Origin of the sequence: uncultured Tateyamaria sp. (genome assembly GCF_947504105.1) — a bacterium.
In the GTDB taxonomy this organism is placed as follows: domain Bacteria; phylum Pseudomonadota; class Alphaproteobacteria; order Rhodobacterales; family Rhodobacteraceae; genus Tateyamaria.
This window is the reverse complement of record NZ_CANNGP010000006.1, coordinates 114,362-172,032: the sequence shown is the minus strand read 5'-3', so window position 1 is coordinate 172,032 and position 57,671 is coordinate 114,362. Positions and strand designations below refer to the sequence as shown.

Annotated in this window: 52 protein-coding genes and 1 pseudogene (1 of these 53 cut by a window edge); 29 read left to right on the top strand and 24 right to left on the bottom strand. The window is 57.9% G+C overall.

Features of this window, described 5'->3' with window-relative positions; translation table 11 throughout:
• Positions 1–14: 14 nt before the first annotated feature.
• The 8 genes from pobA to Q1A75_RS06310 form a co-directional block, all read right to left on the bottom strand.
• Positions 15–1,184 carry a 4-hydroxybenzoate 3-monooxygenase gene (pobA, locus tag Q1A75_RS06345; RefSeq protein ID WP_299556098.1) on the bottom strand — a complete coding sequence of 390 codons (1,170 nt, stop codon included), beginning with the start codon at positions 1,182–1,184 and terminating at the stop codon, positions 15–17.
• A gap of 50 nt (positions 1,185–1,234) precedes the next feature.
• Positions 1,235–1,912, bottom strand: a complete 678-nt coding sequence (locus Q1A75_RS06340) for a TetR/AcrR family transcriptional regulator (protein WP_299556114.1) — start codon at positions 1,910–1,912, stop codon at positions 1,235–1,237.
• Positions 1,909–3,438 (bottom strand): trimethylamine methyltransferase family protein, encoded by a 1,530-nt coding sequence (locus tag Q1A75_RS06335; RefSeq protein ID WP_299556096.1) that lies wholly within the window; start codon positions 3,436–3,438, stop codon positions 1,909–1,911. The genes Q1A75_RS06340 and Q1A75_RS06335 overlap by 4 nt, the downstream gene beginning before the upstream one ends.
• Positions 3,435–5,855 carry an FAD-dependent oxidoreductase gene (locus Q1A75_RS06330; RefSeq protein WP_299556094.1) on the bottom strand — a complete coding sequence of 807 codons (2,421 nt, stop codon included), beginning with the start codon at positions 5,853–5,855 and terminating at the stop codon, positions 3,435–3,437. The genes Q1A75_RS06335 and Q1A75_RS06330 overlap by 4 nt, the downstream gene beginning before the upstream one ends.
• Before the next feature lie 158 nt (positions 5,856–6,013).
• Entirely contained in the window at positions 6,014–7,225 is a 1,212-nt protein-coding gene (locus tag Q1A75_RS06325) for a CoA transferase (RefSeq protein WP_299556092.1), read from the bottom strand.
• Positions 7,222–8,730 carry a tripartite tricarboxylate transporter permease gene (locus Q1A75_RS06320; protein ID WP_299556090.1) on the bottom strand — a complete coding sequence of 503 codons (1,509 nt, stop codon included), beginning with the start codon at positions 8,728–8,730 and terminating at the stop codon, positions 7,222–7,224. Before Q1A75_RS06320 ends, Q1A75_RS06325 begins: the two co-directional genes overlap by 4 nt.
• 3 nt (positions 8,731–8,733) lie before the next feature.
• Positions 8,734–9,165 (bottom strand): tripartite tricarboxylate transporter TctB family protein, encoded by a 432-nt coding sequence (locus Q1A75_RS06315; RefSeq protein ID WP_299556088.1) that lies wholly within the window; start codon positions 9,163–9,165, stop codon positions 8,734–8,736.
• Between the two features lie 44 nt (positions 9,166–9,209).
• The gene (locus tag Q1A75_RS06310; RefSeq protein ID WP_299556086.1) at positions 9,210–10,172 is read right to left on the bottom strand and encodes a tripartite tricarboxylate transporter substrate binding protein; all 963 of its coding nucleotides are present in this window, start codon (positions 10,170–10,172) and stop codon (positions 9,210–9,212) included.
• Positions 10,173–10,296: 124 nt separating this feature from the next.
• On the opposite strand from Q1A75_RS06310, the gene Q1A75_RS06305 reads away from it, so the two are divergent.
• From Q1A75_RS06305 to Q1A75_RS06290, 4 genes are all read left to right on the top strand, one after another.
• Positions 10,297–11,193, top strand: a complete 897-nt coding sequence (locus Q1A75_RS06305) for a LysR family transcriptional regulator (RefSeq protein WP_299556084.1) — start codon at positions 10,297–10,299, stop codon at positions 11,191–11,193.
• A 208-nt stretch (positions 11,194–11,401) separates the two neighbouring features.
• Complete coding sequence (locus Q1A75_RS06300) at positions 11,402–11,737, top strand: metalloregulator ArsR/SmtB family transcription factor (RefSeq protein ID WP_299556082.1); 336 nt, start codon at positions 11,402–11,404, stop codon at positions 11,735–11,737.
• Positions 11,734–12,231 (top strand): SRPBCC domain-containing protein, encoded by a 498-nt coding sequence (locus Q1A75_RS06295; RefSeq protein ID WP_299556080.1) that lies wholly within the window; start codon positions 11,734–11,736, stop codon positions 12,229–12,231. The genes Q1A75_RS06300 and Q1A75_RS06295 overlap by 4 nt, the downstream gene beginning before the upstream one ends.
• A gap of 1 nt (position 12,232) precedes the next feature.
• Complete coding sequence (locus tag Q1A75_RS06290; protein ID WP_299556078.1) at positions 12,233–12,814, top strand: dihydrofolate reductase family protein; 582 nt, start codon at positions 12,233–12,235, stop codon at positions 12,812–12,814.
• 448 nt (positions 12,815–13,262) lie between these two features.
• On the opposite strand, the gene Q1A75_RS06285 is transcribed toward Q1A75_RS06290, so the two are convergent.
• Genes Q1A75_RS06285 through Q1A75_RS06260 form a run of 6 tightly spaced genes read right to left on the bottom strand, consistent with a single transcriptional unit; the run spans position 13,263 to position 19,204 of the window.
• Positions 13,263–13,649: a Na+/H+ antiporter subunit G gene (locus tag Q1A75_RS06285; RefSeq protein WP_299591907.1), complete on the bottom strand. Its 387-nt coding sequence runs from the start codon at positions 13,647–13,649 to the stop codon at positions 13,263–13,265.
• Positions 13,646–13,933, bottom strand: a complete 288-nt coding sequence (locus tag Q1A75_RS06280; protein ID WP_299550364.1) for a K+/H+ antiporter subunit F — start codon at positions 13,931–13,933, stop codon at positions 13,646–13,648. Before Q1A75_RS06280 ends, Q1A75_RS06285 begins: the two co-directional genes overlap by 4 nt.
• Positions 13,930–14,430: a Na+/H+ antiporter subunit E gene (locus Q1A75_RS06275; RefSeq protein WP_299550366.1), complete on the bottom strand. Its 501-nt coding sequence runs from the start codon at positions 14,428–14,430 to the stop codon at positions 13,930–13,932. Before Q1A75_RS06275 ends, Q1A75_RS06280 begins: the two co-directional genes overlap by 4 nt.
• 1 nt (position 14,431) lies before the next feature.
• Positions 14,432–15,976: a monovalent cation/H+ antiporter subunit D gene (locus tag Q1A75_RS06270; protein WP_299550368.1), complete on the bottom strand. Its 1,545-nt coding sequence runs from the start codon at positions 15,974–15,976 to the stop codon at positions 14,432–14,434.
• Positions 15,973–16,323 carry a Na+/H+ antiporter subunit C gene (locus tag Q1A75_RS06265; RefSeq protein WP_299201527.1) on the bottom strand — a complete coding sequence of 117 codons (351 nt, stop codon included), beginning with the start codon at positions 16,321–16,323 and terminating at the stop codon, positions 15,973–15,975. The genes Q1A75_RS06270 and Q1A75_RS06265 overlap by 4 nt, the downstream gene beginning before the upstream one ends.
• 1 nt (position 16,324) lies before the next feature.
• Positions 16,325–19,204 (bottom strand): monovalent cation/H+ antiporter subunit A, encoded by a 2,880-nt coding sequence (locus Q1A75_RS06260; RefSeq protein ID WP_299550607.1) that lies wholly within the window; start codon positions 19,202–19,204, stop codon positions 16,325–16,327.
• 632 nt (positions 19,205–19,836) lie between these two features.
• Between Q1A75_RS06260 and urtA the strand changes: the two genes are divergently transcribed.
• The 5 genes and pseudogenes from urtA (at position 19,837) to urtE (ending at position 25,856) form a co-directional block, all read left to right on the top strand.
• On the top strand, positions 19,837–21,120 hold the full coding sequence (urtA, locus tag Q1A75_RS06255) for an urea ABC transporter substrate-binding protein (RefSeq protein ID WP_299550370.1): 1,284 nt from the start codon (positions 19,837–19,839) through the stop codon (positions 21,118–21,120).
• A gap of 57 nt (positions 21,121–21,177) precedes the next feature.
• Positions 21,178–23,151: an urea ABC transporter permease subunit UrtB gene (gene urtB / locus Q1A75_RS06250; protein WP_299550372.1), complete on the top strand. Its 1,974-nt coding sequence runs from the start codon at positions 21,178–21,180 to the stop codon at positions 23,149–23,151.
• 3 nt (positions 23,152–23,154) lie between these two features.
• On the top strand, positions 23,155–24,423 hold the full coding sequence (urtC, locus tag Q1A75_RS06245; RefSeq protein ID WP_299550374.1) for an urea ABC transporter permease subunit UrtC: 1,269 nt from the start codon (positions 23,155–23,157) through the stop codon (positions 24,421–24,423).
• Positions 24,420–25,159, top strand: a pseudogene (gene urtD, locus Q1A75_RS06240) (urea ABC transporter ATP-binding protein UrtD). Before urtC ends, urtD begins: the two are co-directional and overlap by 4 nt.
• Positions 25,149–25,856, top strand: coding sequence for an urea ABC transporter ATP-binding subunit UrtE (gene urtE, locus Q1A75_RS06235; RefSeq protein ID WP_299550376.1), 708 nt, complete (start codon positions 25,149–25,151; stop codon positions 25,854–25,856). The pseudogene urtD and the gene urtE overlap by 11 nt, the downstream one beginning before the upstream one ends.
• A gap of 27 nt (positions 25,857–25,883) precedes the next feature.
• On the opposite strand, the gene Q1A75_RS06230 is transcribed toward urtE, so the two are convergent.
• Positions 25,884–26,975, bottom strand: a complete 1,092-nt coding sequence (locus tag Q1A75_RS06230; protein ID WP_299550378.1) for an alcohol dehydrogenase family protein — start codon at positions 26,973–26,975, stop codon at positions 25,884–25,886.
• Between the two features lie 460 nt (positions 26,976–27,435).
• On the opposite strand from Q1A75_RS06230, the gene Q1A75_RS06225 reads away from it, so the two are divergent.
• The 8 genes from Q1A75_RS06225 (at position 27,436) to Q1A75_RS06190 (ending at position 35,161) form a co-directional block, all read left to right on the top strand.
• Complete coding sequence (locus Q1A75_RS06225) at positions 27,436–29,169, top strand: ABC transporter substrate-binding protein (protein ID WP_299201548.1); 1,734 nt, start codon at positions 27,436–27,438, stop codon at positions 29,167–29,169.
• Between the two features lie 93 nt (positions 29,170–29,262).
• A complete protein-coding gene (locus Q1A75_RS06220; RefSeq protein ID WP_299550380.1) occupies positions 29,263–30,327 on the top strand; it encodes an ABC transporter ATP-binding protein in 1,065 nt (354 codons plus the stop codon).
• Positions 30,328–30,427: 100 nt separating this feature from the next.
• A complete protein-coding gene (locus tag Q1A75_RS06215; RefSeq protein ID WP_299550382.1) occupies positions 30,428–31,501 on the top strand; it encodes an ABC transporter ATP-binding protein in 1,074 nt (357 codons plus the stop codon).
• Positions 31,498–32,361 (top strand): sugar ABC transporter permease, encoded by an 864-nt coding sequence (locus Q1A75_RS06210; protein WP_299550384.1) that lies wholly within the window; start codon positions 31,498–31,500, stop codon positions 32,359–32,361. Before Q1A75_RS06215 ends, Q1A75_RS06210 begins: the two co-directional genes overlap by 4 nt.
• Complete coding sequence (locus Q1A75_RS06205; RefSeq protein WP_299550386.1) at positions 32,358–33,155, top strand: carbohydrate ABC transporter permease; 798 nt, start codon at positions 32,358–32,360, stop codon at positions 33,153–33,155. Before Q1A75_RS06210 ends, Q1A75_RS06205 begins: the two co-directional genes overlap by 4 nt.
• 128 nt (positions 33,156–33,283) lie before the next feature.
• Positions 33,284–33,553: a DUF2160 domain-containing protein gene (locus Q1A75_RS06200; protein ID WP_366142182.1), complete on the top strand. Its 270-nt coding sequence runs from the start codon at positions 33,284–33,286 to the stop codon at positions 33,551–33,553.
• An 80-nt stretch (positions 33,554–33,633) separates the two neighbouring features.
• Positions 33,634–34,029, top strand: a complete 396-nt coding sequence (locus Q1A75_RS06195) for a BlaI/MecI/CopY family transcriptional regulator (protein ID WP_299550390.1) — start codon at positions 33,634–33,636, stop codon at positions 34,027–34,029.
• Positions 34,016–35,161: a M56 family metallopeptidase gene (locus Q1A75_RS06190; protein ID WP_299550392.1), complete on the top strand. Its 1,146-nt coding sequence runs from the start codon at positions 34,016–34,018 to the stop codon at positions 35,159–35,161. Before Q1A75_RS06195 ends, Q1A75_RS06190 begins: the two co-directional genes overlap by 14 nt.
• Positions 35,162–35,163: 2 nt before the next feature.
• Here Q1A75_RS06190 and Q1A75_RS06185 read toward each other — a convergent pair whose 3' ends face one another.
• Positions 35,164–36,216 carry a LacI family transcriptional regulator gene (locus Q1A75_RS06185; RefSeq protein ID WP_299550394.1) on the bottom strand — a complete coding sequence of 351 codons (1,053 nt, stop codon included), beginning with the start codon at positions 36,214–36,216 and terminating at the stop codon, positions 35,164–35,166.
• A 187-nt stretch (positions 36,217–36,403) separates the two neighbouring features.
• On the opposite strand from Q1A75_RS06185, the gene Q1A75_RS06180 reads away from it, so the two are divergent.
• The 7 genes from Q1A75_RS06180 to Q1A75_RS06150 all read left to right on the top strand — a co-directional run bounded on the left by Q1A75_RS06180 (position 36,404) and on the right by Q1A75_RS06150 (position 44,875).
• Positions 36,404–37,630 carry an ABC transporter substrate-binding protein gene (locus Q1A75_RS06180; RefSeq protein WP_299550396.1) on the top strand — a complete coding sequence of 409 codons (1,227 nt, stop codon included), beginning with the start codon at positions 36,404–36,406 and terminating at the stop codon, positions 37,628–37,630.
• A gap of 78 nt (positions 37,631–37,708) precedes the next feature.
• Positions 37,709–38,614, top strand: coding sequence for a sugar ABC transporter permease (locus tag Q1A75_RS06175; RefSeq protein WP_299550398.1), 906 nt, complete (start codon positions 37,709–37,711; stop codon positions 38,612–38,614).
• Entirely contained in the window at positions 38,607–39,497 is an 891-nt protein-coding gene (locus Q1A75_RS06170; protein WP_299550400.1) for a carbohydrate ABC transporter permease, read from the top strand. The genes Q1A75_RS06175 and Q1A75_RS06170 overlap by 8 nt, the downstream gene beginning before the upstream one ends.
• A gap of 3 nt (positions 39,498–39,500) precedes the next feature.
• On the top strand, positions 39,501–40,574 hold the full coding sequence (locus Q1A75_RS06165) for an ABC transporter ATP-binding protein (RefSeq protein WP_299550402.1): 1,074 nt from the start codon (positions 39,501–39,503) through the stop codon (positions 40,572–40,574).
• A gap of 6 nt (positions 40,575–40,580) precedes the next feature.
• Positions 40,581–42,971, top strand: coding sequence for a glycoside hydrolase family 2 protein (locus Q1A75_RS06160; protein WP_299550403.1), 2,391 nt, complete (start codon positions 40,581–40,583; stop codon positions 42,969–42,971).
• 12 nt (positions 42,972–42,983) lie between these two features.
• Positions 42,984–43,739: a sugar phosphate isomerase/epimerase gene (locus Q1A75_RS06155; RefSeq protein ID WP_299550405.1), complete on the top strand. Its 756-nt coding sequence runs from the start codon at positions 42,984–42,986 to the stop codon at positions 43,737–43,739.
• Positions 43,740–43,750: 11 nt separating this feature from the next.
• On the top strand, positions 43,751–44,875 hold the full coding sequence (locus Q1A75_RS06150; protein ID WP_299550407.1) for a Gfo/Idh/MocA family oxidoreductase: 1,125 nt from the start codon (positions 43,751–43,753) through the stop codon (positions 44,873–44,875).
• Positions 44,876–44,882: 7 nt separating this feature from the next.
• On the opposite strand, the gene Q1A75_RS06145 is transcribed toward Q1A75_RS06150, so the two are convergent.
• The 7 genes from Q1A75_RS06145 to Q1A75_RS06115 all read right to left on the bottom strand — a co-directional run bounded on the left by Q1A75_RS06145 (position 44,883) and on the right by Q1A75_RS06115 (position 52,558).
• Positions 44,883–46,385: a mannitol dehydrogenase family protein gene (locus Q1A75_RS06145; RefSeq protein WP_299550409.1), complete on the bottom strand. Its 1,503-nt coding sequence runs from the start codon at positions 46,383–46,385 to the stop codon at positions 44,883–44,885.
• Positions 46,385–47,158: an L-iditol 2-dehydrogenase gene (locus Q1A75_RS06140; protein WP_299550410.1), complete on the bottom strand. Its 774-nt coding sequence runs from the start codon at positions 47,156–47,158 to the stop codon at positions 46,385–46,387. Before Q1A75_RS06140 ends, Q1A75_RS06145 begins: the two co-directional genes overlap by 1 nt.
• On the bottom strand, positions 47,155–48,159 hold the full coding sequence (locus tag Q1A75_RS06135) for an ABC transporter ATP-binding protein (protein WP_299550412.1): 1,005 nt from the start codon (positions 48,157–48,159) through the stop codon (positions 47,155–47,157). Before Q1A75_RS06135 ends, Q1A75_RS06140 begins: the two co-directional genes overlap by 4 nt.
• A 9-nt stretch (positions 48,160–48,168) precedes the next feature.
• Entirely contained in the window at positions 48,169–49,002 is an 834-nt protein-coding gene (locus Q1A75_RS06130; protein WP_299550414.1) for a carbohydrate ABC transporter permease, read from the bottom strand.
• Positions 49,003–49,006: 4 nt separating this feature from the next.
• A complete protein-coding gene (locus tag Q1A75_RS06125) occupies positions 49,007–49,945 on the bottom strand; it encodes a sugar ABC transporter permease (protein ID WP_299550416.1) in 939 nt (312 codons plus the stop codon).
• Between the two features lie 167 nt (positions 49,946–50,112).
• The gene (locus Q1A75_RS06120; protein WP_299550418.1) at positions 50,113–51,408 is read right to left on the bottom strand and encodes a sugar ABC transporter substrate-binding protein; all 1,296 of its coding nucleotides are present in this window, start codon (positions 51,406–51,408) and stop codon (positions 50,113–50,115) included.
• A 118-nt stretch (positions 51,409–51,526) separates the two neighbouring features.
• Positions 51,527–52,558, bottom strand: coding sequence for a LacI family DNA-binding transcriptional regulator (locus tag Q1A75_RS06115; protein ID WP_299550420.1), 1,032 nt, complete (start codon positions 52,556–52,558; stop codon positions 51,527–51,529).
• Positions 52,559–52,988: 430 nt separating this feature from the next.
• Here Q1A75_RS06115 and Q1A75_RS06110 point away from each other — a divergent pair, with 430 nt between their 5' ends.
• From Q1A75_RS06110 to Q1A75_RS06090, 5 genes are all read left to right on the top strand, one after another.
• Positions 52,989–53,927: a sugar ABC transporter substrate-binding protein gene (locus Q1A75_RS06110; protein WP_299550423.1), complete on the top strand. Its 939-nt coding sequence runs from the start codon at positions 52,989–52,991 to the stop codon at positions 53,925–53,927.
• A 102-nt stretch (positions 53,928–54,029) separates the two neighbouring features.
• Positions 54,030–55,112, top strand: coding sequence for an ABC transporter permease (locus Q1A75_RS06105; RefSeq protein WP_299550425.1), 1,083 nt, complete (start codon positions 54,030–54,032; stop codon positions 55,110–55,112).
• 11 nt (positions 55,113–55,123) lie between these two features.
• Entirely contained in the window at positions 55,124–55,900 is a 777-nt protein-coding gene (locus Q1A75_RS06100) for an ATP-binding cassette domain-containing protein (protein WP_299550427.1), read from the top strand.
• A gap of 9 nt (positions 55,901–55,909) precedes the next feature.
• Complete coding sequence (locus Q1A75_RS06095; RefSeq protein ID WP_299550429.1) at positions 55,910–56,104, top strand: hypothetical protein; 195 nt, start codon at positions 55,910–55,912, stop codon at positions 56,102–56,104.
• 3 nt (positions 56,105–56,107) lie between these two features.
• On the top strand, positions 56,108–57,109 hold the full coding sequence (locus Q1A75_RS06090; protein WP_299550431.1) for a LacI family DNA-binding transcriptional regulator: 1,002 nt from the start codon (positions 56,108–56,110) through the stop codon (positions 57,107–57,109).
• A 74-nt stretch (positions 57,110–57,183) separates the two neighbouring features.
• Here Q1A75_RS06090 and Q1A75_RS06085 read toward each other — a convergent pair whose 3' ends face one another.
• Positions 57,184–57,671, bottom strand: partial view of an endonuclease/exonuclease/phosphatase family protein gene (locus tag Q1A75_RS06085; protein WP_299550433.1) — the 3' portion only. The gene runs 244 nt beyond the window's last position; 488 of the gene's 732 nt are visible here — the last part of the coding sequence; its start codon lies off the right edge, out of view — the gene reads right to left on this strand; it ends in the stop codon at positions 57,184–57,186.

Genomic DNA, 57,671 nt, shown 5'->3' with positions numbered 1-57,671 from the left:
TGCCGGTGCGCAAGCTAATAGGGCAGACCGACATAGTTGAGCGCCATGGCCGCCTGTGCCTCGTTGCTGTCCCGTAAAAATGCAAGCTCTGCCAACTGCATTTTCTTGTCGAATGCGGTTTGCCCGGGAAAGTGGTGCATCAAGGTCGAGAACCACCAGCTGAAGCGTTGTGTTTTCCAGACGCGGGCCAGAGCGTGTTCCGAGTAACGGTCGATCCCATTGCTGTCGTTATCACCGTAGAATTGGCGCAGTCCCTGGTTCAGATAGTGAACGTCAGATGCGGCGGTGTTGAGGCCCTTGGCGCCGGTCGGTGGAACGATATGGGCCGCGTCGCCGCACAGGAACAGACGCCCCCAACGCATGGGTTCGCACACGAAGCTGCGCAGCGGGGCGATGGATTTTTCGATGCTGGGGCCGGTGATCAGAGTGTCTGCCGCTTGTGGCGGGACACGGCGGCGCAGCTCGTCCCAGAAGGTGTCGTCGGTCCAGTTTGACGGGTCATCTGATGTGTCACACTGGATGTAGTATCGGCTGAGGTTCTCGTTCCGCATCGAGCAGAGGGCAAAGCCGCGGTCCGAGTTGGCATAGATCAGTTCATCGTTGACGGGCGGCGTTTCGGACAGGATGCCGAGCCAGCCGAAGGGATAGACCTTTTCATACTCCTGCCGCACGGCTTCGGGAATTGTCTGACGGCTGACGCCGTGAAACCCGTCGCAACCCGCCACGAAATCACAGTCGATCCGGTGGTTTTGGCCGTGTTGGGAGAAGGTGACATGAGGCGCGTCGGTGTCGGCGTTGTGTATCACGACATCTTCGACCTCGAACCGCGTGTCGCCGCCTGTTGCATCGCGCGCATCATAAAGGTCGCGCGTCACTTCGGTTTGTCCGTAGACCAGAACCGTTGCGTCAGTGTGGGTGGTGAAATCCACGCGGAACATGTCGTTGTCATAGGCGATGAGCGTGCCGTCATGCGCGAAGCCTTCCGCCTTCATCCGGGTGTCCACACCCGCTTCGCCCATCAGACCGAATAGGCCCCGTTCCAGCACGCCTGCGCGGATGCGACCAAGGACATATTCGCGGGATTTGCGCTCAAGAACGACCGTTTCGATCCCGGCCTTGTACAGCAACTGGCCCAGCAACAGGCCGGACGGCCCACCGCCGACGATGACGACCTGAGTGCGCATGATACCCTCCCCAGAGATTTGTCATACGACATAACTATTTTGGAAAAAGGTCAAGCAGGGCCGGTGTGGCCGGTGACGTCGCGGGCGTAGGTGGCGAAGGCCTCGATTTCGGCGTCTGATGCGGTGTGGCCTGTGTAGGCGACGAGGTATCCGGGCACCATTGCCAGCCGTTCGTCCAGCGTTTCGCCAAGGTTGGCGTCGTCGTAGCCAAGCTGCATGTAGTAGATGACCCGCGCCCGCGCCTTTGCCTCCAGTTCGGGATAGTCGAACCGCAGGAACATATGTGTCAGGGCTGCGATGCGTGCATCGTCGCCAGCTTTGAGGACCGCATTGACCCGTTCGGAGCGCCGCGCCCAATCCCGGATGGCAAAGTCGAGCCGATTGTCGAAGAGCGCGGTGTTGATGTTGCAGCGAAAGACGTTGCAGCAGGCATCGGTGATCGTGCGGGCAGGGGCGTTTGCCTGCGCGACCATGGCCGCCGTGTTGCTGCGTTCCCAATGATCCAGCAGGGCATTCAGTAGGTCAGTGCGGTTCTTGAAGTACCAGTAGAAACTGGATCGTGAGACACCCATTTGCCCGGCCATCTCTGCCACTTTCACGGCCTCGACCCCGCCTTGCTTGAGCACGGAAAGGGCTGCGTTCAGCCAGTCCTGGCGCGTGACCTTGATATTGCCGACCAGCGGATCCTTGGCGGGGTCGTCGCGGTGGAGAAGCGGCTCTGACATCAGCTTGTGGGGGCGCAGCCGCCTGCGGCTGTCCGGTCTGCGATGTATTTGTGCAAGGCTTCTATCCGGTCGCCGTTGGTGGCGGGTGGGGTGAAGTCGCGCAGGATGCCTTTCCAGATCTCTGTTGCGCGGGCTGTGGCGTCGACGCTGCCGCGTTCTTCCCATGTGCCGAAATTGGCGAAATCCGCAACTACGGGTTCATAGAACTCGGTCGCGTAGCGTTCCATCGTGTGCGCTGCGCCAAAGAAGTGGCCGCCGGGTTGGACCTCTTCCAGTGCATCCATTGCGATCTCGGCCTCGTCAGCGGGTGTGGTTGCGCACAGCTCTGCCATCATTTGCAACACCTCGACATCCGTGACCAGCTTTTCATAGGAAATGGTCAAGCCGCCTTCCAGCCAACCGGCGGCGTGCAGCGTGACAGTGGCCCCGGCCAACAAACATCCCCATGTTCCGAATTGCGTTTCGTTGGCGGCTTGTACGTCGCCTAGATTTGCGGCAGAGCCAGAGGCGCAACGCCATGGCAGGCCGATGTGGCGGGCGAGTTGGCCAGCGGCAAGTGAGGCTTTGAAGTGTTCGGGCGTGCCAAAGACCGGGGCGCCGGATTTCATGTCCACGTTCGAGGTGAATGTGCCATAGCAAACCGGCGCGCCGGGATTGACCAACTGGCCCAGAGTAATTGCGGCCAAGGCCTCCGCATGGCTGAGAGTCATGGCGCCCGCCACCGTGATCGGCGCCATAGCCCCCATCAGGGTAAAGGGCGTGATAATCGCCATCTGGCCGTGGCGGGCAAAGTCCATGACACCAAGGGCCATGGGGATGTCCAGTTGCCGGGGCGAGTTGGTGTTGATGATCGTGTAGCAATGGGAATTGGCGGTGAAGTCCGCGTCCGACAGCCCGCGAAAATCGCGCAGCATTTCGAAGCTTTCTTCGACCTGTCCTGTGCCGCGCGAATAGATGAAGGGCAGCTTGTCTGTCAGTTCCATCTGTCCCTTGGTCATGGCGTAGTGACGCAGGTGGATGGGCACGTCTTGTGGTTCGACCAGCGGCGGGATCATGTGCAGCACGTCGTAGTGTTGGGTCAGGGTGATCAGCTCGCGAAAGTCCTGTTCGGTGCCGGGTCGGCGGCCCCGTTCCAGATCAGTGGCATGGGGACAGCCTGCGCCGGGTTGGAAGATCATGGAGCCCAGTTCCATCACCAGGTTGCGGTCAGGATTGCCCGCGATCAGGGGGAAGGATTTGGGTGCGGTGGTGAGTGCCGCCTCGACCATCTCGTGCCCGATATGCACCATTTCGGAGCTGTCATCGACACGCGCACCGCCTGCTTTGAACTGCGCCCGTGCTTCGGGCAGCAGCACCTTGATCCCCAGCCGTTCCAGCACATCCAGCGCTGCCTCGTGCATGGCCGCGATGCGGTCCTCCGAAAACACGTTCATCGGAGGGAACGGGTTGCGCAGGTTGCGGTAGTTGGTGGAGCGCGCCTTTTGCGGTAGCGCACCACGACCGCGGCGACGGCGGGGGAGGTCGGTCATCCCCGCATCGCCTTGCCTGTCGGGTCGTAGGGTGAGGGGGCGATCACCTTGGCGGACCGTTCCACGCCGACGACGTGGACCTTCAGGTCCGTGCCTTCGACTGCTGCGTCGGCATCGACCAACGCCATCGCGAGCGATTTTTGAACCGTGTGCCCGTAGCCGCCCGAGGTGACAAATCCCACGCGCCTTTCTCCGTTCCATACGGGTTCGTAGCCGCTGGCGTCGGCATCATCCGCGTTGACCTCAAGTGTCACCAACCGTTGCGCGGGACCATTGCCATCACACTCAGCGACAGCCGCAGCCTTGCCTACGAACTCCTTGTTCCAGTCGATCCATCGGTCCATGCCGGTCATGCCGGGGGTGTAGCCTTGGGTAAATTCAGCCGACCAGATGCCGAACGACTTTTCCAGCCGCAGCGACAGCATGGCGTTGAAGCCGTATTCTTGCAGGCCGAACTCCTCGCCCGCTTCGAGCAGCATCCGGCGCAAGTTGACGTGGTCGCCGTAGCGGCAGTTGATCTCGTACCCCAACTCACCCGCGACAGACATGCGCGCCACCTTGGCCCGGATCATGCCCACATCGAAGTCGCCGCAGCCCATGAATTTGAGCGCACCGATGTCCTGATGGCAGAGTTTCTCGATCACCTTGCGGGAGTTGGGACCGGTGAGGCCAAAGCCGCACATCTCCTCGCCCAGATCGCGGACCTGCACGCCGTCGATCATGTGGTCGTCGAACCAACGCATGTGCCAGGCGCGGAGGTAGTAGGAGCCCATGATCCACCACGTGCAGTGTCCAGACGAGTCTGTGCCCCAGTTGAGGACGGTCAGGTCGCCCTTGAGCCGACCGTCTTCGCCCAGCATCGGGGCCAGTTTGGCACGACCGGGGGCGGGTAGTTTCGAGGCCATGACGTTGTTCAGCCAGACTTCGGCATTGGGGCCCGTCACCTCGAACCGGGAGAAACCTGTGATGTCGACCATGCCGACATTCTCGCGCACGTTCTTGCATTCGGCGGCCACGATTTGATGCGCGTTTGAGCGTTTGAGCGTCAGGTTCTCTTCGAAATCCTCGGATGGCGCGAAGTAGAGCGGCGTTTCCAGATCCCAGCTTGATCCCCAGCGGCAGCCCGCAGCGGTCATGGCGTCATGGGCCGGGGCCATTTTGAGCGGACGGCCTGCGGGCAGTTGCTCGTTGGGATAGGACATCACGAACCGCCTGGAATAGAACTGGCCGGTGGTTTCCTTGATGTACTGCTTGTTCTCGGCGAACTTGCCGTAGCGGGCGACGTCCATGCAGTAGACATCGGCCTCGGGCTCGCCCTCGATCATCCATTCGGCCAGCGACTTGCCCACGCCGCCGCCCTGCAGGAAGCCAGCCATGACGGCGCAGGCCGACCAGTAGCCGCGCTTGCCCGGGACTGGTCCGACCAGCGGGTTGCCATCGGGTGAGAAGGTGAAGGCGCCGTTGACCCATGTCTTGATTCCGACGTTTTCAGCGGATGGATAACGGGCAAAGCCCAGCATCAGCTCGTTCTCGATCCGGTCGAGGTCTTCCTGAAACAGCTCCATCCCGTAGTTCCATGGCGCGCCGTCCATGGCCCAATGTTGATGCTCGATCTCGTAGATGCCGATCAGGATGCCCTTCTGATCCTGCCGCATGTACGTGAACCCTTCGAGGTCCACGGTCATCGGCATCTCAAAATCATGGGCGGCGACTTCGGGGATCTGGTCGGTGATCAGGTAGTGGTGTTTGAGCGGGGAGACCGGCAATTCCACACCCGCCATGCGGCCCACCTGCTTTGCCCAGAGGCCTGCGGCGTTGACCACGTGTTCGCAGCGGATGTCGCCCTTGTCCGTCTTGACGATCCAACCGTCATGGACCTGTTCCAGTGCTTCGACCTTGGTGTGTTCAAAGACGGATGCGCCACGTTTCTTGGCCGCCGTGGCATAGGCGTGCACGGTGCCGGTGGTGTCCACGTACCCTTCGCGATCGGCCCACATGGCGCCTAGCACGCCGTCCGTGGACATGATCGGGCAGCGTTCCTGCGCCTGTTGTGGGGTCAGTAGCTCGCAATCCTCGATCCCGATGGACTGGAAGATGCGGTAGGCCGATTGCAGCCATTCCCAGCGTTCGGGTGTGCCCGCCAGCGTCAGGCCGCCGGTCATGTGCAACCCGATATTCTGGCCACTTTCTTCCTCGATCTCTGACAGCAGGTCGATGGTGTAGGCCTGCAGCGCGGCCATGTTCGGGTCGGCGTTCAGGGCATGAATGCCGCCTGCGGCGTGCCAGCTTGACCCGGCGGTCAGGACCGACCGTTCGATCAGTGCCACGTCGGTCCATCCCATCTTTGCCAGGTGATACAGGACCGAAGCCCCCACCACACCGCCGCCAATCACGACAACCCGGTATTGCGAATTCATGTTCCGTCCCCGTCGACTCACTGTTGATTGCCGGCAGGGTGCGAAACACTGGACAGCTCTGTCCAGTACTTTCACGACACGCCGGGGTCAAACTGCGACCCGCGGTCAGGTGGCGCCTTTGCGGTGTGGGTTTGCCGCGCGTGGGTCAGGAGCTGCGGTCAGGCGTTCTGCTGATCCGGCGCGTGGATTGCGCTAGCGTCGACCAGCGCGGCGATCTGCTGTTCTGAATACCCCAGCGCGTTCAGGATCGAATTCGTATCTGTGCCAAGTGTCCGTGGTGGAAGCGCATCGGCTTGTACGTGCATCCCATCCATCAGGAACGGTAAGCCGGTAAACCCCGCGGCCCCGCGCTGTGGCATGTTGCGCTGTGTTGCGGGTGGCAAATCCAAAGCTTCGGCCAGTGTACGGACGCGTGCGCATGGAACACCGGTTGCCATCAGGCGCTGCTCCCAATCGTCGGCAGAGCGCGTTCGCAGCACGTCCGCGATGTCCTGCCCAAGGGCCGCACCGTTTTGATCGCGTGCCACCGCATTGGAAAAACGTGCATCTGTTAGCCAATCGGTCCGGTCCACGGCGTGGGCAAGTGCCTGAAATTGTGCATCCTCGTTCACGCCCAGGCTGATCTGCCCGACCTTGCAGTCAAACACACCCGACGAGGGCGATCTGCTGTTCGCCGCGTTTCCGCGCGCTTTCGGCTCTGTTCCGGTCAGTTGGAAATCGGTGAGTGTTGAACTCATCAAGCTGAATGCGGTTTCGAGCATGGAGACATCGACAAATGCACCTTCACCTGTGTTCTGCCGCCGCATCAGGGCCGATACCGTGGCGAGTGCTGCCGTTAGGCCCGTCGCGTAGTCGATGATCGGTGCGCCCGTTCGAAGTGGACCGGTGTCCTTGATGCCCGTCAGGGCCATCAACCCGCTGATGGCCTGAATGTTCACGTCATATGCCGGTGCCCCCGACATATCGTTGCTGCGTCCGTAGCCGGTCATGGCGCAATGGATCAGCCGTGGGTTGATGGCGCGCGTTTCTGCCTCGGACAGCCCAAGGCGGGCGAGGGTGTCGGGCCGGTGGTTTTCGACCAGAATGTCGGCTGACCGGAGCAGCCGGTCGAACACGTCCCTGCCCATCTTGGTAGACAGGTCCAGAGCAACGCTGTGCTTGCCGGCACTTTGGGTCATGTAGGCTGTGCTCATCCCGGCAGCGGCGCGGGCCTTGTCGGTGCCGCCGCGATGACGCATTGCATCGCCGCGACCGGGGCGTTCGACCTTGATCACTTCAGCCCCGAGCAGGCCGAGGTAGTAGGCACAGGCGGGGCCAGCCAGAACATGCGTCCAGTCAATCACGCGGATGCCATCAAGCGGGGCCGTCATTGTGCGGTTTCCATATGTGGCGCGCGGGATTGCCGGTTCAGACTGCGCACCCGCATGACCAGCGCGGTGACGCCGATCAGGAGGAAAAGCAGTGCGACGGGTCGTGTTACGAAGATCATCAGGCCGTTGTCCGAGAGCAGGAGGGCCTGGCGAAATGTCTCTTCCGCGCCACCGGCCAACACGAACGAGATGACAAACGCAGCCGGGTTGAAGTCCAGCTTGCGCATGGCCCAGCCCGCAAAGCCTGCGGCCACCATAACATAGACGTCGAACAGGTTGCCGCGCGAGGTGTAGGCGGCGACAAAGGAGGTCAGGAAGATCACCGGGTAGAGCACCTTGGTCGGGATACGGGTGATGAACCGTCCCACGAACGCCGCGCCGAAATAGCCGATCAGTCCATAAAACACGATGCCGATCAGGCCGCAGGCAAACAGCGCATAGACAAGGTCCCGGCTGGTCAGGAACATCGTCGGACCGATCTGGATACCGTGGATCAGGAACACACCGATCAGGATCGCCCCGATCGTCGAGCCGGGAATCCCAAGCGTCAGAAGTGGGGCCATGGAGGGGCCGCTGACTGCGTTGTTCGCGGCTTCGGGCGCTGCCACACCTTCCAGTGCGCCCTTGCCCCATGCCTCGGGGTTTTTGGCCCGCCGCTTGCCCTCACCATAGGCGACAAAGGCGGCGATGGCGGAACCGAGCCCGGGCAGCATGCCGATGAAGGCCCCGATAAAGGACGAACGTGCCACATGTGGCAGGCACGGTTTGTATTCAGCCCAGGTCAGCGTGTTGCGCGCGGCGTCATTGCCGTTCTGCACCATTTCGGTCATTTTTCCGCGCTCCTCGATCTGGGCAAAGACCTCGCCCAGAACGAAGATGCCAATCATCAGCGGCACCAGACCGATCCCGTTGGTCAGGTCGAAACTGCCAAAGGTGAACCGCTCGGTCGAGCTGATGGGATCAAGGCCGATCATCGCGACCAGCACACCCAAGGCGGCTGAGGCCAGCCCGCGTGTGACCGACTTTCCGATCACCGAACCAATCACGATGAAGGCCGCGAAATAGACTGTAAACAGTTCTGGCGGGCCCAGTTTCAGGGCGATGGTGGCGATCCACGCAACGCCGACGATCAACAGGATTTCGCCAGTGAAATCCCCGATGACCGAAGAGATGGTGGCTACCTTCATGGCTTTGCTGGCCTTGCCCTGTCGCGCCAGTGGATACCCATCAAGCTGCGTGGCGGCAGATGCGGCTGTGCCCGGCGTGTTGAACAGGATTGCGGCGATGGACCCGCCGTAGCGCCCGGATTTGCCTATGACATAAAGGAAGGCGAGGGCGGGCAGGGGCTCCATGTAGAACGTCAGCGGCAGAAGCATTGCAATGGCCGCCGATGCGGTCAGTCCAGGAATGGCCCCAACGATCATCCCGACCACGGCCGCCAGCAGGACCCAACCCAGCAGGACGGGATCCGATAAGACACCAAGTAGGGCAGGGAAGACATCCATCACTCAATACCCTCCGATTACATCCAATAGGTCGAAGTAACGACCAAGCGGAGGGAAGACGCCAAGCAGCTTGAAGAATACAAGATGATAGGCGATCGAACACAGAAGTGCGGCGGCGCCCAGACCCGCCGCGCTGCGCACGCCAAAGACCCAAAGTGCTGCGGGTGCAGCCAGAGCGGTGGCAACCAAGTATCCAAGCGCTGAGATCATCCAGACATAGGCAACCGACAGGATCAACAATGCCGCGATGGCGGGCAGATGCTTGCGTTCAACAGCGCTTGTCGCGGGCGCATTTCGTAGTTCCATAAGACCAAGCAGGATTAGTGCGATGGATCCCGCCAAGGGAAAGAACCGGGCACCCCAACGGCCATACTGATCCAGTGAAATGCCCATGGATGTCGCAGTGGCGCTTATCCCGAGCAGGACCAACGCCACGCCGACCACCCGAGGGGCAGGAGAAGGCCCTGAGGTCACGTCCGTCAGCCTTGTTGCTTCAGCGCATCGATGACGGGCTGGGTGTCAGCTTGCATTTGCCGCAGACGGGCCTTGGTATCGGCCCCGGTCAGGAATGCCGGAACATTGCCGCGTTCACGCATCAGATCGGCAAATTGCCGTGTCTCGGTGATTTTCTTCAACGCGGCCTCGATTCCTGACACGACACTCGGATCGGTTCCCTTGGGCGCAAAGAAGACGATGGGCGATGATACGGCCACATAGTCGAAACCAAGTTCGGCCAGTGTGGGCACATCATCGCGGATCGGGTCACGCTCGGGTGCGACCAGTGCAAGAACGCGCAATTCGTTTTCGAAACCTGCCGCCTGCTGGATACCGACAAAGGCAAAATCGACTTGTTCACCGATAACCGCAGCGCGGGTTGGACCACCTCCCTTGAACGGTACATCCTGCGCCTCGAGCCCATTGCGGTTGAGAAAACTCTGGCCAGCAACCTGGTGGAAGCCGCCGCGCCCGTTATGTGCCCAACGCAGGCTGCCGGGATTGGCGCGCGCTGAATCCACAAGGTCCTCCACAGACTGGAACGGGCTGTTGGCTGGTACGATGACGGCGGGGGTCAGGTTGCCGATCTGCGCGATGATGTCGAAGCTGTCGAACGGATTCACATCGGTGTCCCTCAGCATGGATGTCAGAAGAAAAGACCCTGCCGAGGTCACCATCACTGTGTTACCGTCGGGTCGAGATGCGGCCGCTTCGGTGGCCCCTGTGATGCCTGACGAACCCGGCTTGTTCACGATAACCAGCGGCACGGGCAGAATACCATCGGCAGATGCTGCTGCCGCCTGAGCCAGCGCGTCAGTCCCGCCACCCGCCGAATAGGGCAGGATGGCATTGATGGGCCGCCGCGGCGCCCACTCGGTCAAGGCCGGGGTTCCGGCCAGCAGTGCGGAAGCGGCCAGGCTGGTCCCGATAAATTCGCGTCTTTTCATTATGTCCTCCCATGGTTCGTTGACGTTTTCAGCAACGCTATTGCGATCATGGCTGGACGGTATCGTACTTGATAATTTAGAAAAAACGCAATTGTCGGAAGTATAGATCGAGAAATTCGAAGTTATGAACCTGCGCAGTCTCAAAGTCTTTGTACTCGTGATGGAGGAAGGCACACTTGCACGCGCGGCGGGTACCATGCACCTTAGCCAATCTGCGGCCAGCCGACTCTTGCAGTTGCTGGAGGAGGAATTCGAGATATGCCTTTTCCAACGGGACAAGAAGCGCCTCGTGCCCACGGGGGAAGCTGAACGTTTTTATCCCGAGGCCTTGCGCATCCTGTCCCAGATCGAGGCGTTGCCGGAGTTTGCCCGCCAGATACAATCGAGCACACCCGAACCCTTTCGTATCATTGCGCAGTCCCGAATTGTGAACGGCCTCGTGTTGCCAGCTATTGCTGAGCTTAGAGACAGCTTCACAGATCAACCCATCAAGCTTGAGATTCACCGGCGTCGTGATTTGGGGCGTCGGATGACGAATGACCGTTTTGATGTTGGGATTTCAGCACTGCCTTTACCGATCGATAGACCAGCGCCGATCCGGCTCGGGGCTGCCCCTCTCAGGATTGCCGTTTCCTACGACCATCCACTTGCGACGCGGTCCGTATTGCGCCCAATGGATATGGTTGGTGTACCCTACATCGCGCTTGATGATACGACAGTTATCCGCCGCATTGTCGATCAAGAGCTGAATACAATCGGGGCGCAGCTTGACGTCGCGCACGAGGTTTCCTTGGGCTCTGCAGCGTACCGGTTGGTACAGCGGGGATTTGGCTTTACGTTTGCCGATCCGGTCGCCCTGGACCCTGAACTGGAACCGCTGGTCAGCCTTGTCGACTGGGAACCGCGCATGGAGATTGAATTTGGCCTTTTCGCACCGAACCGCAGCAGAAAACCAGAGCTGACCCAAGCGTTCGAGGCTGCCTTGCGCCGTGTCTTTGCCGAAAGATGCACCACAGGATAGCAAGCGAAAACTGCGTACTGTTGCGCAGGTTTCGGGAGGCACGTGTTCTTTTCTTTGGGTGGTCGGGACGTTTGCGCCCGGCTTCCAATCGCTCGCAGACTGCTCGGTTTCAGAGGGGGCACTTCATTTTAAGTGTTATTCTAGCTGTCCAGTAAGATAATTTAATAAGCCAGTTGATTAATTAACCGAATGGTTTATTTGTGGACTCATGGAACAAGACGAAAGACTTGATGCGGCGTTCTCTGCCTTGGCACATCCAACACGTCGGGCAATTCTGGCGCGCCTTGTGCAAGGCAAGGCAACAGTGAACGCTCTGGCAGAGCCGTTCGACACGTCATTGCCTGCAGTTTCGAAACACATCCGAGTGCTTGAAAACGCTGGATTGATTGAACGCGAAAGAGACGCGCAGTTCCGTCCATGCACACTAAACACCAAGCCCATACAGGACATAGCGGACTGGACAGAAAAGTATCGGCATATCTGGGATGCCCGCTTTGACGTTATGGGAACACTTCTGGACAAGATGAAGGATCAATCGTCATGAATGACAATCAGAACTGGGTCCGCATAGAGCGTGAATTTGATGCCCCGCTGGAGTTGGTGTGGCAAATGTGGACTGTTCCGGAACTGTTCAAGCAATGGTACGGGCCCAACGGAATGTCGGTTCCTGCTGTGGAAATGGATGTCACGGTCGGCGGAACGCGCAAGGTCTGCATGGCGATGACGTCACCGGATCGCGCCATGTCGATGTGGTTCACAGGCGTCTACAAGGAGGTCAACGCCCCCAGCCGCCTTGTCTACACAGAAAGCATGTGTGACGAAGCTGGTAACATCATTCCACCGCAGAACATGGGAATGCCCGAGGGTTTTCCGGACATTACCGAAGTGATCGTTGAACTTAGTCACGTGGACGGCAAGACCAAGATGATCATGGTGCATGTGGGTGTGGCCGAAGGTAGCGCAGGCTCTGGCGGCTGGAACCAGGCGTTTGACAAGCTTGCCGCGCTGGCAAGGTCGCAAGCGCACGTCGGCGGCTGACATGCGCGAACTTGCGATCCTCGCGTTTGTGACCGTCGATGGCGTAATGCAGGCGCCGGGCACAGTTGACGAGGATCGTTCCGGCAATTTTGATCAAGGCGGCTGGGCTGCTCCGTTCTGGGATGAGGTTATGCCGCATGTCGAAGATACGGCGATGTCGGCACCGTATGACATATTGTTTGGGCGCAAAACCTATGACCTTTTTGCAGGTCATTGGCCTGACGCTGCAAAGACGAAGGCATCTGAACGGCTGAACACGGGACAAAAGTTCGTCGCGACATCCTCGCCGCTTGGGACGGAATGGCGGAACTCCCAAGCGCTAACTGGTGACTTGGCACACGCGGTTCAGCAACTGAAATCCCAAGATGGTCCGCTGATTCAGGTCCATGGCAGCGCACAACTGATCCAATCGCTTGTCGAGCATGACCTTGTTGACGAGTTTCGGATATGGACCTTTCCAGTTCTGGTCGGTGCGGGAAAGCGCCTGTTCGAAGGATCTAGCCCCCCTCTCAGACTTAATCCTATTTCTATCGCCAACCTTGGAAATGGTGTCGTGTCGCACGTATGTCGAAAAAGTGACTAACAGGGTTTGTCGCGTCAAAACCGCCTGACGATGACAAACGAAATAGTGCCGCGTGATGTCGAGACGTTGCAGCCAAATCAAGACGGTCCGGTCGATAATTGATCTTCGAGTTCATTCGCCGATTTTGACTGCTCGTAAATGATTGTCAGGTCGGCCATCGACTAAGCCGATCCTCCGCGTCGTCCCAGTTGCACGCGCTGGATCCGATAAAACGGCCCTACTTAGGGGCGACCAGCCAGTGATGACCTCCGCCTGGAGCTGTGTGGCGGTCCAGATGATCTTGCTTGTCTTGGGGTGATCCAATTTCGCCAGCATGTGGAGCAGGACTGTCGTCCGGCAACCGGATGAGTCAAATCGGGCGAGGAATGTCACATCAGGGCGCTGTCTCGCAGCGCATCCAGAACGACGCCAACCAAATCACGTTTTCTATTCGTCTGTGTCTGGGCGCTTAGTCAGACTTCGGGGGCGCTTCTTCCGTGTGGTCCGGTGAGTCCAGAGTGGACCACATGTCGTCATTTGTCGGCTTGGGTGGCGTCATGCACTCACGTGTGTGGATGCTGACTTTGGCCAGGAAATGTGCCGACACCGGCGCGGTAACAAAGAGAAAGGCCATGATCAGCAACTCGTGCATTGACGGATCTCCAGAGGCGGCGGCGACCAGTATCGATGCCAAAAGCAGCATGCCGATGCCGAGCGTCCCGACCTTTGTCGGGGCATGCAGACGTGTCATCGGATCGTTGAACTTCAATAGGCCGATGACACCGACCAGAACGAATATTGACCCGATCAGGAGCGAAATGGCTGCGCCAAAAATTGCCAAGCTTTCCAGCATCATTCGATGATGTCCCCCCGCAGCACGAAACGGGCCAGCGCTACCGTCGATACAAAGCCTAGCATGGCAACCAAAAGGGCCACCTCGAAATACACGCCGACCCCTTGGTGGATGCCAACCACCACAACCAGGCCAAGGGCGTTGATGACCATCGTGTCCAGCGCCAGAACCCGGTCGCCGCCCGTCGGACCAATCACAAGTCGCACCATCGACAGCACTTGGCCGACGGCAAGTACCACCAAGGCAATTGACAGCGCAATTTCAAACAAGCTGGTTGCGAGTGTCATGCGAAGATCTCCTTCAAACGGCGCTCGTATCTGTCCTTAATCTCATCCCGCACTGCATCGGGGTCGTCGGTGTGCAGGATGTGCACCAACAGGCAGCGCCCTTCGTTCGACAGATCGGCAGACACTGTCCCGGGCGTCAGGGTGATCGTGCCCGCCAGAACGGTGATCGCTTCTGGCTGCTTCAGATCCAGAGGCACGGAGACCCAAGCTGGTTTCAGCTTGTCGTTCGGGACCGTAAGAACGATCCACGCCACTTCGATGTTTGCGACAATGATGTCGCGAATGACGAGCAGTGAATAGGTGATCATCCTGCCAAGTCGAAACCCTGTGGGCGTGCCCGGCCACCAGATCGCGGTGATGCGTGGGATAATGATACCAAGGATGATACCGAATACGACCATCCCAGAACTTATTTCGTTTTGAAGCAGTATCCAAACAAGGGTCAGAACCAGTGTCAGCGACGGGTGGGGCAGAATCCAGCGAAAGGCGCGTCCCATATCAATGGCCATCCTGTGGTTTACTCAGCTTGCCGGGTGTATCCAACACGGTAGAGATATATGCATCAGGTGCAAAGAGTTGCGTGGCGATGCTGGTCGTATAGCCATGCACTTGTCCGGCGAACACGGTGTGCAGGGTCAGCAGCGTGAACAACCCGCCAACGGCGACGTATGAAAGTGTGGCCGGGCTCTCTATGTCTGCAACGGGTTCTTCGCTTGGTCCAACGCCGTGCGCCTTCCAGAACACGATGCTTCCCGCTCGGGCAAAACCCAGGATGCTGATCAGGCTGGACGACAGCACAATGACCCAGATCCAAACCATCAAGTCACTTTCAAATGCTGCCTCTAAAACCAGTAGCTTGCCAAGAAAGCCGGAGAGCGGTGGCAGGCCCGCCATTGCGATGGCCCCGGCAAAGAACATGCCAGCTGTGAGAACTGCACCAATCATCGGGGCTTGCGTTGTCAAATCGACATTCCCACGACCGGTTCGGACAAGGTCCGAGACAAGGAACAGGACAGCGCCGGCAAATGTCGAATGCACGATGTAATAAAGTGCCGCGGCAATACCGGCCGGGCTGAACAGCGAGATCGCGATAATGACCATCCCCATCGAACCAATGACCGAGAACGCGACAAGCCGGTCGAGCTTGCGCGCAGCGAGCACGCCGACCATCCCGATTGCCAGCGATACCAGTGCCGCGGGCAAGAGCCACACGTCATGCAGGCCCGACGTTACCTCTAGATCGGGAGGGAAGATCATCGTGTAGACCCGGATGATGGCATAAGCGCCAACCTTGGTCATTATGGCGAAGAATGCAGCAACCGGCGCGGGGGCCTCTGCATAGCTTGAAGGAAGCCAGAAGTGCAGCGGTACCAACGCGGCCTTGATGGCAAAGACCAGCAGCAACAGAACGGCGGCCACGCGGATGCCCACAGTCTCTTCCGGCGCGATCAATTGTACGCGCTCTGCCAAGTCCGCCATGTTGAGCGTTCCCGTTTCGGCATAGATGGCGCCAAGCGCGAAAAGGAACAGCGTCGATCCGATCAAGTTGAACAATACGTATTGTATGCCCGCGCGCAGCCGTGCATCGCCGCCTGCATGGATCATCAAGCCATAGGAGGCGATCAGCAGGACCTCAAAGAAAACGAACAGGTTGAATAGGTCACCTGTCAAGAAAGCGCCGAGTATCCCCATTAACTGGAACTGGAAAAGCGCGTGGAAGTGGCGTCCGCGATCATCCCAACCTGATCCGATCGCATACAAAAGCACAAAAAGCGCGAGGACTGATGTGAGAAGGATCATCAGCGTCGACAGTCGATCGCCCACGACGACAATGCCAAACGGAGCCGCCCAGTCGCCCAAACGATAGTAGATGACCGACCCATCAGAGACTTGCCAAGCAAGGCCAGCGGCAAGGCCGATCAGCGCAACTACACCAGCGACGGAAAAGACCCGCTGAATACCTATGTGATATCGCGCCGCCAGGACGATCAGCGGGGCCAGAAGAGCGGGCAGGATGATGGGGGCAACGATCCAGTGGGTCATGGCTGGCCCTCCGTCTCGCGCGGCTCCGGCTGATCATCGATATGATCGTCGTCAGACCCAAGGAAGGCACCAAGCCCGATCATCACGGCCACGGCCGTCATCCCGAACGAGATCACGATCGCGGTCAGAACCAGCGCCTGCGGCAACGGGTCGGTGTATGTGGTCACGTCATCACTCAGCACCGGAGGCGCACCAATGGTCAGCCGCCCGGACGAGAACAGGAATACGTTCACAGCATAGGTCAAAAGCGAGATACCGAGGATCACCGGAAAAGTTCTGAGCCGCAGCACGAGGTAGATACCACCGGCGGTCATCACGCCAATGGCGGAGGCAACAAGCAATTCCATGTCAGCCACCCTCCTTCACAGGCTCGATTGGATCAGATGATCCTTCGGCACGCGCCGGATTGATGTCCATTGGGTGTTCGGTTTCGTCCGCATTTGCACGCCGCGCCAGCCGCGAGAAGCTTTCGAGCGACAGCGTGACCGCCCCGACAACGGCCAAGAACACGCCAACGTCGAACAAGGCGGCTGTGGCCAGCTCGAATTTGTCGAACGGGGGAATGCGGACATAGGTGAAGTCCGAAGTCAGGAAGGGTTTGGTTACGAACCACGACCCGATGCCGGTGAAGCCAGCCACCAGAACGCCAGCACCGATTACACCGTGGTAGGGGTACTTCAATCGGGCCGAGGTCCATGTGAAGCCACTTGCCATGTATTGCATGACAACGCCGATGGATACGACAAGGCCCGCAATGAAACCACCTCCGGGTTCGTTGTGTCCGCGCAGGAAGATGTAGAAACCCACCATCAGGACCACGGGCATGATTACCCGGGTTAACACGACCATCATCATCGGATGCATGTCGCCCGCGCGCGGCTGGTCAGGAATGCGGTTCAGGAGCCGTGCGCGTACGGGACCGCGCAGCAGCGTTTCAGTCAGTGCATAGATCAAAAGCGCGGCGATCCCGAGCACGATGATCTCGCCATAGGTATCGAAGCCCCGGAAGTCGACAAGGATGACGTTCACAACGTTGGTCCCGCCACCACCCTTGTACGAATTAGCCAAGTGGAATTCGGAAATGGGCGTCGAAACGGCGTCGCGCAGCATGTAGTGATAGGCCAACGCGAAGGCGGCAAGCCCGCCAGCAATCGCAACGCCAGTATCGCGCGCGCGGCGCAGTACCGTGCTTTCGGATGGTGTCGTGTTTGGCAGAAAGTTCAGCGCCAGCAAAAGCAGGATGATCGTCACCACCTCGACCGTGAACTGGGTCATGGCGAGGTCAGGTGCGCTCAGGTAAACAAAGCCGATGGATACCATCAGCCCTACGATCCCGATCAGGATCAGGGCCAGGAACCTGTTGCGGTGCATGAACACAAGCGCGCCGGTCGCCGCCACTAGCATGGTCCACCCAGCGATGGGGACGGGACCAGCGGCCTGCACGACGCGGGTTGCATCACCAATCGTACCGCTAGTCCAGGCGTGGTAGCCAACGGCAACGATCACCACGAAGGAAATCATTGCGTACCGGCTGAAAGCACCATTATGCAGGCCAAATGTGAAACCCCGCGCCAGCGCGGCTGCGGTTTCGACAATCCCTTCGAAAATGACCTTGGCTTCAGGACGCGGGGCCGTTTCCCATATGTTTGACAGTGGTTTGAAGGCAAGCATCAGGACCAGACCACCTGCAACCGCGGCAATGGACATAAAGAGCGCCGGAACGAGGCCGTGCCAGATCTTGAAATACGCTTTAGGTACCTCTGCAGCTTCACCCAAAAGGGAGCCTGTCACGATCTTGACGAAGGGTTCAGCTAGAAATGGAGCAACCCCGATCAGGACAACCAGAACAACGAGAATAGCCGGAGGCAGCCACATGCCGGGGTTTGGGTCGTGGGGCTTCGAAGGATAATCGTCACGGACCTTTCCAAGGAAGGTATGACCGATCAGTCGGAAGCAATACGCTGCAGAAAAGAGTGAACCGACCGTTGCAAGTACAGGCACCAACCACGGGCTATCGAATAGCACCGTGTGCGTGGCTTCTTCCAGCATCATCTCTTTCGACAGGAACCCGTTCAGCAGTGGAATGCCTGCCATGGAGAGCGCGGCGAGTGTTGCGATGACAAAGGTCAATGGCATGAGTGTCCGCAGCCCACCTAACCGCCGGATGTCGCGGGTGTGTGCCTCGTGATCGACGATGCCTGCAGACATGAAGAGAGCGGCCTTGAACGTGGCGTGGTTCAGGATGTGGAACACTGCTGCCATGGCGCCGAACGCGGTGCCTGTGCCCAACAGCATGGTGATCAGCCCAAGATGGCTGACGGTCGAGAAGGCGAGCAATGCCTTCAAGTCATGTTTGAACAGCGCGATCACCGCACCTAGGACCATCGTCACAAGCCCGGCAGTCGTGACAATGGCAAACCATTCGGGCGTGCCCGACAGAACCGGCCACATGCGGGCCATCAAGAAGATGCCCGCTTTCACCATTGTGGCAGAGTGCAGATAGGCCGAGACGGGCGTAGGCGCGGCCATTGCATGTGGCAGCCAGAAGTGGAACGGGAACTGAGCGGACTTGGTGAAGCAACCTAGCAAGATCAGGATCAGGGCCGGGAGGTACAGCGGGTCGGCCTGGATCAGCTCCCGGTTTTGTAGGATGACGCTCAGATCATAGCTGCCCGCGATCTGGCCCAGGATCAGCATGCCAGCGATCATGGCAAGCCCACCCATACCGGTCACGGTCAGCGCCATCCGCGCGCCTTGTCGGCCTTCGGGCAGGTGTTTCCAGTAGCCGATCAGTAGGAAGGACGACAGCGATGTCAATTCCCAAAATACCAGTAAAAGCAGGATGTTGTCGCTCAGAACGATCCCGACCATCGCGCCTTGGAACAATAGTAGATAGGTGAAAAACTCGCCCATGTTGTCGTCGCGGCTGAGGTAGTGGCGCGCGTAGGCGATAATCAAAAGGCCAATGCCCAAGATCAAAAGCGCAAAGAAAAAGCCCAACCCATCCAGCATCAACGTGAAGTTCAGGCCCAGCTCCGGCATCCAGTTCACGCGCGCAGTGACCAATTCACCGCGCAGAACCTGCGGCAAGTTCGTTAGCAAACCGATAAACGCAGCCAAGGAGACCGTGAATGTCACGCCAGCGCAAGCCGCCCGGCCCGCAGCATTCATTAGTCCGGGAAGAAGCGCGCCCAGGAAGGGTAGTGCAACGATAAAGAAGAGTGACAAGGTCAGGCCCAGTAGAGTTAATGCGAATCTATCCTTCAAGATAGATGGCATTCCGATAGGTACAGGCAACCGGAATCGTTGGGAAACTTGCGATAACCTGCTCAACGGACGGCATCTTGGCCGTCAACAGGCACACAGGATTACCGAACGTGATGCTTGAACGGCTTTGGATGAGCATCTGTTGGATTGACGCGTATTTCACCATATTGAGGATGCCATCTACTCAGTTGCATGTCGGACGGGAACGTTTAGTCACACCGCGTACATACACAGCCGGACGTCCCTGAAAGAGCGATGTTCTGAGCGTTGGTCGTGGTGAAGACATTGCTTCTATGCGGATGTGGCGCCCTTTGTGCGCCGCCGATGGATTCATCTGCCTATCTTTTTGGCGAAATCGCCCATTCCGTCCAAAAATTACGCAGACAACCTGATGCGAGCCCATTTTTTGGGCCAAGCAGCGTGCACTACGCAGTCATGAAGCTACCACTTGGCGCGGGCTTCAGAGCCTGCAAACGCGCGATGGTGTCGGCCTAGGAAACCAAAACACCACCGCACTCCGCATCATATGCGTGGGGGGTCATATGGGTGTTTTGTATTCGGAACACAACGTCCCTGCGCGACACGCAAAGGGAATGGCAATGTACAAGAAACTACTCGCAACAACGGCGACACTGACAACCTTGGCGGCTCTGCCAGCTGTTGCGCAGGATTGCCCCATAAAAGTGGGCGTTCTGCACTCGCTGTCTGGGACAATGGCGATCTCGGAAACGACGCTGAAGGACACCATGGAAATGCTCGTTGAGCAGCAAAATGCCGCTGGCGGCGTGCTGGGCTGTCAGCTTGAAGCCGTCGTGGTTGACCCGGCATCCGACTGGCCGCTGTTTGCCGAAAAGGCCCGTGAACTGCTGACGGTGCATGATGTTGACGTGATCTTTGGCAACTGGACGTCCGTCAGCCGTAAGTCCGTTCTGCCGGTGATCGAAGAGTTGAACGGTCTGCTGTTCTACCCCGTGCAATACGAGGGCGAGGAAAGCTCGAAAAACGTGTTCTACACGGGCGCCGCGCCGAACCAGCAAGCCATCCCGGCCACCGACTATTTCCTTGAAGAGCTGGAAGTCGAGAAATTTGCACTGTTGGGGACCGACTATGTGTACCCGCGCACAACGAACAACATCCTTGAGTCATACCTTCAGCAAAAAGGCATTGCCGCTGAAGACATCTTTGTGAACTACACGCCCTTTGGCCACTCCGACTGGTCCAAGATTGTTGCGGACGTTGTCGCGCTGGGCGCGGACGGCAAGAAAGTTGGCGTGATCTCGACCATCAACGGCGATGCCAATGTCGGCTTCTACAAGGAACTGGCGGCTGCGGGTATCTCGGCGGATGACATTCCTGTCGTCGCGTTCTCGGTGGGTGAAGAGGAACTGTCGGGTCTCGACACGTCCAACCTCGTCGGTCACCTCGCGGCGTGGAACTACTTCCAGTCGGCAGACACCGAAGCAAATGAGGCTTGGATCGACGCGTGGAAAGCCCGCATGGGTGACGAGCGTGTGACCAACGACCCGATGGAAGCCCACTACATCGGCTTCAACATGTGGGTGAACGCGGCGACTGCGGCAGGAACCACCGACGTGGATGCCGTGCGCACCGCGATGTATGGTCAGGAGTTCCCGAACCTCACAGGCGGGACCGCGGTCATGCTGCCGAACCATCACCTGGCCAAGCCGGTCCTGATTGGTGAGATCCTGGAAGACGGCCAGTTCGACATCATCAGCCAGACCGAAGAAGTGCCGGGCGACGCCTGGACCGACTTCCTGCCGGAATCGGCCGTCCTGGTTTCGGATTGGAAAGAGCTGGGCTGCGAGATGTACAACACCGACACATCCACCTGCGTGCAGATCAAGTCCAACTACTGATCTGACCTTTCGGGGGTGGGCAACTGCCCCCGACACTTCTTCAAGGATAACAATTGGATGCCGGTTTTCCGCCAGTTCTGCGCCGCGCTTTTGTCGGTGCTGTTGATCGCGTTTGCAGCCCCATTGGCTGCGCAGGACGCCGATGCGCCCATTCAACGCCTGCTGCAAGAGCATGGTGAGATCATTGCGAAAAGCTCACGCCGCACCATCGGTCCTGCCATCGATGCGCTCGCTGACAGTGGTTTGCCCGAGGCGCAGGCGGTTCTGGAACGCTGGCGGGCCAAGGAGATGTGGTTCGACAAGGACACCGGTCTGTTCATCTACGCTGAAGAGATTGACCGCCGCACCATCCGTGCCTTCGATTTTGCCGACGGTACAGAATTGGGAGAATTCGAGGACAAGGGATTCAAGCAACTCAAACCCAATAGCGGCATTCGCGGCTTGATCGGCGCAGCACTTGTCCGGTTCCAGTTGAACGATCCCAACCCGGCCGCGCGCGCCGCGGCCCTGATCGCCATCGAACGCGATGCGGATGAAAGCCACCTTGCCGCCTTGCGCGCTGTGCGAGACACCGAAGAGAACCCGCGCTTGAGCGCACGCATCGATCGCCTTGAACGGATTCTGACCATCCGCTTTGCAGAGGATGACGCGGAGCGCGTTGCCGCAATCCAGAGCTTTGAGGGTGATCTGGGTGTCGATGTGCGCGCGGCTCTCAATCCACTTGTCGTTACAATGATGGATGCCGGTACGGACCTGCCGAACGATGCCGATGTGGCAAGGCAGGTGATGCCCGGTTCAGAGGTGCTTAGCGAGGCTGAGGCCTATGGAATCCTTGTCGCCAAGGAGCTGGCGCCCCCGCTCATTTCGCGCGCTGCTCAAAAGGCTGCGTTGATTGCTAACATAGATGGCACCTCCGTCGGCGGAATTCAGGTTGCATCACTGAATACCGAAGTGAGGCGTGACGCTGCCTATGACGAATTGGTGCGGCAGGGTCTTGTCGAAAATGCAGCAACGGTCACCGATGTGACACAGACGGTAGATGCCTATGTGTTTTTTGAACGGTATTCCGCCGCCGCGCCGACCGTTGCACTTGCCGCACAGGCGGTGCTGTCCGGGATCGAGAACAAGGTCGCCTTGAACCAGACAATCGACCTGGGGCTAGACGCGCTGTCGCTGGCGTCGATCTATTTCCTTGCAGCCATCGGCCTTGCCATCACCTTTGGCGTCATGGGCGTGATCAACATGGCCCATGGCGAGTTTATCATGATGGGCGCCTATACCGGCTATGTGGTCCAGCTCTTTATCCCGGACTACACGCTCAGTATCATGGTCGCCATCCCGTTGGCCTTTGCAGTGACCTTTGGCGCGGGGGTCGCGATGGAGCGGTTGGTGATCCGGTGGCTCTATCACCGCCCGCTTGAGACGCTGCTGGCGACCTTTGGTATCTCGATCGCGCTTCAGCAGCTGGCCAAGAACATCTTTGGCACGCAGGCCCGGCCCTTGACCGCACCCGGCTGGCTGGACGGGTCACTGGTGTTCAACGACATTGTGTCGATCAGCTATATCCGCATTGCTATCTTTGTTCTGGCACTCCTGTTTCTGGCCCTATTCCTGATCGTGATGAACCGCACCCGGTTGGGTCTGGAAGTGCGCGCTGTCACCCAGAACCCACGCATGGCGGCCTCCATGGGCATCAACCCGGATCGGATCAACATGCTAACCTTTGGCTTTGGCTCCGGCATTGCTGGGATCGCCGGTGTTGCTATCGGCCTCTATGCCAAGGTCACGTCGGAAATGGGCAGCGACTACATCGTGCAGTCCTTCATGACCGTTGTGGTTGGTGGTGTTGGCAACATCTGGGGCACGCTGCTGGGCGCCACGATGGTGGGCACGATGCAAAAGGGGATCGAATGGTTGAACCCGTCCAACACCCTTGCGGCCCAGACCTACATGATCCTGTTCATTATACTGTTCATTCAGTTCCGACCCAAGGGCATCATCGCCCTCAAAGGTCGCGCGGCGGAGGCCTGAGCCATGATAAACGTCGCACTTGATACCGCGCCCGCACGCAAGCCAACGTTTCTGCTGGTGAACAACCCGTCGGTCCTGATTTTCCTGGCTTGCCTTGCCTTGTTCACTCTGGGCGTGACGGTGCTGGCCGAAGGGTTTGGCATCGGAGTGATCTCGACCAGCTTCGTCAAGACACTCGGTAAGACACTCTGCCTATGCCTTGTCGCGCTCGCTATGGATTTGGTCTGGGGCTATTGCGGCATCCTGAGCCTCGGGCACATGGCGTTCTTCGGTATCGGTGGCTACGCCATCGGTATGTGGTTGATGTACGCCCGTACCGAAATCATCGTAGTACAAAGCCTGTCAGCCGCTCCATTGCCACCAACGACCCAGGAAATCTCGGACGGGATCGCAGCGCAAATCTTTGGTGTTGTGGGCGCTTCCGAGTTCCCGCCCATCTGGGCTGTGGCCCATTCGCTGCCCTTACAATTGGCGGCCGTGGTGCTGGTACCCGGGCTGCTGGCTTTGGTCTTTGGCTGGCTCGCGTTTCGCAGTCGGGTCACAGGTGTTTACCTGTCGATCCTGACGCAGGCGATGACCCTCGCGCTGTCGCTGTACCTGTTCCAGAATGACAGCGGGTTGCGCGGCAATAACGGACTGTCCGGACTGCAGAACCTGCCGGGGCTGGGCGATGTGCCGCAATCCACCGTGTCGATCTGGTTCTTCTGGGCATCGGCACTGGCGCTTGGGCTGGGCTACCTGCTGTGTGTCTGGGTGGTGTCGGGCAAGTTCGGCTCGGTCGTTCGTGCGATCCGCGACGACGAGAGCCGCGTGCGGTTCCTTGGCTACCCTGTCGAAGCATACAAACTTTTTATCTTCACGCTCACCGCGGTCATCGCAGGCATTGCCGGCGCGCTCTATTACCCACAGGCAGGGATCATCAACCCGGCCGAGATTGCGCCGATCGCCTCCATATATCTTGCGGTCTGGGTCGCTATCGGCGGGCGTGGTCGGCTGTACGGTGCGGTGATTGGCGCGGCTTTCGTTTCGCTCCTGTCGACCTACTTCACGGGCGGTCAGGCACCAGACATCAACCTTGGATTCTATACGATCCAATGGGTCAACTGGTGGACAGTCCTGTTGGGACTGTCATTCGTCGTGGTCACTCTGTTCGCGCCCAAAGGGCTAGGTGGACTGTTTGATTTTATTGCGAGCAAAAGATCACCCAGCCGCCACGGCGCTGACCTTGGCCCCGACGCGGGCGCGTTACGCGAAAAGGAGGCCGAGACATGAGCACACTTCTTGAAGTGTCCGGTGTGTCCGTCTCATTCGATGGGTTCAAAGCGATCAACAATCTGACGTTCCAGATTGGCGAGGCCGAGATGCGCGCGGTCATCGGGCCAAACGGCGCAGGTAAAACCACTTTCATGGACATTGTGACGGGAAAGACGCGACCCGACGAGGGGCGCGTGCTGTGGGGCGAAAAATCGCAATCGCTTCTGTCGATGTCAGAAAGCCAGATCGCGCAGGCGGGGGTCGGGCGGAAGTTCCAGCGCCCAACGGTGTTCGAAGACCAGACGGTTGCCGAAAACCTGATGCTGGCGTTGAAAAAGAAACGATCCCCTTTGCCGTTCTGAACTTCCGCGCGTCACGTGCAGATCAGGACCGGGTCGAAGACTTGGCCGGTGAGATCGGACTGGTCGCTGCACTCGCCCGCAAGGCGGGCGAATTGAGCCATGGTCAGAAACAGTGGCTGGAGATTGGCATGCTGCTTGCACAGGAACCACGCCTGCTTCTGGTCGATGAACCGGCAGCGGGTATGACTCCGGCGGAACGCGAACACACAACCGAAATTCTGGTCGAGGCGGCCAAAACCCGCGCGGTTGTGGTGGTCGAGCACGACATGGAGTTTGTCCGCCGCCTCGATTGCAAAGTCACCGTGCTGCACGAAGGTTCGGTTCTGGCCGAAGGATCGATTGATCACGTCACATCCAACGAAGCCGTCATCGAGGTGTACCTTGGCCGATAACCTGCTCGAAATCGAAGGGCTGACCCTGCACTACGGCGGTAGCGAAATTCTGCGTGGCATCGACCTGACGGCGCGGCGGGGTGAGGTCACATGCGTGATGGGCACCAACGGTGTCGGCAAGACCAGCCTGCTCAAGGCCATCTCGGGTACACATGTTCGCAGCGATGGTATGTACCGGCTCGACGCCGAAGAGATCGGTAAATCCAGTGCCCACGCCCTTGCTCAGAAGGGCGTCGCCTACGTGCCGCAGGGGCGGGAGATTTTTCCGTTCCTGACTGTGCAGGAAAACCTTGAGACCGGTTTTGCCTGCCTGCCACGTAGCAAACACAGAATTCCAGACGAGATTTTTGACTTGTTCCCGATCCTGAAAGATTTTCTGCATCGTCGTGGTGGAGACCTGTCGGGCGGCCAGCAACAGCAGCTTGCCATCGCCCGTGCACTGGTCACCGAACCCAAGCTTCTGCTGCTGGATGAGCCGACCGAAGGTATTCAGCCCAACATCATCAAGCAGATCGGCGAGGTCATCTCGACCCTGCGGGAGCGGGGGCAGATGGCCATTGTGCTGGTCGAACAGTATTTCGATTTTGCCTTTGATCTTGGCGACAGGTTCACGGTGCTTGAGCGCGGAGTGGTTAAGCTGGAAGGACGGCGCGCCGACATTGAACGTTCAGATTTGCTGAAGGCTGTCTCGGTCTAAAATCAATCTCACTGGGATGCCTGCGTTTTACTGTCGCCAGGGCACGACAACGGTGTTTCCGGTGTGCTGTTTGGCGATGAATGCCGTTTGCGCGGCGTGCAACTCGGACAAGGGGTAAGTGGCTGCCAGAGCGGGTTGGATTTCGCCCTGTTCGATGTACCGGACAAGGTTTGGCATGACCTCAAGATCAATGACGGTGGAACCTGTGAACGTCAGGTCCCGCAGGTAGAATGTGCGCAGATCCATCTCGACAATGGGGCCAGCGATGGCACCGGAACATGTATAGCGGCCTCCGCACTCCAGCACGTCGATCATGGTGGGCCAGTACGCCCCCCCAACAACATCCGCCAGTACGGTGACCTTTTCGCCGCTCAAAGCGGTCTTCAGGTTCGTCGGCGCGCGGGGCAGCACCACATCGGCACCCAAAGCGTTAACATCGGCATGCTTGGCCTCGGACGCCAAGGCAATGACGCGCGCGCCACGCCGCTTGGCAAGCTGCACCAAGGCGCCGCCAACGCCACCCGACGCTCCGGGGATCAATACAGTGTCCTGATCTGTTACACGCGCCCGGGTCAGCATGCCCTCTGCCGTGGAATAGGAGCACGAGAATGTCGCCAATTCGGCATCCGACAGATCGGATTTGACGGCCACGGCGTTGCGCGCGGGCATGGTTGTGTACTCGGCAAAGCCGCCATCGCGTTCCGATCCGAAGTAACCCGTTTTGTTCTTGTTGCTCAGGTCCGTTGGGTCACGCAGCCAGTTGTCGGTGATCACCCGTTCCCCAATGCGCGCCGGATCAATGCCATCGCCTACGGCAACGATGGTGCCGCACACATCCGCGCCCTGAACGCGGGGAAAACTGATGGGGGCGCCGCCCCAACTTGGGTCCTCTTCGCCGACCTCTTCAAACGCGCCGCCTGTCGTCGCCTCGGTTACGGTTTTGGAATACCAGCCGGAGCGGGTGTTCACGTCGGTGTTGTTCAACCCGCAGGCACCAACTTTGACCAGAACCTCGCCTTTAGCAGGGTCCGGGCGCGGCCATTCGGCGTGCCAGACCATTTGATCCAGATCGCCGTGACCCATCGTGACCATTGCGTTCATTGTTTTGGGAAGCGTCATCTAAAGGGCTCCGGTGTTCTGTTCGTCAGTGGCTCGAACGCAGGGGGATCAGATGAAAACCACACCGCGCGTAATGGCCATGGACCACGGTCAGCAAGGGCGCGTCCAGTGCAAAACAATATCGCTGGGAGGAAGCAGTGCTTTGTTCGATATGCGGTGTATACAGGTTCGACTGACCAGGCGTATCGTTCACCAGACTGCCTGGGGCGGTCTTGGAATTAAAAACAGATGTCGCCTTTTTCTGCCGCAGTCGTGGTTGATCCTCGTCACGCTTGAATGATTCAGGTCGTCAAAGAATGTGGCCCATAGAAGTGTTTCAAAGGGCTTTGATGACTTTAAGGTATTGATTATAAATGTTTTATTTCTACTAACTTTTTAGTTTGACAGAAAATTTACTTTGCGCCTATCGTAAGCACAGTCGGCGAAATCCGGCTCACATAGAAATTTGGGAGGACACAAGATGCGCAAGTATCTTCTCTCCGCGACGGCTGTAGCTGCAGTCATTGCGGGGCATGGGACTGCTTTTGCCGATACGGCGGCAGCCCAGAAATGGATTGATCAGGAATTCCAGCCATCCACGCTCAGCAAGGATGAGCAGATGTCGGAGATGGAGTGGTTTATCCAGGCGGCTGAACCCTTCTCGGGCATGGAAATCAACGTGCTGTCCGAGGGTATTCCGACCCACGGCTACGAGTCCGAGGTGCTGACCAAGGCGTTCGAGGAAATCACCGGCATCAAGGTGAACCATCAGATCCTTGGTGAGGGCGAGGTTGTGCAGGCTGTTCAAACGCAGATGCAGACCCAGCGGAACCTCTATGACGGCTATGTCAACGACTCCGACCTGATCGGGACGCACTCGCGCCTGCAGCTGGCCTATAACCTGACCGAGCAGATGGCGGGCGACTGGGCGGGCACAACCAGCCCGACGCTGGACCTGGAAGACTTCATGGGTATCCAGTTTACCACTGGTCCCGATGGTAACCTGTACCAGTTGCCGGATCAGCAGTTCGCGAACCTCTACTGGTTCCGCAAGGACTGGTTCGATGACGAAGACAACAAGGCGGCGTTCCAAGCCAAGTACGGCTATGAGCTGGGCGTGCCGGTCAACTGGTCGGCCTACGAAGACATCGCCGAGTTCTTCTCGAACGACGTCAAGGAAATCGACGGCGTGGCGATCTACGGCCACATGGACTATGGCAAGCGTGCGCCCGACCTTGGTTGGCGCATGACCGATGCGTGGCTTTCCATGGCAGGCACCGGTTCGGTAGGTGAGCCAAACGGTGTGCCAATTGACGAATGGGGCATCCGCATGGAAGCCGGTTCGTGCAACCCGGCGGGCGCAAGTGTGACCCGTGGTGGTGCGGCCAACGGTCCTGCGGCGGTTTACGCGATCCGTAAATGGGATGAATGGCTGCGCAACTACGCACCACCCGGTGCGGCATCCTATGACTTCTACCAGTCGCTGCCCGCATTGGCACAAGGCAACGTGGCGCAGCAGATCTTCTGGTACACCGCCTTTACCGCCGATATGGTCAAGCCGAAGTCCGAAGGCAACAACACCGTGGATGACGAGGGCAACCCGCTGTGGCGGATGGCGCCCAGCCCGCATGGCCCATACTGGACCGAAGGGCAGAAGGTTGGCTATCAGGATGTGGGGTCGTGGACCTTCCTCAAATCCACGCCTTCCGAGCGCGCACAGGCGGCTTGGCTCTATGCCCAGTTCGTGACGTCCAAGACGGTCGACGTGAAGAAGTCCCATGTGGGTCTGACCTTCATCCGCGACAGCTCGGTCAACCACGAGTCGTTCACTGAACGTGCGCCCAAGCTGGGTGGTCTGGTGGAATTCTACCGCTCGCCTGACCGCGTTGCATGGTCGCCGACCGGCATCAACGTGCCTGACTATCCGAAGCTGGCCCAGATCTGGTGGCAGCAGATCGGTGATGTGAACTCGGGTGCCTTCACACCGCAGCAGGCGATGGATCGTCTGGCCGAGGAGATGGACATCACCATGGCCCGGATGCAGCAGGCGGACGAAGCGGCCGGTGTCTATGGCGGCTGTGGCCCACGTCTGAACGAAGAGCAGGACGCCGAATACTGGTTCGCCAACGGCGGCGCCAAGCCGAAGCTAGAGAACGAGAAGCCGCAAGGCGAGACCGTGAACTACGACGACCTGGTTGCCCGCTGGCAGCAGTAAACTCCCCGTCGGTCCCCTTTCCCAACATGGGGGGCTGACACCTGGTCGAAGCACGCGCGCGTGCTTCGACCTCATTCTTCGCGGGTAGGAACAATGACACTCGAGCTGAAAGACGCCACCAAGCGCGTGCGCGGCATCACCCATATCAAGCCCACATCGCTGGTGATGGAGCCTGGACATTTTAATGTCCTGCTGGGGCAGACCGCATCGGGCAAAACATCTTTGATCAAGCTGATGGCTGGCCTCGATCCACTGGCCGATGGCGAGGTCTGGATGGACGGACAGAACGTGTCGCGACTGTCGACGCAGAAACGCAACATCAGCCTCGTGCACCAGTTTTTCGTGAACTATCCGCATATGACGGTTTTCGATAACATCGCCTCCCCGCTGCGGGTTGCAGGCATGGCGAAGTCCGAAATTCAGGGGCGGGTCGAAGAAGCAGCTGACATCCTGCAATTGCGTCCGATGCTGCACCGTCGCCCGCAGGAATTGTCGGGTGGCCAGCAGCAACGGTGCGCGCTGGCCCGCGCAATCGCTAAGGAAAGTCGGGCGGTGTTCCTCGATGAACCCCTCGCCAATCTCGACTACAAGCTGCGCGAAGAACTGCGGGAGCAACTGCCGGAGTTGTTCGCCGGTCGCGGTGCGGTTGTGGTATATGCCACGTCCGAGCCAGAAGAGGCGCTGTTGCTGGGGGGCAAGACGGCGCTGATGGACGATGGTGTCGTCACCCAGTTTGGCACGACGGCTCATATCTATCGCAAGCCGGACAATCTGACGGCGGCACGGGTCTTTTCCGATCCGCCCATCAATGCCGCGCGGATCACCAAGTCAGGCGGGACCGCTCAGATGGAGACAGGGGCAAGCTGGGCGCTTTCTGGGCCAGCGGCGGAAATCGCCGACGGGGTCTATACGCTTGCCATCCGGCCCCACCACGTGACGCCTGTCCCCGCGGGGACAGATTATGTTAAGTTGGATGGCACTGTTCTGGTGACCGAATTGTCCGGGTCAGAATCCAGTGCGCATTTTCAGATTGGCGATGACGGATGGGTTTCTTTGGCTCATGGCGTGCACCCCTACGAAGTGGGGGAGCGGCATGAGTTCTACATGGATGCATCTCAGGCCTTCTACTTTGCAGAAGATGGGAGGCTCGTGGCGTGACGCGCATCCAATTCAAAATGCTTCGCCTTTCGCTGCCTCTCGCTGTTCGCTCGAACGCGAAAGGCGACACCTATTTGTGCCAAGAACTGGATGCTCTGTAATGGCAAAGATTACGCTTTCGAACCTGCGCCATTCCTATCTGCCTTCCCCAAGCGGACCGGCGGACTATGCGCTCAAGGAAATCGACCTCGATTGGCAGGACGGCGGTGCATATGCGTTGCTGGGACCATCGGGTTGCGGGAAGTCCACGCTGCTGAATATCATTTCGGGCCTGCTCACCCCGTCCGAGGGTCGCATCCTGTTCGATGATAGGGATGTGACGGACCTGCCGCCGGATCAACGCAACATCGCGCAGGTGTTCCAGTTCCCGGTGATCTACGACACGATGACGGTGCGGGACAACCTTGCCTTTCCTTTGCGCAATCGCGGGGTGGATGAAGGACGCATTGCGGAGCGTGTGGCAGAGATCGCGCAGATGCTGGAGGTCGAGGAGATGCTCGACATCCGAGCGTCACACCTCAGCCCTGACAACAAGCAAAAGATTTCCATGGGGCGTGGCCTGGTCCGTGATGACGTGAACGTCGTCATGTTTGACGAGCCTCTGACAGTGATCGACCCGCATCTGAAATGGAAACTGCGGTCGAAGCTGAAAGAGCTGCACCAGCGGGTGCGCGCGACGATGATCTATGTGACCCATGACCAGACCGAGGCGCTGACCTTTGCCGATCAGGTTGTGGTGATGCAGGACGGTGAGATCGTTCAGATCGGCACCCCGGTCGAGTTGTTCGAGCGGCCGCAGCATACGTTTGTGGGCCACTTCATCGGGTCACCCGGCATGAACGTGCTGCCCGCCGAAGAAAGTGATGGCGCGGTGCGGTTTCAGGGACGCCAAGTCGCGCTGGAAGGCGCAGTGACCGGGCAGGGGGGGATGACGCAAATTGGCGTGCGCCCCGAGTTTGTGTCGCTTGCCGATGCGGGCCTGCCTGCCCGTGTGCACAAGGTGTCGGACGTGGGCCGCCATGCCGTTGTCGAAGCGATGGTGGGCGACACGGCTGTCAAAGCCATCGTGGAGGGTGAATTGCCGGAGCAGGGTTCAGAAATACATCTCGCCTTCCGGCCTGACCATACGCGTCTGTATCGCGACGGGTGGTTGTCGACGGAGGCACAGACATGAAGACCGAAAATCAAAAGGCGTGGTTCTTTGTTCTGCCGGTCCTGTTTCTGGTCGCGTTCAACGCGCTGGTGCCGATCATGACGGTGGTCAATTATTCGGTGCAGGAGACATTCGGGAACAACGTGTTTTTCTGGCAGGGGCTTGATTGGTTCGAGCAGATCCTACGATCCGACCGCTTTCAGGCGGCCCTTGGACGGCAATTCCTGTTCACCTTTCTGATCCTGATCATCGAGATCCCGTTGGGTATCATCATCGCCCTGTCCATGCCGAAGAAAGGTATGTGGGTGCCCGTGTGCCTTGTGCTTATGGCGCTGCCCATGCTGATCCCGTGGAACGTGGTGGGGGCGATGTGGAACATCTTTACCCTGCCGAAGATCGGGTTGCTCGGCTATTTCATGAATGATGTGCTGGGCATTGCTTATGACATGACCCAGAACCCCTTTGCTGCGTGGGTGACAATCATTGTCATGGATGTGTGGCACTGGACGTCATTGGTGGTGTTGCTGAGCTATGCGGGCCTCGTGTCGATCCCGGATGCCTATTATCAGGCGGCCAAGATTGATGGGGCATCCCCATGGAAAGTGTTCCGCTACATCCAGTTGCCGAAGATGAAAACAGTTCTGACGATCGCGATCCTGCTGCGCTTCATGGACAGCTTCAACATCTACACAGAGCCATTTGTCCTGACTGGCGGAGGGCCCGGAAACTCGACCACGCTTTTGTCCATTGACCTTGTAAAGATTGCTCTTGGACAGTTTGACCTTGGCCCCGCCGCGGCGATGAGCTTGATCTACTTCGCGATCACGCTGTTGGTGTCGTGGTTGTTCTACACCCTCATGACCAAGGATGACGCGCAATGAAGAAACGCTCGCTTATCCCCATCCTCTACATCGCGTTCCTGATGCTACCGATCTATTGGCTGGTGGCGATGTCGTTCAAGACGACGAACGAGATCCTGTCGGGCTTCAGCCTGTTTCCCCAGACGTTCACGCTCGACAACTACAAGGTCATCTTCACCGACCCGAGCTGGTACTGGGGCTACATCAACTCGATCATCTATGTGTCAATGAACACGGTGATTTCGGTCGCGGTGGCGTTGCCCGCGGCATACGCGTTCTCGCGCTACCGGTTCCTTGGCGACAAGCAGCTGTTCCTTTGGCTGCTGACCAACCGCATGGCCCCGGCTGCGGTGTTCGCATTGCCGTTCTTCCAGTTATATTCCTCTGTCGGGCTGTTCGACACGCATATCGCGGTGGCGCTGGCGCATTGCCTGTTCAACATCCCGCTAGCTGTGTGGATTTTGGAGGGGTTCATGGGCGGAGTGCCAAAGGAGTTGGATGAAACGGCCTATGTTGATGGCTATTCCTTCCCCCGGTTTTTCATCGTGATTTTCCTGCCGACAATCAAGGCTGGGGTCGGGGTGGCCGCGTTCTTCTGCTTCATGTTCTCTTGGGTTGAGCTTCTGCTCGCCAAGACATTGACGGCGGTGCAGGCCAAACCCATTGCTGCGGAAATGACCAAGACGGCGTCGTCCGCGGGGTATGAGCTGGGCCTGCTGGCTGCTGCCGGGACGTTGACGATCATCCCGGGTGCCATCGTGATCTACTTTGTCCGCAACTACATCGCCAAGGGCTTTGCCCTGGGGAGGGTGTGATGAAACGACTGATGTATCTTGCTGCGCTGCTTCCGACGCCGGCTGTCGCGCAGGGTTGGGGCAATGTTGCCAACCAGCAAGAAGAAAAGGGGTTTTCCTGGACCGATCCGCTGTGGCCGGCGTTCTGGATGGCGTGGACACCTGCGACCTTTACACTGTTCTGCGGCATCTTTGGCGCCATCGCGATCATCGGCGTGCTTGAGGTGGTCAAGTACCGCGACGGGATCGAGCGGCGCGGTATTCTTGGGCTGACGACGACGCTGGGTGATCGGCTGTTCATCTCTCTTTTGGGATCGGCATATATCTTTCTGTTGTGGCTTGGGCTGATGGGCCAACCGCTGTGGATTCCGCTTGGCCTTGCCATGGTGTGGGGCGTCTTCTGTTTCTGGAAGGTGTGAGAAAGCGTTTTGTGACAGAGAAGTTTTCGTATTTACTCACCCGGCATAACGAGTGAGCGATACGTCTTGGATAGGACGGCATGAGACAAAAAAAGAAAAGCGAACTGCTGACCGAGGTTGAACTGGAGTTCATGACCGAACTGTGGGACCTGGGCGAGGGCACCGTACGGGATGTTCTGGACCAACTGCCAGAAGGTCGAAACCTTGCCTATACCTCGGCTGCGACCATCCTACGCATTCTGGAGCAAAAGGAATTTGTCACCAGCCGCAAGGATGGCAAGCGCCATGTCTTCAAGCCGACGCTGGGCAAGGATGCGTACCAGACTCGCTCACTCAAGGATCTGTCGATGAAGTTGTTTGACGATACACCTGCGTCTTTGGTCGCAAGGCTGGTCAACGATGATGCACTGACAGAGGAAGCATTGGGGCAAATCCGGGCGCTTGTGGATCGGAGGTTGAAAAATGATTCCGGGTGACGCGCTGCTCGACGCATTCATCAATGCCAATATTCTCTTTGTTGTGGCCTACGGCCTTTGGTACGCTGCACGCTTCCTTTTCTACCGATTGGGTTTGACGCATAGCTACGAAACGCAATTGCGACTTCTGAACAGTGTTTTCCTAGCCATCGTATTTTCACCGTTCCTAATTGTTCTGTTTACGACCCTGCAGTCGAACGGCTACGCCAAGGCTGTGAACCTCAACCTGTCGGATATGGTGGTTGCCTACTACCTTAATGGTGGGTTCAGTATGCAGGCGACCGAGTTCGAAAAGCTCGTGAATATGCGGGACACGTTCCTGAGTAATGTAACCAATGCCGCCGGATGGGTGGCTTGGACCGTGATCGCCGCGTTCTTCGTTGGTCTGATTGTTGGTACAGGGCGTTTGGTCTTTTCGATGTTCTGTTTGTTCCGCATCGTGTCCGCAAGCTATGCGTGGCGCAGGTTCGGGCGCGTCAGACTGCGCTTGTCCGACAAGACGCTGGTGCCGTTTTCAACACGTGGAACTTGGTACTACTACGTTGTCATTCCATCGCACATGCTTGGTCAACCCAAGGAGTTGAGTGTGACACTGGCACACGAGCTGCAGCACTTGCGTCAGGGTGACATCGAATGGGAGATCGTGTTGGAGGCGCTCAAGCCGTTCTTTTTCCTCAACCCGGCCTATCACGCGTGGAAGCGGCAGGTTGAAAACCTTCGGGAACTTGCTTGTGATGCCGAGGTGTTGACCCGGGGGCGCATTGATGTGCGTGCGTATTGCGATACGCTGCTGTCGGTGTGTCAGCAGACACTCAGACGTGACCGTATGTTTGTCGTTGCCGTGCCAAAAGTTACACTGGTTACAGCAGATCGGTCAGCGCTGCGTGATGGACGCATGACATTTCTTGAGCGTCGGATCACGTCGCTGCTGGATATGCGCCGGTTACGCCGCCCACGTCTGCTGTTCCTAGCGACTATACTGCCACTGATCGGGGCCATCATGCTGACGGCCATCGCAATTCAGCGCCCCGGAGACTGGAGCCAAGACCGGCTGATGCTGTCGACCGTCGTGAACCTTGAGCGATTGGACGAGATCAATCGTCTCTCCACCTTTGGGCGCATCCGTAACTGATTTCAGTCAGCGCGAAATGCAGTGTCGTCAGGGCGGTCAAGTTCCTGCATAGGCGGTTCCGTCGGAGCATTGATCCGGTGCATCAACGCGCGTGCCAGAAAATTGCCTGCCTGGTCGATATCTTCCTCGACCACCAGAATGCCCGATCGGAAGCGTCGCAGGAACGTAATGGCTTCCTTGGCCACAACGTCAAAGTCCTGTTCCAGTACAAACCCCATCCGCTCGACGGTCGAGATCATGGTCACGCAGCCACCAATGCTTGGCGCGATAAGTCCGTCGGGCCTGTCGGGCTGTTTAAAGATCGGGATCATGGCTTGTTCGATCACCGGGTTGTCCTGATGCGCATTCGCGCCTTCGATCACTGAAAAGCGCACGCCAAATTCAGCCGCGGTGCGGGTGGCCCCGTCGATCATGTTTTGTGCATATGTCTGGTTTTTGGGTGGGGCCAGCATAGCGATGTGCTTGCGGCCACGTCCGGCCAATGCCTTGACCGCCAATGCCCCATAGCTGGTGTTGTCGTAATCGAAGTAAGCGTGGCGCTCACATGCTCCGGTCCGGCCATGGGTGACAAACGGGAACTTGTGGTCCATCAGGTAGTCCACGCGCGGATCATGCGGTTCGATCTGGTTGATGATCAGCCCGTCTGCGCTGCCTGTTTCCACGATGTAGCGGATCGGGACCATCGGGTCTTCGTCCGGAAAATAGGGGGTGATGATCATGTGGTATTGGGTGCCACGCAAGGCGGATGCGACCGATGAAATCAGGCGCGCCGTGTGATTCATCATGTCGTGTTCGGTGGACATTACGATGCTGATCACATTGGTGCGCCCGGTGCGCAGGCGGACGCCCGCGCGGTTTGGGCGATACCCTATCTGTTTTGCGATATCGCGCACGCGTTCCTTGGTATTCTTGCGTATGTCAGGCGCGTCGGCCAGTGCCCGTGACACGGTTGGCACCGCGAGGCCGGACAGCCGCGCGATGGTTTTGAGCGTGGGCCGTTCACCCGGGGCAAGGGAGATTTTTTCGGGTGTGTCCGATGTCCCTGACTTGGTCATTTCGGCCCCTTTCCGGTGCGCAAACGCGGAACCGACCTTTGTCGCCCCACGTTGATTGGCAGCGGAATCAATCCGTTACCTGTTCGTCGATGATTAATTCGAGCCATGGCAAAATTCTAGCTTGATCGAAAAATCTAAATCGTTGTAGCAATTACTATAACGATTTAGAAGTCAGGGAGGACTCGATATGAGAAAATTTTCGAAACTGATGGCATCTGCGGCGCTGTGTACTGCGTCCATGGCCCACGCGGGTGAGCTTGAGGTGACGCATTGGTGGACTTCAGGGGGTGAGGCCGCGGCCGTTGCCGAGTTCGCCGAGGCGTTCGACGCAACCGGCAACACATGGGTTGATGGTGCAATCGCCGGATCGGGTGGCACAGCACGCCCAATTATCATCAGCCGTATTCTGGGCGGCGACCCGATGGGGGCCACACAACTGAACCACGGTCGTCAAGCCGAAGAGTTGATTGAGGCCGGTCTGATGACCGATCTGACAGAGCTAGCCGAAGCTGAAGGCTGGAAGGATCTGGTGAACCCGTCCTCGTTGCTGGACGCCTGTACCTTTGAGGGGCGCATTTACTGCGTGCCCGTGAACATCCATTCGGCGCAGTGGATCTGGTTGAGCCACGGTGCCTTCGAAAAGGCGGGACTTCCAGTGCCGGCCAACTGGAACGAATTTGTGGCAGCCGCCCCCAAACTGGAAGAGGCAGGGATCACGCCGCTTGCCATGGGGCAGCAGGGCTGGCAGCAGAACCTTGCCTTCGGCACGCTAACCCTAGCGATTGCGGGCGTTGATGCCTGGCGCAAAGTGTCGGTCGAGCGAGATGTCGACACCGCCAAGGGCCCTGAATACGCAGCGGTCTTCGAAGCGGTCGCCAAAGCGCGCGAGCTGGCGCGCGATTCGAACGTGCAGGACTGGAACCTGGCAACGAACCTCGTCATCACCGATCAGGCGGGCGGTCAGATCATGGGCGACTGGGCGCAGGGTGAATTCCAGATGGCTGGCCAGGTCGCAGGCGAGGATTATACCTGCCTGCCCGGTCTTGGTGTGAACGAAATCCTCGATACCGGTGGCGACGCGTTCTACTTCCCCGTTATCGACGATGAGGCGACCAAAGAGGCGCAGATGGCGCTGGCCTCGACCCTGATCGCACCTGAAACGCAGGTGGCGTTCAACCTCAAGAAAGGATCGCTTCCGGTCCGGGGTGATATCGATCTGTCCGCGGCAAATGACTGCATGCAAAAGGGTTTAAACATCCTTGCGGCGGGCAACGTGCTGCCCTCGGGTGACATGAACCTGACGGCCGACACGCAAACGCAGATCGAGGATCTGATGGCCGAGTTCTGGACCTCCGACATGTCGGCGGCTGATGGCCAAGCGCGCTACGCCGACATCATCGCGTCTGCTGAATAATAGACGCGCCTCCCAGCTGCCTGCCTGATGCCATGCTGCATCGGGCAGGTGCAGTGCGGCATGTGAACAGGGTCGGTCATGTCTTCTTCGCAATCCTCATCGCGGAAGCCTTCGGGGCTGTTCCGCAACCTGTCGGCCAAAATCGCTTCGGTGCCGATGGTTCTGACGGCGCTCGTCGTCTTTGTCGGTGGCACTGCATGGACGGTGCTCTATTCGTTCACATCTTCCAAGTTATTGCCCAAACTGAATTTTGTCGGGCTCGACCAGTATGAGCGGCTCTGGGGCACGCGCCGTTGGTTGATCTCGATCGAGAATCTTGCCGTGTATGGCTTCTTTTCAATGATTTTCACGCTGGTGATCGGTTTCACGCTTGCCGCTTTGCTGGATCGCAAGATCCGGGGCGAGAACGTGTTTCGCACCATCTTCCTGTATCCTTTCGCATTGAGTTTCGTGGTCACCGGTCTGGCATGGCAGTGGATCCTGAACCCCGATTTGGGTGTGCAGAATGTGGTGCGATCGCTGGGTTGGGAAAGCTTCACCTTCAACCCGCTGAACGACCCCGATATCGTGATCTACGGGATCCTGATTGCTGGCCTTTGGCAAGGCACCGGCCTGATCATGGTAATCATGCTCGCCGGTCTGCGCGGTATTGATGAAGACATCTGGAAAGCCGCGCGGGTCGACGGGATCGGGACTGTAAAGACCTACCTCCGTGTGATCATTCCAATGATGCGGCCAGTTTTTGTGACGGCGTTGGTTCTGATCGCATCAGGCATCATCAAGATATACGACCTTGTTGTAGCGCAAACAAATGGCGGGCCAGGCATCGCGTCAGAGGTGCCTGCCAAGTACGTTATCAACTATATGTTCCGCGCCCAAAACCTTGGCCAAGGTTTTGCGGCGTCCACCATGATGCTGGTGAGTGTGATCATAATTCTGATCCCATGGGCCTACCTTGAGTTTGGGGGGAAGAAACGTGGCTGATGCAATTACTCCACGCGGCCCCAAGCCCCGTCGCCGATTTTCCCGCGCCAACGTCATGCTGTATGGCACCCTGATCGTTATTGCGGCCTACTATGCCCTGCCACTTTACGTGATGATCGTTACATCGCTCAAAGGCATGCCCGAAATACGCATTGGCAACATCTTTGCCCCGCCGGTCGAGGTGACGTACCAGCCTTGGGTCAAGGCATGGTCCGAGGCTTGTACCGGGATCAACTGCGAAGGGTTAAGCCGGGGCTTCTGGAATTCGGTCCAGATCCTGATCCCGTCTGTGATCCTGTCCATCGCAATTGCATCCGTGAATGGTTACGCGCTGGCGAACTGGAAGTTCAAAGGGTCCGAGGTGTTCTTCACCATCCTGATCGTGGGCGCGTTCATTCCCTATCAGGTGATGTTGTACCCACTGGTGATTATCCTGCGAGAGCTTGGGCTGTACGGAAGCATCTGGGGGCTGGTGCTGGTGCACACGGTGTTCGGCATGCCCATTCTGACACTCCTGTTCCGCAACTATTTTACCTCGGTGCCCGAAGAATTGTTCAAGGCGGCGCGGGTCGACGGGGCCGGGTTCTGGGGAATTTATTTCCGGATCATGCTGCCCATGTCGCTGCCCATCTTCGTGGTGGCGATCATCCTGCAGGTCACGGGCATCTGGAACGATTTCCTGTTCGGCGTGATTTATACCAAGCCGGCCGACTACCCGATGACCGTGCAACTAAACAACATCGTCAACTCGGTGCAGGGCGTCAAAGAATACAATGTAAACATGGCCGCCACGCTGCTGACCGGCCTTGTCCCTCTCATCATCTACTTCGCCTCTGGCAAACTGTTTGTTCGGGGCATCGCCGCGGGCGCGGTGAAAGGCTGACCCATGACTTCCGTACTTGTCAAAGACCTGACCTTGAAATTCGGTGCACTGACCGTGCTGGACAATCTGAACATCGACATCCCGGAGGGCGAGTTTCTGGTCCTTTTGGGCGCTTCGGGGTGCGGTAAATCTACATTGCTGAACTGCATCGCAGGATTGTTGGATGTCTCGGACGGAGAAATCCACATCAATGACCGGAATGTCACGTGGGAGGAGCCGTCAGGCCGGGGTATCGGCATGGTGTTTCAATCCTATGCGCTGTACCCGCAAATGACGGTTGAGGGGAACCTGTCCTTCGGTCTCAAGAACGCGCGGATGGGCAAGGCCGAGATTAAGAAGCGCGTGGCGCGGGCTGCAGAAATCCTTCAGATCGAACCGTTGTTGCATCGCAAGCCTGCTGCCCTGTCAGGCGGACAGCGGCAGCGTGTCGCCATCGGGCGGGCCTTGGTCCGGGATGTGGATGTGTTCTTGTTCGATGAACCGTTGTCGAACCTGGATGCAAAGCTGCGTGCTGACCTGCGGGTCGAGATCAAGCGCCTGCATCACAACCTCAAGAACACGATGATCTACGTGACCCATGATCAGGTCGAGGCGATGACGCTTGCCGATCGGATTGCCATTATGAAAGGCGGGATTATCCAGCAGCTGGATACGCCGACTGAAATCTATAACCGTCCTCGGAACAAGTACGTAGCCGGGTTCATCGGCAGCCCAGAGATCAACTTCTTCGAAGGCTTGATCGAGCAAGATGCATTCTCCACCGGTGGAGAGCGGTTTTCATTGGCGGGTTATGCCTTCCGGGGCGCGGCGACCGCTGGTCCGGCCTGGTTGGGAATAAGGCCCGAACACATCTTGTCGGGCAGCGCGGCGAAAAATCTACCGGTGACGAACGAGGTGACTGTGGACATCGTCGAACCAATGGGGTCGGACACATTGGCATGGGCGACGCTGGCGGGTGTCCCGTTGCGTATTCGGATGGATGGCCAAGCGGCTGTTTCCACGGGCGACCGTATTTTGATTGGTTTCGATCCTTCGCGTGCCTCACTGTTCGACAAGACGACCGAGGAAAGGCTCTGACGCTTGATGCTTGACCTCAGCGGCCTCTGGCACCTGTCGGACGAGACGGGTCAATTCACTGCGCCAATGACATTGCCCGGCGATGGGATCAGTGCATTGCGGAATGCTGGTGTTATTCCTGATCCTTACTGGGGCCAGAATGAATATGATCTACGCTGGATTGCGGACCGGGATTGGCTGCTGACCCGAACCTTCCGGACGAAGGGCCGCAATTTAACACTTGTTCTGTCGATGTTGGACACTGTGGTCGATGTGTCTTTGAACGGTCAGACCGTGCTGCAAGCCAGCAGTATGTTCCGTACGCATCGTGTGGACGTTTCGGATGCGCTGATCTTGGGTGAAAACGTGCTCACTCTACATTTTCGTTCAGCGCCGCGCGCGGCCAAGAGCCTTGCGGACGCGCAGCCATTTCCAGTGCCGTTTCAGGCTGAGAATTGCCCGATCCCACACGGCAACATGCTGCGCAAACCGGAATGTGATTTTGGTTGGGACTGGAACATCGCGCTTTCTCCGTTTGGCTTGTACGGCGACATCCTGTTGCAGCCGCACGGCCCCCGCATCGCGGACATCGTTATTGAACAAGACCATGACGCCATGGGCGTTACACTCACGGCCGCCATTCACACAGAAGGCGTTGAGGATGGCACAGACGCACGTGTATCTGTGTGTGGGATCGATGTCTCTGCCCCTGTCTTGTCGGACAGGGCGACTGTGTCGCTCTATCTGGATGGGCCAGAGCTTTGGGCGCCCGCCGGGCTAGGTGGTCAGACCTTGCATATTCTGAATGTTAAGGTTCGAAATCTAACCGCCACCCGCCGCATAGGTTTGCGGAACATCCAGCTTGTCACGCCCATGGACGAGTCGGGGACCGGCTTTGTCCTACATGTGAACGGTCACCCTGTTTTCATGAAGGGGGCAAACTGGATCCCGGCAGATGCTCTTGGATCGGGGATCACCCCCGAGGTTTGCCGTGATCTGCTTCAATCGGCGGTCGACGCAAATATGAACATGATCCGGATGTGGGGTGGAGGCAGATACGAGCCGGATTGGTTCTATGACTTGTGCGACGAGATGGGTTTGCTGGTTTGGCATGACTTCATGTTTGCCTGCCATCTTTATCCCGCCACGGATACATTTCTGACCGAGGTCGATGCCGAAGTCCGCGAACAGGTGGCGCGCTTGAACCACCATGCGTGCATCGCGCTTTGGTGTGGGGACAACGAGTTGCTAGGTGCGCTGAACTGGTACGAGGAGAGTCGCAAGGATCGTGATCGCTATCTTGTTGCCTACGATCGGTTGAACAGAACAATTGAGACTGCACTGAAAGAAACGGCACCGCACGCCATCTGGTGGCCATCCAGCCCATCTCCCGGGCCAATGAGTTTTGGCGATGCATGGCATGATGATCGGTCAGGCGACATGCACTTCTGGTCTGTCTGGCACGAGGGTCGTGATTTTGACCACTACCGTGATGTGTCGCCGCGCTTCTGTTCTGAATTTGGGTTTCAATCCTATCCGTCGATGGATGTGATTAGGCACTTTGCCGCCCCGGCGGATTTCAACATTGCCGCCCCGGTGATCGAGAGCCACCAAAAGAATGCAGGTGGAAATGCGCGGATTGCCGAAACGATGTTCCGCTATTTCCGCTTTCCCATCGGGTTCGAGAATTTTGTTTATCTCAGCCAAGTGCAACAGGCGCTTGCGATCAAGACGGCCGTCACCCATTGGCGCAGTCTTAAGCCGCATTGCATGGGCGCGTTGTACTGGCAGTTGAATGACACTTGGCCTGTATGCTCTTGGTCCAGTCTGGACCATGGTGGCGGTTGGAAGCTACTGCACCATGTTGCGCGCCGTTTCTACTCTGATGTGATTGTCTCGGCCGTGCCGACTATGAACGGTGTGGCATTGCATGTTGTGAACGACCGACCGGAAACGGTGCAGGTCGAGGTTGAAGCCTTTGCCGTGTCGGTGAATGGTAAGATGCGAAGCGTTGGTATGACATCCGTCACCGCAGGCACAGATGCTGCAATGCCTGCATTGACAGTTCCGCAGAGCGCTCTGGGTGATGACGAAATACTGGTGTTTGATTGGGTCACGGATGAGGGGTCAAGTCAGTCAGACCACTTCGCAACCCGCCCTTACAAAGCATACGCGTTGGAACCTGCCAGCATCTCGTCTGACATTTCCAAGCAAGACGGTTATTGCAGTATCACGCTGACCTCGACCCGACTTGCCTTGTTTGTTGCGATCGAGGCGGATCAACCGGGGCGTTTCAGCGACAACGCTTTTGATCTGCTGCCGGACCGACCGGTGACCGTGCATTTCACCCCTGCCAATCCGACCGTCACCGCTGGGTTCACCATCCGTGATCTTCATTCCGCTACTTATGACATATGAAAGGCTACTGACATGACCGCATTGTCTTATCAGCTCTACAGTTCCCGCCTGTTTCCGCCGCTTGAGGATACGCTCAAGATGCTGGCCGAGATTGGATACTCTCATGTCGAAGGATACAGTGCCCTGCTGGCGGACAGTGTGGGTGTTGATGCGCTGGAGCGCGGCCTGAAAGACAACGGGCTGACCATGCCCAGTTGTCATGTCGGTCTGGACATGTTTGAAAGCGACTCCGCTGCCGTGGCACAACTCGCGGCACGCTTCGGCGTCGAAACAATTGTCATACCATACATTCAGCCGGATGATCGCCCGACGTCGGCTGACGGGTGGCGCGCCTACGGTAAACGGTTGGCTGCGGTGGCGGAGGAGTTGTCGAAGTTTGGTTTGAAACTTGCCTATCACAACCACGATTTTGAATTTGTACCGTTGGTTGAAGGAGCCATGCCGATGGACTTGATCCTCGACAGCGCGGCGGACGTGATGTTCGAATATGACGTGGCTTGGGCTGTGCGGGCAGGTGCCGATCCGATGGCACCCATCGCGAAGTACGGATCACGCATCGCGATTGCACATCTCAAGGACATCGCGCCGACCGGCGAGGCCAAGGATGAGGATGGTTGGGCAGACGTGGGCCATGGGACCATGGAATGGCCCTCGCTCTTCCAATCACTTCGGACAGCGGGCACGCGGTACTTCGTAACGGAGCACGACAACCCAAGCGATCATCGCCGTTTTGCGCAACGCGCATTTGACGCAACGCAGACATTTTAAGGGAGGCTTCCATGCAAGGCATCGGCATTATTGGCTGTGGCAACATTTCAACCGCGTATCTGACACTTGCGCCTTTGTTCAAAGGGCTGGAGGTGCGGGCTGTGGCTGACCTCAACATGGAAACAGCCAATGCGCAGGCGCAAGCGTTTGGCGTACGGGCGCACACGGTGGAAGAGCTTCTGGCCGCAGATGACATCGACATTGTGGTGAACCTCACAATCCCCGATGCGCATTTTGAAGTGACACGTGCGATCCTGCAGGCGGGCAAGCATGCGTATTCCGAAAAACCGATCGTGCTGACACAGGCACAGGGTGAAGAACTACGCACATTGGCCTCAGCCCGGAACCTGCGGGTTGGATCTGCACCGGACACTTTTTTGGGCGGTGCACATCAGGCGGCGCGCGCTGCGCTGGACGCGGGCCAGATCGGGGATGTGGTCGCAGGCACGGCGCATGTCATGAGCCACGGGATGGAACACTGGCACCCGAACCCGGACTTTTTCTTCCTACCGGGCGCTGGACCGATGTTGGACATTGGTCCGTATTATGTGACGAACCTGATCCAGTTGCTTGGTCCTGTCCGCCGGGTTGGAGCCTTGGCCACAACCCCTACAGACACACGCACCATTCTATCCGAACCGCGACGCGGCGAAGTGATCCCGGTCAAGACGCCAACCAACATCCATGCCCTGCTCGAGTTTGAGGCGGGTGCCACGATCACCTTGTCGACCTCGTGGGATGTATGGGCACACCGGCATGGGCACATGGAGCTCTATGGAACATCTGGCAGCATGTTCCTGCCTGATCCCAATTGGTTTTCAGGAGATGTTGAAATCGTGGACGCAAACGGCGAAGCGTCAGCGCTTGCAACGGATGAACATCCGTTTGGCATTCCCAATCAGGAGAACAACGGTGCGGCGAAAGCCAACTACCGCACCGCCGGGCTGGCCGAGATGGCGGCGGCGATGAATGATGATCGACCACATCGCTGTTCATTGGAACTCGCGTTGCATGCAGTCGATGTGATGACATCCATTCTGCAAGCCGGGGAACAGGGTGAAATGATCACGCTCAACACCACGTGTGCACGGCCAGAACCACTCACGGCAGAAGCTGCGCAAGCGTTGCTCAAGTAGGAGCGCGTTAAGCGCTTTGCGTAGTATATGCGCAAAGCGCAGCATCCACACCGTCAGACCAGATCAGGCGCAACCAGGTTTCAAATTGCCGGGCAAACGCGGGTATGTCAGCCAATTCCTGATAGTACTGGTTTTGCGTCAGCCATGCCCGCGGATCCGACTTTGCCTTTTGCGCAGCGATGGTGAGCGTCTCCCACTGGGGATCATTGCTTTCGATAGTACTTCCATCCTCGCGTGTCCCTTCGCACATGCGGGCCCACAGGGCTTCAACAAGGCTGAGACCGGCGATGGAGCCTTGTGCATCGATGGCGTCGCGTAGGATTGGCAGCACAAAGCCGGTGTGGCGAGAAGAGCCGTCAAATGCCACGCGGCGTGTTGTGTCGCGGATGGCAGCATTTGCAAATCGGGTTTCGATCAGGTCGACATAGGCTGCTGGGGTAAACCCTGGGACTTCAGCCACATAAGGTACGATCTCGTCCATTTGGACCTTGCGGAAAAACGCGCGCAAAGTCGCGTGCGTCATGCAATCGGCAATTGTCGGCAGCCCCAGCAACTCACCCGCATTGGCCAGCACCTGATGGCCCGCGTTGAGGATACGGATTTTCATCGCCTCGTAAGAGTGAACTTGATCCGTGACGATGGCACCCGCTTTGTCCCAGTCAGGACGGCCCGCACAGAACGCATCTTCGATCACCCACTGACGGAAGTTTTCATGCGTCACTGGCGCTGCGTCGGTGATACCGAACTGTGCGGCAAGCGCGATTTCGTCAGGGCCAGTGGCTGGCACGATGCAATCCACCATCGAATTTGGGAACGTTGCATGCGTTTCGATCCAGCGCGCTAACTCCGGGTCAGTGGCCTGGGCCAGTGAAACAACGATCTTCCGAAGAATGTCGCCGTTCCCCTGAAGGTTGTCACAGCTTTGGCTTGTAAAGGGGCCAAGCCCCGCCGCTTTTCGCTTTGACAGCGCCGCCACTATCGCTCCGAAAGCCGTGACAGGTGTGTCCGGGTGGGCAATGTCATGTTGGATATCGTGATGCGACAGGTCCAGTCCGCCGGTCTTGGGATCCACGTAGTAGCCGCCTTCGGTCACGGTCAAGGCGACGATCCGGATGTCATCTCTGGACATCGTTGCAATCAGACTGGCGTTGTCCTGTTCGACCGGTAGAAAGCCGATCATTGATCCGACAATCTCGGCTGAAGTGCCGCTGGGATCGAGTTCGACCAATGTGGTCAGGCAGTCCTGAGCCAGCAGCTTTTCACGCATGAGGGCATCACCTTTGCGGACGCCCGCGCCAATGATCGCCCAATCGTGGGCCAATCCCGCTTGCATGAGCCGGTGCAGATACCATGCCTGATGGCCACGGTGGAAATTGCCGACGCCGATATGCACGATGCCGGGGTGCAAAGTCGACCGGTCATAAGTAGGGCGCATGACACTGTCGGGTAGTGTTGCGAGCACCGCGTCCGAAAGGGGCACGGCGGGTCGTTTTCCGGAACCATCTGCCATCAGCTCATCCATTGTCCGCCATCAACATTATAGCATTGTGCGACGATGTATTCGGCCTCGTCGCTGGCGAGGAACACAGCCATGCCCGTAAGATCATCAGCTATCCCCATGCGACCGTATGGGACGGCTTCGCCCACTTCTTTCTTCTTTTGCCCCGGGGCTTTGCCCTCGTGTTTGGCAAAGAATGCGTCGACACCATCCCAGTGCTCACCATCCACCACACCCGGTGCGATTGCGTTCACGTTGATACCGTGCTGGATCAGGTTCAGCCCTGCAGACTGTGTCAGAGAGATAACGGCGGCCTTGGTCGCGCAATAAACCGCGACCAAGGGCTCCCCCCGGCGTCCGGCCTGGCTTGCCATGTTGATGATCGCACCTTTGGTCCCCGTGTCGATCATGTGGCGCGCTACGGCCTGTAGAGTGAATAAGGTGCCCGCGACGTTGATATCGAACACGCGTTGATAGTCGTCGCGCTTGATTTCCGTGATCGGAGCGGCGGAGAAGATGGCCGCGTTGTTGATCAAAATATCGATAGCTCCGACGTGTTCGATCGCAGCGGCAAGACCTGCATCGATGCTGGCCTGATCCGTCACATCCAAGTGTACGGAAAATGCGTCATCGCCCAGTTGGGAGGCCGCTTCAGCCGCCCGCTCGGTGTCGATGTCGGCGATGACCACACGTGCGCCCTCGCGCAGGTATGCTTCGGCAAAGGCGCGGCCGATGCCGCGCGCGGCCCCAGTGATCAATGCTGATTTACCTGCCAATCGGGTCATGCCATGCGCAATCCGTCAGCATCGAACTTGTGCAGCTTGTCCATCTGCGGCGTCAGGTAGATGTCATCGCCATGGGTCACGGCGATGTCGCCGGTGATGCGGACCGTGATCATGTCGGCAAGGCCCGTGTCGTGTACATGGATGAACGTGTCTGAGCCCAGATGCTCGGCCACGCCGACCCGGCCTTTCCACATGCCTTCGGTGGTGCTGACATCCGTGTGTTCGGGACGGAAGCCAATGGACGTCGCGCCCTGCTTTTCCGCTTCGGGGCCGTCGATAATGTTCATCTTGGGCGACCCGATGAAGCCCGCCACAAAGATGTTGCGCGGGGTATGATAGAGATCAAGCGGCGAGCCCACCTGTTCGATATTGCCTGCGCGCAGCACGACGATCTTGTCAGCCATGGTCATGGCTTCGACCTGGTCATGAGTCACGTAGATCATCGTGGTGTTCAGACGGTTGTGCAGTTCGGAGATTTCGAGCCGCATGCCCACGCGCAGTGCAGCGTCCAGGTTGGACAGCGGTTCGTCAAACAGGAAGGCCGCGGGTTCGCGCACGATGGCGCGCCCAATGGCCACGCGCTGACGCTGACCACCGGACAGTTGGCCGGGCTTTTGCTCAAGATAATCGGCCAGATTCAGGATCTTGGCTGCTGCTTCCACCTTGGTGTCAATGGCGGCTTGATCCATCTTTGCCATCCGCAGGGGAAAGGCGATGTTCTTACGCACCGACATGTGCGGGTAGAGCGCGTAGGATTGGAACACCATGGCCAGTCCGCGCTTGGAGGGCGGCACTTGCGTTGCGTCGTTGTCGTCGATGACAATTCTACCCGATGTGGTTTCTTCCAACCCGGCGATCAGACGCAGAAGGGTGGACTTGCCACAGCCCGATGGACCGACAAAGACCGCAAACTCGCCATCCTCGATGGTCAGATCCAGTGGAGGAATGACCTGTGCGTCACCAAAGCTCTTGGTCACGTTTTCCAGTACGATACGTCCCATAAGTCTATCCTATTTCACGGCGCCAAAGGTCAGGCCCTGGACCAATTGTTTTTGACAGAACCAGCCGAGCACAACGATGGGCCCAACGGCAGCGGCAGACACGGCGGACAAGCGGCCAAAGAACAGCCCCTCGGGTGCGCGGTTGCCTTCGATAAGTTTGGACAGTGTCGCGGCTTCGGTGGTGGTCAGGCGAACTGTCCAATACGCCTCGTTCCAGCAGAAGATGAAGCAAAGCAGGGCAGTTGAAGCGATGCCGCCCCAGGCCAGCGGGATCAAGATTTCCTTGACCTCGCCCCATGTGTTCACGCCGTCCATTTGGCCCGCTTCGATGATGTCCTTGGGGATTTCCTTGAAGTAGGTGAACAACATCCAGATTACGATTGGCAGGTTGATCAGCATGAGGACCACGATGACCATGAAATGGGTGTCAAAGAGACCGATGCTTTTGGTGATGAATGTCATTGGATAAAGCACCGCCGCCGCTGGCAACATCTTGGTGGATAGCATCCACATCAGCACGTCCTTGGTGGCGCGGGATGGGTTGAAAGCCATCGCGTAAGCGCTGGGAATACCCACAGCGAGTGCAAAGATGGTGGCGAAGACAGACGTGATGATCGAGTTGGTCGCAAAGCGCCAATAGTCGTAATTCTCTGTCATGTTCAGGTAGTTGTCGAGCGTCGGTGTGAAGAACAACAGGAACTCGGGTTTCACTGCGTCTGCATCCGTCTTGAAGCTGGTCAGAACGAGCCAGAAGATCGGGAAGAAGAACAAAAGGCCCACGATCCATGCCAGAACTGGCCGCCCGTAAACGCTGAATTTGGTGGTGGTTGCAACGATGGCCATTTGTTTACTCCATCAGTGTCTTGCCGATCATCCGCAGCAGGAAGATGGCAACGATGTTGGCGAGGATGACGGCAAAGATGCCGGTGGCGCTGGCGGCACCGATGTTGTTGTTGGCGAACTCACCGATCAGGTAGGGCAGGTTCTTGTTGCCATTGCCGCGGCTGACAATCTCGATCTCGGCATAAAGCGAGAGATGGAAGATTGCCTGGATCATCACCACGATCGCGATGGGGCGGCCAAGGTGAGGTAGGGTGAGAAAGCGGAATTGAGAGAACGTGCCTGCGCCATCCAACACAGCGGCCTCTTTCTGCTGTTGATCCTCGGATTGCAGCGAGGTCATGAAGATGAGGACCGCAAAGGGTGTCCACTGCCAGGTCACCATTATGATGACGGCATAGGCTGATGTCTGCGTGGCCCGGAACGAGATCGGTTTGACCTCCGGCCAGAGTGAGAAGAACCATCCGACACCCGGGGCGCTTTGCAACGACCCAATCAGATCATTGATACCCGCGACCGCCAGCCCCTGAAGGCCCAGCACCGGATCAAGGATCATGTTGACCCATAGCACCGCGTTCACGGCGGGCATCACGAAGAAGGGCGAGATCAGAAGGACCCGAACGATCCCTTGTCCGGGAAAGGCCTTGTTGATCATCACGGCAATCAGCACGCCTAGGATCACGGTCAAAAACAGAATACTGCCAACGATGAGCAGGCTATTCTGAATGGCAAACAGGAAGTCTTTGGAATTCAGAACAAATTCGTAGTTGCCGAAGCCTCGCCAGTTACTGAAGCTTGGCGTTGTCCATTCCGGGCGACGCAGGTTGTTCAGCACGTAGCGGATGAACGAAAAGTAAAGCGTCAAGCTCAGAGGGATCAGCATCCAGATCAGGAGCATTATGACAGCTGGTGTCTGAAGCAATCGTGGGAGCGTTCTGTTAGACATGACTCTCCTGCCTTGGCGAGTTGAAGTGCTCGCCTCGTGCGGTGGTTTCAAAGATCTTGTGGTTTCAGTTTCGGAAGTTTAGCCCGACCGGGCAAGGTCTCCGATGACCCTTTGTGGGGGGGCGAAGGCCCGGATACACCGGGCCTTCTGGTCTTGGCGCGCGGGCCTTAGTAGTAGCCTGCCTCGCGCATAACCGAGTCAGCAACTTCCTGTGCTGCGGCCAGTGCGTCTTCGACCGATTTGGCACCCGACAGTGCGGCCGACATCTCTTGGCCGAACGCGCTTCCGATTTCCGGGAATTCCGGGATCGCAACGAACTGGACGCCAACGTAGGGCTTCAGATCAGTTGCACCGGGGGCTGCGGAGTCGATTGCAGCCATCTCGGCGGACGCGAACTTTGCAACAGCCTGGAACTCAGGGATCGCATAGGTCGATGCACGCTGACCTGTTGGGACTTTGCCCCAGCCAAAGTCAGGGTGGTTACCGACTGCTTTCACGTAGTCTTTGGATGTTGCCCACTCGATGAAGGCTTTTGCCTCTTCTGCATTTTCAGTTCCGGCAGGTACAGCCATCGCCCATGCCCACAGCCAGTTCGCACCAACCGGGTTACCGGCATTTGGCGACTGAGCGTATGCAACATTCGGGTTGTCCAAGAACGAAGCCGCGATTGTAGCGTCGATCCAAAGACCGCACTTGTCTTCGTTGTAAAGGGCGAGGATCTCGTTGAACGAGTTGCCTTCCGAACCGGGAGGGCCATAGCTGCTGAGCAGGTCCACATAGAAGCTGACAGCGGCGTTCCACTCTGGCGAGTCCAGTTGCGGTTTGTAGTCAGCGTCGAACCAGCGTGCGCCGAACGAGTTGGCAACCGTCGTGATGAAGGCTGCGTTGTCGCCCCAACCTGGCTTACCGCGCAGGCAGGCACCGTAAACACCGTTGTCGGGGTCATGCATCGCAGCAGCTGCTGCTTTGACATTGTCCCAACTGTCGTTGTCAGCAATCGAGACACCAGCCGCATCGGCCAGGTCTTTGCGATACATAACCATCGAGCTTTCGCCATAGAACGGTGCAGCATACAGCTGACCGTCATAGCTCAGACCTTCGCGCATTGCGGGTAGGATGTCGTCGACATCGTACTCTGCGCTGAAGTCCAGTGGTTCGATCCAGCCAGCCTGACCCCAGATGGGTGCTTCCTGCATGCCGATGTTGATGATGTCGTACTGGCCGCCGCCTGTGGCAGTGTCGGACGTGACCTGCTCGCGCAGCACACCTTCTTCCAGTGAAACCCACTCAAGCGCGACACCGGTTTCTTCGGTGTATGCTTCCGCGACTTTCTGCATGTTGATCATGTGACCGTTGTTCACGATCGCGATGGTGAGCGATTTCGCATGGCCGTCTGCCAGCGCGCTCGTTGCCGTGACAAGCGACAATGCTGTCGCCGCACGAAGTGCGTTCTTCAAGTACATCCGACTCCTCCCTATTATTGGATGTGACAAGCCAAACGCTACCCGCAGATTTGTCGCCGCGTCAATTTATTTTTTACGCGCGTAAAGAAAATTCAAGAAATCAGGCCAGTGGAATGCTTTAGGCCGAGTCTCGCATAATCAAATGTGCAGCGAACAGAGTTTCCTCGCGGGTTTGAAACCTTCCGCCCGATTCGATCAGGCGAAACAACGTTTCTACCGCGTGGCCCGAAACACTGGCGTAATTATGCGCGGCGGTTGTCAGGGCCGGGCAGGTGTAGCGTGAAAACGGATGGTCATCATGCGAGGCAACGCGCAGGTCATGATCGGTGCCGCGTCCGACCTTGTACCCAGCCTCAAAACAAGCTGAGAGAAAGCCAATGGCCAACCGATCATTGCTGCACAAAACCGTATGGGTCGGTAAGGCTTTTCTGCTAAGAATATCATGTGCGCCGTTGCGCCCGATCTCTTCAAAGGCCCAGCCCGTACCATCGACTTGCATCACGTGTGGCTCAAGCTGCAGTCGTTCCATCATATCCAGATAAGCGCGACGACGTTTGTTCGCGTTTGGGTTGGCCGGGTGCTTCATTTCAAAGAAACACGGTGGTTCGCCTGTGCGACTCAAATACTCTACTGTCTGTGACACGAAGCTGTAATTGTCTGATCCGACAAAGGCTTCGCCCATACCTTCAATATTGCTATCAAACAAAACCGTTGGCACATCACGGCAAAAGGCTTCGATCGCGGACTTGTTGGACAGTCGCCCCAGGGGTGCCAATAACACACCTGCGGGCTTTAATGACCGCAACGTATCAAGGATATCCCGTTCCTGCTCCGGTTCACCATGCGAGCTGAACAATGACGGAGAAAACCCCGCCTCGATGCAACGCCTTTCGATCACGCGCACAATCTCGCCAAAGAATGGATCGGCAAGATAGGGTACAACAACGCCGATGTTCTTCGTCAGTTGTCGGTTTTGGTTCATCGCATAGATGTTCGGGCGGTAATCGTATTGTTCGATCGCTGCTTCGATCCGCGCACGTGTGGACGCGCGGACACTGGCCGGGTCGTTGAAATACTTGGATACTGTCGGACGGGAAATGCCGCTGACCGAGGCGAACTCCTCCATGTTCCTGATCTTGCGTTCGCTCATCTTGTGCTCCGTCCTCTGGCCAAACAAACGAGAAGTCAGGCCAATACCGGACAAACGATAGGCAAAAAAATTTGCGCGCGCAAACATTCGAAGCAGCGGTCCCGTCCAAATACGCGCATGCACATACAACCTGGAACCGGGTAGGCGTCTCATATGGCCGCCGCAATGATTGATCACGTCAACGAACAGCGATCCAATACGTTCTTCCGGTAGTCCGCACTCAGCGCGCATAACTGACGGTACTGTCAACGTGTTCTGGAATGGGCAGAGTTGCGCGTGTGGATTTTTGAATGCAACCGGTTGCAAAATGCGGCGACTCGCATATCATCACCGTCGTCGCCAGCCGAGACTCGGTTTGAATAGAGACTGAGCGCGGTGGGTGGTCCGGTAAAAAGTGGCGTGGACCGGACACGCCAGTAGGGAGGAAACCATGAAGAAAATTCTTGTGGCAAGCGCACTGGCTACCCTGATGGGTGGTACTGCGATGGCCGAAACCATTGGCGTATCTGTCGCCCGTTTTGATGACAATGGTCTGACGATTATGCGTAACGGCATGACGGACCACATTGAAACGCTGGATGGTGTTGAGCTGATCATGGAGGACGCACAAGACGACGTTGCGCGTCAGCTGGACCAGATCAACAACTTCATCGCCAGCGGCGTCGACGCGATCGTCGTGAATGCCGTTGACACCAACGCGACCGAAGCTATGAGCCAGGCCGCTGCCGCGGCCGGAGTGCCGATGGTCTATGTGAACCGTCAGCCGATCAACATGGACACGCTGCCGGAAGGTCAGGCTTTTGTCGCCTCGAACGAGATCGAGTCCGGAACACTCAAAGCCTTTGAAATCTGCAAGAACCTGCGCGCAGCAGGCAAGTCAGGTGGCGCGACTGCGTACATGCTGATGGGGCAACTGTCGAACCAAGCGGCTGTCCAGCGCTCCAAGGATGTCGAAGACGTGTTGGGCATGGACATGTGTAACTTCATCACGTTGATCGACAAGCAGACCGCCAACTGGTCGCGTGACCAGGCGCAAGACCTCATGACCAACTGGATTTCATCGGGTGAGCCGTTCGATGCGGTGTTCGCCAACAACGACGAAATGGCAATTGGTGCGATCCAAGCCATGAAGTCTTCCGGCATTTCGATGGATGACGTCGAAGTTGGTGGCGTTGATGCGACACCCGACGCTCTGGTCTCAATGCAGGCGGGCGACATGGATGTGACCGTGTTCCAGGATCTTGCAGGTCAGGGCGCCGGATCCATCGACACGGCGCTTCAGTTGGCAGCCGGGGAAGATGTGGATAAGACCGTGTTCATTCCGTTCAAACTGGTGACACCGGATAACGTTGCTGAGTTTCTGAACTAGGCCACGTGAACAGACAAGACAGGCGGCGCATGTGCGCCGCCTGACCAAATTCACACTGAAAACAAGAAGCGGCCCAACGGACCGCTCAACTGGGAGGCACCCATGGCCGACGCAACGCAGGGCACCGGCGGGCTGACATTTGACGCCAGAAAGCGCGCTTGGCCGAATGAGCTCAATATATTTTTCGCGCTGATCCTGATCATTTTCGCGTTCGAGGCAGCAGGCCAATTGCTTCCATATATGAAAGGTCAAAGCTTCCTGTTTGACACGCGTGACAGGTTTGACAGCATCTTCAACGAGGCGCGGTTGCGCATTATTATCCTGCAAGTCGCCATCATTGGTATTATAGCGCTGGGCGTGACGCAGGTCATCATCTCTGGTGGTATCGACCTCAGTTCCGGCCCTCTTGTGGGGGCCACGGCGATGATCGTCATGTCATTTGCTCAAACCGAACTGGTTAACGGCGGTCCGAATCCCAAGGCGGTGTTTGGTGATTGGGCCTTTGACTTACCGCTTATTATACCCCTGATAGTGGGGCTCAGTTTTGGAGCGTTCATAGGGGCCATAAACGGCAGTCTGATCGCGTACACCCGCATCCCGCCCTTTATCGCGACATTGGGTATGTTCTTGATTTGCCGTGGCATTGCACAGGCCTGGACACGCGGGCAGCCGGTGTCTTTCCCCACTGAAAGTTACTCTTTGATCGGCAAAGGCATGATGCCAGTTTATCTGTTCATCGCACTGGCAATCCTGTTCCACTTCATCCTGAAGTACACTGTCTATGGCAAGCACACCTATGCCATCGGTTCAAACGAGGATGCTGCAAGGATGTCGGGCATCAACGTCAAGCGGCACAAGGTTCTGGTCTATATGATTGCGTCGATGCTCGCCGCATTTGCTGCCATCGTACTGAGTTCCAAGAACCTGACGGCGCAGTCCGGCATGGGTATCTTTTATGAACTCTATGCGATTGCCATGGCTGTGATCGGTGGCGTCAGCCTGACGGGTGGGCGCGGGTCGATCATTGGCACTGTGCTGGGCGCCATGGTGTTCGGTGTCATCCAGTCCGGGTTCACCTACATCAAGCTCGACGCATTCTATCAGTTGATGGCGATGGGCGGGATCATCATTGGCGCGGTCGTGTTGGACAAGGTCCGGCAGGAACGCGCGGCCATGCGAAGTTGAGGGAGCACACCATGAGCGACGATATTGTTCTGGAAACACGGGGGCTGACCAAACACTACGGTGGAGTACACGCCCTGAACGATGCCAACTTCACTCTCAAAAAGGGTGAACATGTGGCGATCATGGGGGACAACGGGGCGGGCAAATCTACTTTTGTCCGCCAGATCACCGGAGTTGAGCAGCGCACACGTGGCGACATCTTTTTCTATGGTGAACCGGTGAGCTTCGGCGGCCCGCTGGATGCGCGCGAAGCGGGGATTGAAACGGTGTTCCAAACGCTGGCGCTTGCTGATGATCTGGATGTACCCGACAACCTGTTTTTAGGCCGTGAAAAGACCAAGTTTGATTGGCTCGGGCCCTTCCGCCTGCTCGATTACAAGGCGATGCGAAAGGCCACTATCGACGGCCTGGAAAAGACGGCTGTGAAGATCCCGAATATCCGCAACACGATCCGCAACATGTCGGGCGGCCAGCGGCAATGCGTGGCGATCGCACGGACAGCGACATTCCACTCGCGCCTTACCATCATGGACGAACCGACCGCGGCATTGGGCGTTCAGGAAACTGCCCAGGTTGAAAACATCGTCCGTACGTTGAAAGAAGCTGGCGAGCCGCTGATCCTTGTCAGCCATAATATGCGGCAGGTGTTTGACTTGGTGGACCGGATCGTGGTCTTCCGGCGCGGACGCATTTGCGCGAACCTACGCAAGGAAGACACCGATGGGCAGGATGTTGTCGCCTACATCACCGGCGCCAAAACGCAGGAAGGGTACGAGGACGCGGCCTGAGGGTACGCGATGCTGAATCTTGACCATCCGTTCTTTGCACAAGCCTGGCGGCGACACTTGACCGTAGTGATTTGTGTGTTCTGGGGCCTGTTTGAACTGGCCACCGGTGCGGTGATCTGGGGCATCATATTTCTTGGCATGGCAGCGTTGGCATTGTGGCAATTCGGCAAGGTCGATTGGTCCAAATACGACGGTGGTAACTGACACATGGCCGTGACGCTCAAGGATGTGGCTGAACGGGCGGGTGTCTCCCGCTCTGCAGTGTCGCGTTGTTTCACGCCGGGTGCCTCAATCAGTGGTAAGACGCGGGAAAAGGTCGAAAAAGCCGCCGCCGAGTTGGGTTACAGCCCCAACGCATTAGCTTCGTCCCTGACGACGGGTCGGACCAAACTGGTCGGTGTGATTTCAAACAACTTCCACAACCCGATCTTTCTCGAGGTCTTTGACCTGGTCACGCGCGAGCTGCAAAAGCGCGATTTAAGGCCTTTGCTGGTCAACCTGTCGGATGAAACGGATCCTTCGAATTCTGTGCGGCTTTTGCAGCAGTATTCGGTCGACGCGGTTATCGTGGCCTCATCCACGCTCCCGGCCAGCTTTGCCGAAAGCTTTCACGAGGCAGGGATGCGTGTCGTTCATTCCTTTGGTCGTCTGACGGACGCGCCCAAAATCAATGTTTTGGGGATCGACAACATAGAAGCGGGGCGTATTGCCGCGCGTGAGTTGATCAAACGGGGATACCGAAAGGTTGGCTTCCTGGCCGGTCCGCTCAGCGCCACATCTACCCGCGACCGACACACCGGATTTGTCGAAGAATTGGGACGCCATCCGGAAATGTCCCTGTCCGTCAGTTATGCTGCCGCCTATTCCTTTAATGCGGGCCGGAACGAGATGGCCCGCCTTCTGTGCATGGGTCCGGAAGAGGCATATTTCTGTGGTGATGACGTCCTGTCCATTGGCGCATTGTCGGCGATCAAGGATGCAGGTCTGTCGATCCCCGATGATGTGGGAATCCTCGGGCTTAACAACATGGAAATGGCAGCGTGGGAACTGATCGATCTAACGACGATCCACAACCCCATCGACGACATCGTGCGCACGTCCGTCGATCTGGTCGAGGCGATGCTGGATGGCGAGGAAACCGTGGCCCAATCTCTGACCTTTGATTGTCATGTTGTGGAACGCGGCACCCTGCGCCCGGTAATGCGCTAAGGGCACCAATCGGCGGTCGAAATGGTTGCCCTAAGGCCAGTCCGATCACACTTGGGGCAAAGATGTTTGCTTGCTCAAGTGTTCAAAGCCACGGATGGCCTTGGCAACATCAAGTCCGCCCAGATTGGTAGGTGATCTGACGCCTGCCGTGCCAGTTTTCCCTGCTCCACACCCGCCTCGGTCATTATTATGGCACCGGAATGCGCTATGCGATCCAACGCTGCAACTGGGCGAGCGGCGTGGAAAGACTGGCCGGGACTGAGTACCGTAAATCTTGGCGTTAATGGTTCAAGCCCTCGACGGGTGGACCATTCGTTGAAGTCCCCAAGGATAATCGCATCGTCAGCGCTTTGAACATGCGTCGCCAGTCTTTCGAGTTGAAGGCGCCGATGCCGGCGCATGAGACCAAGATGAGCGCCCATGACCGCAACCGACAAAGGGCCGAGGTCAATTTCAAAATAGACGGCACCGCGTGGCTCAAATCCGGGAAGGTCGATCCGTTGCACGCCTCCCGCCTCAACCCCCTTTCGCAGCAAAACAGCATTCCCATGCCAGCCCAAGC

Excerpts from the sequence above, each read along its gene's own strand:
- pobA (WP_299556098.1), bottom strand. The coding sequence starts at position 1,184 with ATGCGCACTCAGGTCGTCATCGTCGGCGGTGGGCCGTCCGGCCTGTTG.
- Q1A75_RS06335 (WP_299556096.1), bottom strand. The coding sequence starts at position 3,438 with ATGACCGACCTCCCCCGCCGTCGCCGCGGTCGTGGTGCGCTACCGCAA.
- Q1A75_RS06330 (WP_299556094.1), bottom strand. The coding sequence starts at position 5,855 with ATGAATTCGCAATACCGGGTTGTCGTGATTGGCGGCGGTGTGGTGGGG.
- Q1A75_RS06325 (WP_299556092.1), bottom strand. The coding sequence starts at position 7,225 with ATGACGGCCCCGCTTGATGGCATCCGCGTGATTGACTGGACGCATGTT.
- Q1A75_RS06320 (WP_299556090.1), bottom strand. The coding sequence starts at position 8,730 with ATGGATGTCTTCCCTGCCCTACTTGGTGTCTTATCGGATCCCGTCCTG.
- Q1A75_RS06310 (WP_299556086.1), bottom strand. The coding sequence starts at position 10,172 with ATGAAAAGACGCGAATTTATCGGGACCAGCCTGGCCGCTTCCGCACTG.
- Q1A75_RS06305 (WP_299556084.1), top strand. The coding sequence starts at position 10,297 with ATGAACCTGCGCAGTCTCAAAGTCTTTGTACTCGTGATGGAGGAAGGC.
- Q1A75_RS06300 (WP_299556082.1), top strand. The coding sequence starts at position 11,402 with ATGGAACAAGACGAAAGACTTGATGCGGCGTTCTCTGCCTTGGCACAT.
- Q1A75_RS06295 (WP_299556080.1), top strand. The coding sequence starts at position 11,734 with ATGAATGACAATCAGAACTGGGTCCGCATAGAGCGTGAATTTGATGCC.
- Q1A75_RS06290 (WP_299556078.1), top strand. The coding sequence starts at position 12,233 with ATGCGCGAACTTGCGATCCTCGCGTTTGTGACCGTCGATGGCGTAATG.
- Q1A75_RS06285 (WP_299591907.1), bottom strand. The coding sequence starts at position 13,649 with ATGATGCTGGAAAGCTTGGCAATTTTTGGCGCAGCCATTTCGCTCCTG.
- Q1A75_RS06280 (WP_299550364.1), bottom strand. The coding sequence starts at position 13,933 with ATGACACTCGCAACCAGCTTGTTTGAAATTGCGCTGTCAATTGCCTTG.
- Q1A75_RS06275 (WP_299550366.1), bottom strand. The coding sequence starts at position 14,430 with ATGGGACGCGCCTTTCGCTGGATTCTGCCCCACCCGTCGCTGACACTG.
- Q1A75_RS06270 (WP_299550368.1), bottom strand. The coding sequence starts at position 15,976 with ATGACCCACTGGATCGTTGCCCCCATCATCCTGCCCGCTCTTCTGGCC.
- Q1A75_RS06265 (WP_299201527.1), bottom strand. The coding sequence starts at position 16,323 with ATGGAATTGCTTGTTGCCTCCGCCATTGGCGTGATGACCGCCGGTGGT.
- urtA (WP_299550370.1), top strand. The coding sequence starts at position 19,837 with ATGGCAATGTACAAGAAACTACTCGCAACAACGGCGACACTGACAACC.
- urtB (WP_299550372.1), top strand. The coding sequence starts at position 21,178 with ATGCCGGTTTTCCGCCAGTTCTGCGCCGCGCTTTTGTCGGTGCTGTTG.
- urtC (WP_299550374.1), top strand. The coding sequence starts at position 23,155 with ATGATAAACGTCGCACTTGATACCGCGCCCGCACGCAAGCCAACGTTT.
- Q1A75_RS06230 (WP_299550378.1), bottom strand. The coding sequence starts at position 26,975 with ATGACGCTTCCCAAAACAATGAACGCAATGGTCACGATGGGTCACGGC.
- Q1A75_RS06225 (WP_299201548.1), top strand. The coding sequence starts at position 27,436 with ATGCGCAAGTATCTTCTCTCCGCGACGGCTGTAGCTGCAGTCATTGCG.
- Q1A75_RS06220 (WP_299550380.1), top strand. The coding sequence starts at position 29,263 with ATGACACTCGAGCTGAAAGACGCCACCAAGCGCGTGCGCGGCATCACC.
- Q1A75_RS06215 (WP_299550382.1), top strand. The coding sequence starts at position 30,428 with ATGGCAAAGATTACGCTTTCGAACCTGCGCCATTCCTATCTGCCTTCC.
- Q1A75_RS06210 (WP_299550384.1), top strand. The coding sequence starts at position 31,498 with ATGAAGACCGAAAATCAAAAGGCGTGGTTCTTTGTTCTGCCGGTCCTG.
- Q1A75_RS06205 (WP_299550386.1), top strand. The coding sequence starts at position 32,358 with ATGAAGAAACGCTCGCTTATCCCCATCCTCTACATCGCGTTCCTGATG.
- Q1A75_RS06200 (WP_366142182.1), top strand. The coding sequence starts at position 33,284 with ATGGCGTGGACACCTGCGACCTTTACACTGTTCTGCGGCATCTTTGGC.
- Q1A75_RS06195 (WP_299550390.1), top strand. The coding sequence starts at position 33,634 with ATGAGACAAAAAAAGAAAAGCGAACTGCTGACCGAGGTTGAACTGGAG.
- Q1A75_RS06190 (WP_299550392.1), top strand. The coding sequence starts at position 34,016 with ATGATTCCGGGTGACGCGCTGCTCGACGCATTCATCAATGCCAATATT.
- Q1A75_RS06185 (WP_299550394.1), bottom strand. The coding sequence starts at position 36,216 with ATGACCAAGTCAGGGACATCGGACACACCCGAAAAAATCTCCCTTGCC.
- Q1A75_RS06180 (WP_299550396.1), top strand. The coding sequence starts at position 36,404 with ATGAGAAAATTTTCGAAACTGATGGCATCTGCGGCGCTGTGTACTGCG.
- Q1A75_RS06175 (WP_299550398.1), top strand. The coding sequence starts at position 37,709 with ATGTCTTCTTCGCAATCCTCATCGCGGAAGCCTTCGGGGCTGTTCCGC.
- Q1A75_RS06165 (WP_299550402.1), top strand. The coding sequence starts at position 39,501 with ATGACTTCCGTACTTGTCAAAGACCTGACCTTGAAATTCGGTGCACTG.
- Q1A75_RS06160 (WP_299550403.1), top strand. The coding sequence starts at position 40,581 with ATGCTTGACCTCAGCGGCCTCTGGCACCTGTCGGACGAGACGGGTCAA.
- Q1A75_RS06155 (WP_299550405.1), top strand. The coding sequence starts at position 42,984 with ATGACCGCATTGTCTTATCAGCTCTACAGTTCCCGCCTGTTTCCGCCG.
- Q1A75_RS06150 (WP_299550407.1), top strand. The coding sequence starts at position 43,751 with ATGCAAGGCATCGGCATTATTGGCTGTGGCAACATTTCAACCGCGTAT.
- Q1A75_RS06145 (WP_299550409.1), bottom strand. The coding sequence starts at position 46,385 with ATGGCAGATGGTTCCGGAAAACGACCCGCCGTGCCCCTTTCGGACGCG.
- Q1A75_RS06140 (WP_299550410.1), bottom strand. The coding sequence starts at position 47,158 with ATGACCCGATTGGCAGGTAAATCAGCATTGATCACTGGGGCCGCGCGC.
- Q1A75_RS06135 (WP_299550412.1), bottom strand. The coding sequence starts at position 48,159 with ATGGGACGTATCGTACTGGAAAACGTGACCAAGAGCTTTGGTGACGCA.
- Q1A75_RS06130 (WP_299550414.1), bottom strand. The coding sequence starts at position 49,002 with ATGGCCATCGTTGCAACCACCACCAAATTCAGCGTTTACGGGCGGCCA.
- Q1A75_RS06125 (WP_299550416.1), bottom strand. The coding sequence starts at position 49,945 with ATGTCTAACAGAACGCTCCCACGATTGCTTCAGACACCAGCTGTCATA.
- Q1A75_RS06120 (WP_299550418.1), bottom strand. The coding sequence starts at position 51,408 with ATGTACTTGAAGAACGCACTTCGTGCGGCGACAGCATTGTCGCTTGTC.
- Q1A75_RS06115 (WP_299550420.1), bottom strand. The coding sequence starts at position 52,558 with ATGAGCGAACGCAAGATCAGGAACATGGAGGAGTTCGCCTCGGTCAGC.
- Q1A75_RS06110 (WP_299550423.1), top strand. The coding sequence starts at position 52,989 with ATGAAGAAAATTCTTGTGGCAAGCGCACTGGCTACCCTGATGGGTGGT.
- Q1A75_RS06105 (WP_299550425.1), top strand. The coding sequence starts at position 54,030 with ATGGCCGACGCAACGCAGGGCACCGGCGGGCTGACATTTGACGCCAGA.
- Q1A75_RS06100 (WP_299550427.1), top strand. The coding sequence starts at position 55,124 with ATGAGCGACGATATTGTTCTGGAAACACGGGGGCTGACCAAACACTAC.
- Q1A75_RS06095 (WP_299550429.1), top strand. The coding sequence starts at position 55,910 with ATGCTGAATCTTGACCATCCGTTCTTTGCACAAGCCTGGCGGCGACAC.
- Q1A75_RS06090 (WP_299550431.1), top strand. The coding sequence starts at position 56,108 with ATGGCCGTGACGCTCAAGGATGTGGCTGAACGGGCGGGTGTCTCCCGC.